The organism is Planktothrix rubescens CCAP 1459/22, from assembly GCA_904830895.1.
Lineage (GTDB): Bacteria > Cyanobacteriota > Cyanobacteriia > Cyanobacteriales > Microcoleaceae > Planktothrix > Planktothrix agardhii.
Genome location: LR882958.1, coordinates 3,164,186 through 3,221,856 on the forward strand (window position 1 = coordinate 3,164,186; position 57,671 = coordinate 3,221,856).

The 57,671-nt window shown below is 39.5% G+C and carries 47 protein-coding genes, 2 tRNA genes and 2 pseudogenes (2 of these 51 running past the window's edge); 22 read left to right on the plus strand and 29 right to left on the minus strand.

What is annotated here, in order from left to right; translation table 11 throughout:
• From ltrA to NMG86_RS14880, 7 genes are all read right to left on the minus strand, one after another.
• Window positions 1-1,035 carry the 5' portion of a group II intron reverse transcriptase/maturase gene (ltrA, locus tag NMG86_RS14850; protein WP_499103712.1) on the minus strand. It extends 702 nt beyond the left edge of the window, so only the first 1,035 of its 1,737 coding nucleotides appear in the window; its start codon is at window positions 1,033-1,035; the stop codon falls past the left edge of the window.
• A gap of 121 nt (window positions 1,036-1,156) precedes the next feature.
• Window positions 1,157-2,767 carry a group II intron reverse transcriptase/maturase gene (locus NMG86_RS14855; RefSeq protein ID WP_043937032.1) on the minus strand — a complete coding sequence of 537 codons (1,611 nt, stop codon included), beginning with the start codon at window positions 2,765-2,767 and terminating at the stop codon, window positions 1,157-1,159.
• A gap of 1,507 nt (window positions 2,768-4,274) precedes the next feature.
• Window positions 4,275-5,123 carry a hypothetical protein gene (locus tag NMG86_RS14860; RefSeq protein ID WP_026797957.1) on the minus strand — a complete coding sequence of 283 codons (849 nt, stop codon included), beginning with the start codon at window positions 5,121-5,123 and terminating at the stop codon, window positions 4,275-4,277.
• Entirely contained in the window at window positions 5,107-5,547 is a 441-nt protein-coding gene (locus NMG86_RS14865) for a hypothetical protein (RefSeq protein WP_026797958.1), read from the minus strand. Before NMG86_RS14865 ends, NMG86_RS14860 begins: the two co-directional genes overlap by 17 nt.
• Before the next feature lie 65 nt (window positions 5,548-5,612).
• Window positions 5,613-5,684 (minus strand) — tRNA-Lys (locus NMG86_RS14870).
• 71 nt (window positions 5,685-5,755) lie between these two features.
• On the minus strand, window positions 5,756-6,649 hold the full coding sequence (locus tag NMG86_RS14875) for an aldose epimerase family protein (RefSeq protein ID WP_026786306.1): 894 nt from the start codon (window positions 6,647-6,649) through the stop codon (window positions 5,756-5,758).
• A 69-nt stretch (window positions 6,650-6,718) separates the two neighbouring features.
• Window positions 6,719-8,707: a CapA family protein gene (locus NMG86_RS14880; RefSeq protein WP_052338742.1), complete on the minus strand. Its 1,989-nt coding sequence runs from the start codon at window positions 8,705-8,707 to the stop codon at window positions 6,719-6,721.
• A gap of 647 nt (window positions 8,708-9,354) precedes the next feature.
• Here NMG86_RS14880 and NMG86_RS14885 point away from each other — a divergent pair.
• Entirely contained in the window at window positions 9,355-9,516 is a 162-nt protein-coding gene (locus tag NMG86_RS14885) for a ribbon-helix-helix protein, CopG family (RefSeq protein ID WP_144018149.1), read from the plus strand.
• On the opposite strand, the gene NMG86_RS14890 is transcribed toward NMG86_RS14885, so the two are convergent.
• The 6 genes and pseudogenes from NMG86_RS14890 to coaE form a co-directional block, all read right to left on the minus strand.
• On the minus strand, window positions 9,500-11,338 hold the full coding sequence (locus tag NMG86_RS14890) for an AAA family ATPase (protein WP_026786305.1): 1,839 nt from the start codon (window positions 11,336-11,338) through the stop codon (window positions 9,500-9,502). The genes NMG86_RS14885 and NMG86_RS14890 overlap by 17 nt on opposite strands.
• A 557-nt stretch (window positions 11,339-11,895) precedes the next feature.
• Window positions 11,896-12,078: pseudogene (locus NMG86_RS14895) on the minus strand (CapA family protein); the annotation flags it as partial.
• Window positions 12,069-12,251: pseudogene (locus NMG86_RS14900) on the minus strand (AAA family ATPase); the annotation flags it as partial. The pseudogenes NMG86_RS14900 and NMG86_RS14895, both read right to left, overlap by 10 nt.
• Window positions 12,252-12,521: 270 nt before the next feature.
• Window positions 12,522-12,968, minus strand: coding sequence for a T3SS (YopN, CesT) and YbjN peptide-binding chaperone 1 (locus NMG86_RS14905; RefSeq protein ID WP_026786304.1), 447 nt, complete (start codon window positions 12,966-12,968; stop codon window positions 12,522-12,524).
• Window positions 12,969-13,260: 292 nt separating this feature from the next.
• Window positions 13,261-13,611: a photosystem II reaction center protein Psb28 gene (gene psb28 / locus NMG86_RS14910; RefSeq protein ID WP_026786303.1), complete on the minus strand. Its 351-nt coding sequence runs from the start codon at window positions 13,609-13,611 to the stop codon at window positions 13,261-13,263.
• Window positions 13,612-13,678: 67 nt separating this feature from the next.
• The gene (coaE, locus tag NMG86_RS14915; protein ID WP_026786302.1) at window positions 13,679-14,320 is read right to left on the minus strand and encodes a dephospho-CoA kinase; all 642 of its coding nucleotides are present in this window, start codon (window positions 14,318-14,320) and stop codon (window positions 13,679-13,681) included.
• Between the two features lie 125 nt (window positions 14,321-14,445).
• Between coaE and NMG86_RS14920 the strand changes: the two genes are divergently transcribed.
• The 7 genes from NMG86_RS14920 (at window position 14,446) to NMG86_RS14950 (ending at window position 24,805) form a co-directional block, all read left to right on the plus strand.
• On the plus strand, window positions 14,446-19,761 hold the full coding sequence (locus NMG86_RS14920; RefSeq protein WP_052338743.1) for a CHAT domain-containing protein: 5,316 nt from the start codon (window positions 14,446-14,448) through the stop codon (window positions 19,759-19,761).
• 485 nt (window positions 19,762-20,246) lie between these two features.
• Complete coding sequence (locus tag NMG86_RS14925) at window positions 20,247-20,438, plus strand: hypothetical protein (protein ID WP_026786301.1); 192 nt, start codon at window positions 20,247-20,249, stop codon at window positions 20,436-20,438.
• A gap of 147 nt (window positions 20,439-20,585) precedes the next feature.
• Window positions 20,586-23,516, plus strand: coding sequence for an NACHT domain-containing protein (locus NMG86_RS14930; RefSeq protein ID WP_026797959.1), 2,931 nt, complete (start codon window positions 20,586-20,588; stop codon window positions 23,514-23,516).
• Between the two features lie 86 nt (window positions 23,517-23,602).
• Window positions 23,603-23,764, plus strand: coding sequence for a hypothetical protein (locus NMG86_RS14935; protein ID WP_193372476.1), 162 nt, complete (start codon window positions 23,603-23,605; stop codon window positions 23,762-23,764).
• Window positions 23,765-23,885: 121 nt separating this feature from the next.
• Complete coding sequence (locus tag NMG86_RS14940) at window positions 23,886-24,083, plus strand: hypothetical protein (protein ID WP_026797960.1); 198 nt, start codon at window positions 23,886-23,888, stop codon at window positions 24,081-24,083.
• Window positions 24,080-24,487 carry a type II toxin-antitoxin system VapC family toxin gene (locus NMG86_RS14945; protein WP_026786298.1) on the plus strand — a complete coding sequence of 136 codons (408 nt, stop codon included), beginning with the start codon at window positions 24,080-24,082 and terminating at the stop codon, window positions 24,485-24,487. The genes NMG86_RS14940 and NMG86_RS14945 overlap by 4 nt, the downstream gene beginning before the upstream one ends.
• Window positions 24,488-24,613: 126 nt before the next feature.
• The gene (locus NMG86_RS14950; RefSeq protein WP_026786297.1) at window positions 24,614-24,805 is read left to right on the plus strand and encodes a hypothetical protein; all 192 of its coding nucleotides are present in this window, start codon (window positions 24,614-24,616) and stop codon (window positions 24,803-24,805) included.
• Between the two features lie 164 nt (window positions 24,806-24,969).
• On the opposite strand, the gene NMG86_RS14955 is transcribed toward NMG86_RS14950, so the two are convergent.
• The 5 genes from NMG86_RS14955 to NMG86_RS14975 all read right to left on the minus strand — a co-directional run bounded on the left by NMG86_RS14955 (window position 24,970) and on the right by NMG86_RS14975 (window position 31,357).
• Window positions 24,970-25,920 (minus strand): class I SAM-dependent methyltransferase, encoded by a 951-nt coding sequence (locus tag NMG86_RS14955; RefSeq protein ID WP_043938589.1) that lies wholly within the window; start codon window positions 25,918-25,920, stop codon window positions 24,970-24,972.
• Window positions 25,921-26,190: 270 nt separating this feature from the next.
• The gene (locus NMG86_RS14960; RefSeq protein ID WP_026786295.1) at window positions 26,191-26,463 is read right to left on the minus strand and encodes a hypothetical protein; all 273 of its coding nucleotides are present in this window, start codon (window positions 26,461-26,463) and stop codon (window positions 26,191-26,193) included.
• 66 nt (window positions 26,464-26,529) lie between these two features.
• Window positions 26,530-28,155, minus strand: a complete 1,626-nt coding sequence (locus NMG86_RS14965; protein WP_052338744.1) for an S-layer homology domain-containing protein — start codon at window positions 28,153-28,155, stop codon at window positions 26,530-26,532.
• A gap of 12 nt (window positions 28,156-28,167) precedes the next feature.
• The gene (locus NMG86_RS14970) at window positions 28,168-30,609 is read right to left on the minus strand and encodes a calcium-binding protein (RefSeq protein ID WP_026797962.1); all 2,442 of its coding nucleotides are present in this window, start codon (window positions 30,607-30,609) and stop codon (window positions 28,168-28,170) included.
• Between the two features lie 43 nt (window positions 30,610-30,652).
• The gene (locus tag NMG86_RS14975) at window positions 30,653-31,357 is read right to left on the minus strand and encodes a polysaccharide deacetylase family protein (protein ID WP_043938587.1); all 705 of its coding nucleotides are present in this window, start codon (window positions 31,355-31,357) and stop codon (window positions 30,653-30,655) included.
• Window positions 31,358-31,451: 94 nt separating this feature from the next.
• Between NMG86_RS14975 and rd the strand changes: the two genes are divergently transcribed.
• Window positions 31,452-31,613: a rubredoxin gene (gene rd / locus NMG86_RS14980; protein ID WP_071783089.1), complete on the plus strand. Its 162-nt coding sequence runs from the start codon at window positions 31,452-31,454 to the stop codon at window positions 31,611-31,613.
• 9 nt (window positions 31,614-31,622) lie between these two features.
• Window positions 31,623-32,861, plus strand: a complete 1,239-nt coding sequence (locus NMG86_RS14985) for a BaiN/RdsA family NAD(P)/FAD-dependent oxidoreductase (RefSeq protein WP_026797964.1) — start codon at window positions 31,623-31,625, stop codon at window positions 32,859-32,861.
• A gap of 147 nt (window positions 32,862-33,008) precedes the next feature.
• Here NMG86_RS14985 and NMG86_RS14990 read toward each other — a convergent pair whose 3' ends face one another.
• On the minus strand, window positions 33,009-33,200 hold the full coding sequence (locus tag NMG86_RS14990) for a hypothetical protein (protein ID WP_026786290.1): 192 nt from the start codon (window positions 33,198-33,200) through the stop codon (window positions 33,009-33,011).
• 75 nt (window positions 33,201-33,275) lie between these two features.
• On the opposite strand from NMG86_RS14990, the gene ruvA reads away from it, so the two are divergent.
• Window positions 33,276-33,908 carry a Holliday junction branch migration protein RuvA gene (gene ruvA, locus NMG86_RS14995; protein ID WP_026797965.1) on the plus strand — a complete coding sequence of 211 codons (633 nt, stop codon included), beginning with the start codon at window positions 33,276-33,278 and terminating at the stop codon, window positions 33,906-33,908.
• A 34-nt stretch (window positions 33,909-33,942) separates the two neighbouring features.
• Here the strand turns inward: ruvA and NMG86_RS15000 are convergent, their stop codons facing one another.
• The 3 genes from NMG86_RS15000 to mutS form a co-directional block, all read right to left on the minus strand.
• Complete coding sequence (locus tag NMG86_RS15000; protein ID WP_026797966.1) at window positions 33,943-34,584, minus strand: ExbD/TolR family protein; 642 nt, start codon at window positions 34,582-34,584, stop codon at window positions 33,943-33,945.
• 67 nt (window positions 34,585-34,651) lie between these two features.
• The gene (locus NMG86_RS15005) at window positions 34,652-35,461 is read right to left on the minus strand and encodes a MotA/TolQ/ExbB proton channel family protein (protein WP_071783090.1); all 810 of its coding nucleotides are present in this window, start codon (window positions 35,459-35,461) and stop codon (window positions 34,652-34,654) included.
• 191 nt (window positions 35,462-35,652) lie between these two features.
• Window positions 35,653-38,316, minus strand: coding sequence for a DNA mismatch repair protein MutS (mutS, locus tag NMG86_RS15010; protein ID WP_026797967.1), 2,664 nt, complete (start codon window positions 38,314-38,316; stop codon window positions 35,653-35,655).
• Window positions 38,317-38,457: 141 nt separating this feature from the next.
• Here mutS and NMG86_RS15015 point away from each other — a divergent pair, with 141 nt between their 5' ends.
• Entirely contained in the window at window positions 38,458-40,377 is a 1,920-nt protein-coding gene (locus NMG86_RS15015; protein WP_052338745.1) for a putative bifunctional diguanylate cyclase/phosphodiesterase, read from the plus strand.
• Window positions 40,378-40,413: 36 nt separating this feature from the next.
• Window positions 40,414-41,091, plus strand: a complete 678-nt coding sequence (locus NMG86_RS15020) for a lecithin retinol acyltransferase family protein (protein ID WP_026786286.1) — start codon at window positions 40,414-40,416, stop codon at window positions 41,089-41,091.
• A 238-nt stretch (window positions 41,092-41,329) separates the two neighbouring features.
• On the opposite strand, the gene NMG86_RS15025 is transcribed toward NMG86_RS15020, so the two are convergent.
• Window positions 41,330-41,401, minus strand: a tRNA-Gln gene (locus tag NMG86_RS15025).
• Window positions 41,402-41,591: 190 nt separating this feature from the next.
• Here NMG86_RS15025 and NMG86_RS15030 point away from each other — a divergent pair.
• A complete protein-coding gene (locus NMG86_RS15030; RefSeq protein WP_043936941.1) occupies window positions 41,592-42,005 on the plus strand; it encodes an NUDIX hydrolase in 414 nt (137 codons plus the stop codon).
• A gap of 105 nt (window positions 42,006-42,110) precedes the next feature.
• On the opposite strand, the gene NMG86_RS15035 is transcribed toward NMG86_RS15030, so the two are convergent.
• Window positions 42,111-42,992: an NAD(P)-dependent oxidoreductase gene (locus tag NMG86_RS15035; protein WP_043936940.1), complete on the minus strand. Its 882-nt coding sequence runs from the start codon at window positions 42,990-42,992 to the stop codon at window positions 42,111-42,113.
• Between the two features lie 353 nt (window positions 42,993-43,345).
• On the opposite strand from NMG86_RS15035, the gene NMG86_RS15040 reads away from it, so the two are divergent.
• Complete coding sequence (locus NMG86_RS15040; RefSeq protein WP_026786284.1) at window positions 43,346-44,710, plus strand: hypothetical protein; 1,365 nt, start codon at window positions 43,346-43,348, stop codon at window positions 44,708-44,710.
• A gap of 66 nt (window positions 44,711-44,776) precedes the next feature.
• Here the strand turns inward: NMG86_RS15040 and tatC are convergent, their stop codons facing one another.
• A complete protein-coding gene (gene tatC, locus NMG86_RS15045) occupies window positions 44,777-45,748 on the minus strand; it encodes a twin-arginine translocase subunit TatC (protein ID WP_173401002.1) in 972 nt (323 codons plus the stop codon).
• A gap of 199 nt (window positions 45,749-45,947) precedes the next feature.
• Between tatC and NMG86_RS15050 the strand changes: the two genes are divergently transcribed.
• The gene (locus NMG86_RS15050; RefSeq protein WP_237747620.1) at window positions 45,948-47,450 is read left to right on the plus strand and encodes a CHAT domain-containing protein; all 1,503 of its coding nucleotides are present in this window, start codon (window positions 45,948-45,950) and stop codon (window positions 47,448-47,450) included.
• Between the two features lie 95 nt (window positions 47,451-47,545).
• Here NMG86_RS15050 and acsF read toward each other — a convergent pair whose 3' ends face one another.
• Window positions 47,546-48,622 carry a magnesium-protoporphyrin IX monomethyl ester (oxidative) cyclase gene (gene acsF / locus NMG86_RS15055; RefSeq protein WP_026786282.1) on the minus strand — a complete coding sequence of 359 codons (1,077 nt, stop codon included), beginning with the start codon at window positions 48,620-48,622 and terminating at the stop codon, window positions 47,546-47,548.
• 380 nt (window positions 48,623-49,002) lie between these two features.
• Here acsF and NMG86_RS15060 point away from each other — a divergent pair, with 380 nt between their 5' ends.
• Window positions 49,003-50,097 carry a permease gene (locus tag NMG86_RS15060; RefSeq protein ID WP_026797969.1) on the plus strand — a complete coding sequence of 365 codons (1,095 nt, stop codon included), beginning with the start codon at window positions 49,003-49,005 and terminating at the stop codon, window positions 50,095-50,097.
• Window positions 50,098-50,124: 27 nt separating this feature from the next.
• Entirely contained in the window at window positions 50,125-50,916 is a 792-nt protein-coding gene (locus tag NMG86_RS15065) for a TIGR03943 family putative permease subunit (protein WP_087882190.1), read from the plus strand.
• Window positions 50,917-50,996: 80 nt separating this feature from the next.
• On the opposite strand, the gene NMG86_RS15070 is transcribed toward NMG86_RS15065, so the two are convergent.
• The gene (locus NMG86_RS15070) at window positions 50,997-52,169 is read right to left on the minus strand and encodes an RNA-guided endonuclease InsQ/TnpB family protein (RefSeq protein ID WP_199918648.1); all 1,173 of its coding nucleotides are present in this window, start codon (window positions 52,167-52,169) and stop codon (window positions 50,997-50,999) included.
• Between the two features lie 90 nt (window positions 52,170-52,259).
• Here NMG86_RS15070 and NMG86_RS15075 point away from each other — a divergent pair, with 90 nt between their 5' ends.
• The 3 genes from NMG86_RS15075 (at window position 52,260) to NMG86_RS15085 (ending at window position 55,072) form a co-directional block, all read left to right on the plus strand.
• A complete protein-coding gene (locus tag NMG86_RS15075) occupies window positions 52,260-53,783 on the plus strand; it encodes a hypothetical protein (RefSeq protein ID WP_026797970.1) in 1,524 nt (507 codons plus the stop codon).
• 99 nt (window positions 53,784-53,882) lie between these two features.
• Window positions 53,883-54,896 carry a succinate dehydrogenase/fumarate reductase iron-sulfur subunit gene (locus tag NMG86_RS15080; protein WP_026797971.1) on the plus strand — a complete coding sequence of 338 codons (1,014 nt, stop codon included), beginning with the start codon at window positions 53,883-53,885 and terminating at the stop codon, window positions 54,894-54,896.
• Window positions 54,893-55,072 carry a CAB/ELIP/HLIP family chlorophyll-binding protein gene (locus tag NMG86_RS15085; RefSeq protein WP_026786275.1) on the plus strand — a complete coding sequence of 60 codons (180 nt, stop codon included), beginning with the start codon at window positions 54,893-54,895 and terminating at the stop codon, window positions 55,070-55,072. The genes NMG86_RS15080 and NMG86_RS15085 overlap by 4 nt, the downstream gene beginning before the upstream one ends.
• A 103-nt stretch (window positions 55,073-55,175) precedes the next feature.
• Here NMG86_RS15085 and NMG86_RS15090 read toward each other — a convergent pair whose 3' ends face one another.
• Entirely contained in the window at window positions 55,176-56,408 is a 1,233-nt protein-coding gene (locus NMG86_RS15090; protein ID WP_026797972.1) for a molybdopterin molybdotransferase MoeA, read from the minus strand.
• Window positions 56,409-56,736: 328 nt separating this feature from the next.
• Between NMG86_RS15090 and NMG86_RS15095 the strand changes: the two genes are divergently transcribed.
• Window positions 56,737-57,003 (plus strand): hypothetical protein, encoded by a 267-nt coding sequence (locus NMG86_RS15095; RefSeq protein ID WP_043936938.1) that lies wholly within the window; start codon window positions 56,737-56,739, stop codon window positions 57,001-57,003.
• A 208-nt stretch (window positions 57,004-57,211) separates the two neighbouring features.
• Here the strand turns inward: NMG86_RS15095 and prfB are convergent.
• Window positions 57,212-57,671, minus strand: a protein-coding gene (gene prfB, locus NMG86_RS15100) for a peptide chain release factor 2 (RefSeq protein ID WP_144018148.1) (it continues 663 nt past the right edge of the window). Within the gene, window positions 57,212-57,671 belong to an annotated coding region that runs on past the window's edge; the region does not span the whole gene.

A 57,671-nucleotide genomic window follows, 5' to 3' on the forward strand; every position in this document is an offset into this window, starting at 1 on the left:
CGTTGTACCACAGTGGTGTTTTCCCACTGGGTATTGTCGAAAGTTCCAGCCTAGAAAGTCGAATCCTGGTGCTACCTTTTCGCCTTTTACTTCAATTTCTTTCAGTGTGTGGCATATACGGGTTTTGGCTGGTTTCAGTTCCAACCCTACAGGTTTTAACCATTCTTCGATAGCAACCTGGCACTGTTGAATGACCTCTAATTGTGGACTAATAACCACAAAATCATCGGCATATCTGATGACTGTTGCGTAGTTTTTGTTGTTGCTCGTTTTCTTTGGGAACAAGCTCCTAACTAAACTCATCATTCCATCCAGTGCGATGTTTGCAAGTAGAGGACTAATGACTCCTCCTTGTGGAGTGCCTGTCTCTGTTGCATTAAATATGCCGTTATCCATAACTCCAGCTTTTAACCATTGTTTGATTTGGGCTTTCATTGTTGATGGACAATCAATTTTGGACAGTAGGTATTCATGGTTGATCTGGTCAAAACATTTTGAGATGTCAGCATCTAAGATGTAATATTCACCTTTATTGATGCTTTGGAAGATTCTTGACATTGCGTCGTGGGTAGAGCGTCCGGGTCTGAACCCGTAGCTTTCACCTTCAAATCTGGCTTCCCATTGTGGTTCTAATGCAGATTTCACCAAGGCTTGTCTGACTCTATCGTTTATAGTTGGGATTCCTAGAGGACGTTCTTCTCCGTTGGGTTTGGGTATCCATTTCCTTCGGAGTGGTTTCGCCTTTTGGTATTTATTCAAGTTTCCGACAAGTTCTAATCGTTGTTTGGGTGTGATGGATTTAACACCATCTACCCCGGCTGTTTTCTTGCCTTGATTATCTTGAGTTACCCTTCTAACTGCTAAGAGTTTGGCGTAATATGACTTAACTAGAAGTTTTTGAAGTTTTCGAGCCTTTGCATTTTGTCCCGATAATGATGCCTGGTAAATTCGCTTTTGCAGCTTGAATACTTTTCTTTGAACTTTCGCCCAGTTGATTGTATTCCATGCTTCCGTAGTCTTGAAACTCGTTTTCACCGTTTATACTGCTGTTAGAGTCGATTAGAGGGTTGCCCCTCTAACCTCTCCTTCAGAACCGTGCATGAAACTTTCGCCTCACACGGCTCCTTGATATTTCCACCTTTGTTATAGGTACGATTTAAAACGGATTGAGGTCGTAATTCTCAACTATTGGTAGTTGCTTACTTTTAGTTGCAGAACCATCATGAACCGTTTTTATGTCGTGACAATGTTTGTGTAAAAGTTGAAGATTATCATAGGTGTCTTTTCCACCTAATGATTTTGGTTTAATATGGTCAACTTCTACAATGTCTGTACTTGTAAAATACAGACCACAGTGAGAACAAATACCCTTTTGTTTCTTGATTAATTTGGAAACCCTGTTAGGAGTTTCAGGATATTCGCCTCTACGTTTACTCCAGTAAATCCAGTCTCCATTGAACGGACTAGCCTCACCTTTAACCTTTGTATGCCTTACGATTGGCGTACTCTTGTGGATGAGTAATTCTAATCCATCTTCTGTACTGAAACACCAATTTCTGTCTTCTACTGTTCTCCAGTATTTGTCTTTATTGATGCTCCCTTTTCCCCTCGTTCTTGCCCAGGCTCTTAACTTGTCGTAGATTAGATGGTCAACCTTTGAAAAGATTTCTTTGCTAATCACAGTTGAGTAATAGTTTGACCAGCCCCTAATGATTGGATTTAGCTTGCCTATTAAAGCAGCTTGTGGGGCGTTCTTATGGGTATCTATTACATCAGTTATTTTGACAAGATGAGTTTTAGTTTTTGTTTTTGAGGGTGTGATTAATGTTTTAAAACCTAATAATTTTCCATAAGGGTTTTTAGCACATTTGTAGTTACCTACTTTGTACTGTTGTATATGGAACCCTAGGAACTCAAACCCAATGTTTCCCTCGATTTCCTTGAGGGTGTGGGTTAATCTTGTTTTACTTGGTTTTAATTCCAATCCCATGTCAATTAACCATTCCACAATTATCTCTTGACACTTTTTGACTACGTTTAAATCCTCGTGGATTATTACGAAATCATCAGCGTAACGGATTAAACTAAGGTTTTTAGGAAAAAGTTCTTTTCCGTCCATGTACCCTGCTCTTAGCCACGCTTGAATTTGACGGCTTAATGTAGGGTATGTGTGAATTTTTGAGATTAATGCTTTGTGATTTATGCGGTCGAAGCATTTGGATATATCAGCATCGAGTACAAATTTAGATTTGCTTCTAATGCTAAGAAATATTGCTTCGATTGCATCGTGGCATGAGCGTCCTGGTCTGAAACCATAACTGTTTGGCTCAAATTTAGCCTCCCATTCTGGTTCTAACGCTAGTTTTACTAACGCTTGCAATGCGCGGTCGTTGATTGTGGGTATTCCTAATGGACGGGTTTCGGTTGTACCAGGTTTGGGAATATTAACTCTACGAGTTGGTTTTACCTTATTGGTTAACTTTAATCGTCCTACCAAGTTCATACGTTGTTTAGGATTCAGTGTTTTGATTCCGTCCACTCCGGCTGTATTTTTACCTTGGTTATCTTGTGTTATCCGGCGAACCGCAATACATTTTGCTGACCAGGAATTAATCAGGGTCTTTTGAAGTTTACGAACTGCTTTAACATCGCCTCGTTCACTCGCTTGAAATATGCGCTTTTGCAACTTGAAAGTTACCTTTTCCAGCTTGCGCCAGTTAAGGTCTTTCCATTCCACCGTCTGAGTTTTAATCAGCGTTTTAGACATTTGTATTGCTACTTGTTCTATTTCTTTGGAATTACCGAGTATCTGTCTGCATATCTTTGCCTTTTGGCTTGGTGTTAATCTAGGATTCTTACCGTATTTTTCAACGGATTTACCATTGATTTAGCCTTTACACCATTTAAAGTGACGATGATTCAAACACATCTTTGCTTGTGCTACGCATGGACTTTTTGCTCGATAGTTACCAGATTTGGCTACCAGTAGTTCTACCTTTTAACCCCGCTTTAGTCTGTTGGTTGCTACCCGAACAAACTAGGGGTTATGCTTTCACCTCAGCACTTGAGGGATGAGACTTGTCAGAACTTCTGACTCACTCATAAATGTAATCAGTTATCACCAGTCTTAACAACTGGGTTAACCGTCCCATAAACTTTTCAGCTTATTTTAGGTTAAACGAATCGCACGTTAACAACCTTACCTAACAACTAAACCGGAATCTGTCTGCGTATCCTAAACATTACATTTAGGCATTGGCTTCTGACTCCATCTCTCGCCCTCATAACATCCGCCTTAGATTTGTGGCTACCTAACAATATTCGACCTCTGTAGGAGTACATGAGGGGTTTTAAAGTTCCTTGAAAATGGGTTTATTGCCTTTAGAGTCATCCTATCCGCCGGGGTACTTTTGGGAGTCTTAGTAAGTATTTTAATTAAAATCTTACCTTTTGTAGAAATTCGTTGAACTTTCTACCTTTTCCCCTTGTTCTTTTTGAACGCAGCGTGGTCAAATCAATTTCGCTACCTTATTGTAACGACGGTTCATGTTGGATGTTTACTTTCGTTATTCTTAGGCAATTAGCTAGAGAACTTCTTAGGTATTTGATTTATACCCGATTTCCCGTTATTCCCAGCTTCAGTGTTTTGATAATCAGTCTGACACTGTGGGAATTGCCATATCTCTTTGGTGTTGGCTACCACATAGAATAGTTACTACCATTGACTCCGAGATTGACCTTCCTTTAAGGTCACATTTTCAAAGTTAAGACAGGCTCGATTGGATTTATTGTGTACCAATTATCTATACCTGTCTCCCTGTTTACGTTTTGGGTTTTATCCCTAGACTTTGACAGGAACGTCTCGCACAATTAAAACAATATTAAGACAATTTGGTAATTTCCGGTGGATCGGATCAGAAATTTGTCAAATTTGGTGAACCAGCATGGAAGTCAGCTTTTCAGGGCTTCAAAATCGTAGTAAGCCCTTCAGGGCTTCAATCCCATGGCTACAGGTAAGGAACTTCAAAATCACTCTAAGTTAAGCCCAGAAAAGCTCACAACAATTGATCTTGTTGCCTCGTATCGGTTTTGAACTTTCGTTTATCACATAATGTTACTTTTGTCAAGTATCACTGTTGGCTTTTGGGAATTCTGCGATCGCTCGTCATCAGCGTTTCAATGCCCTCTATAGAAAAGATGAGGAGCCTTTGAGAGTCCAAAGGCTAATACTTGTCAAGCCTCAGATTTTGATGCTCACAATCAATTTACTTGCATTACTTACAGTTAGCTATAGCCCATTCTTGCAAGTAGTTTCCTATAACTATTTTACCAATTTGATAGCCACCATAAACAGCTGCACCTGTCCCTCCAACTAATAGAAATCCCATGACAGCAGGGCCACCTACGGCGGAAGTCACAACTGCTGTAGCTGCTGCTCCACTTGCACTGCTACCCAACCAGCCAGCTATTAACTGAGTTAAGCCACCTAATCCCAACTGAGACACAGTAGAAGCAATTCCAGCATAACCAGACAAAGCTCCTGCACCAGCAGCAGAAGCACTTGTTACAGATCGAAGTATTACAACTGTTGCATCTGCACCTTTTTCAATAGCCGTCCAACTGGAACTATCACCTCCTTGAACTTTATCCAGATAAGATTGACACATAGTTTCTGGAGTTGATTGTAGAAAAACTTTCATATCTTTTCGGAGTTGTTTGTTCTTTCCAAGCACTTGTTCACCCGCAAAAGATATAGAGTCCAAAACCAGTTGATTGACCGGAATATTAATGTTAGCTAAAAATGAGTTAGTTTTGTTGGAAATATCTGCGTAGTCAATTGCTTGAAGGTTGTTTCCAAAGTCTTGAACTAGCTGTTGACCGTACTTTAATTGATCCCCACTAACTTTACTTGCATCTTTCAAGATTTGATTCGATGAAATAAAAGTATTTCCTAATGTAGTTTGGGTGTTGGCAAGAATCTGTTTTCCTAATTCAGCCTTGGCATAAAGTAGTTGAGCCGTTTCTTCTAAAACCTGGTCTTTAGCAATGTTTTGCTGTTCTAAAACATTCTTAGTAGTTTCGACAAACTGACTGCTACCCACAAAATTACTTAGGTCTTGCATAGCTTGTTTGCAATCGAGCAACATCTCCCTCGATTGCACCACTAACATCGGTGATTATCTGTGATAGATTGATCTGATTTAATAAAGATTTTGCTTCAGCACTTAAACGGCTTCCAATTTCAAGCTGCTTTCTTGTAAGCTCGTTGACTTTTTGGGAAAGTTCTGATCCGTGTTGAAGTTGTTCTCCGATAAAACCTTGTGATCCTTTTATCAGATTGAAAGATCCTTTTTTCGTATCCTCGAAGACTTGACCCATATTACTGAGTAGAGTTGGGTCACTAGCTAAAATTACAGCAGGTGAGTTAGCATTTATTGGCGTTATCGGATCTGCTAAAGCTTTGGCTGTTTCTATAAATCCTGAATGAATGAGTAGAAACAAACTTGAAATAAGAATTACTAATGGTTTCCGACAAGACTTAAACATTATTAAATTTCCCTACAAACGGATAATCAAATGATGAGTAACTCGTCATTATCATACCTTAAAAATGGGTCGCCCGGGGCTCGAACCCGGAACAAATCGGTTAAAAGCCGAGTACTCTACCATTGAGTTAGCGACCCGCGCGTTTTGTACTTTTCCCACGCACAGTTTCTAATAGTAACACAACACTTTCGGGTTGACAAGGGGTTTCTCAAAAAAATGTTGCATTCAGGTGGACGAGCATCTCACAACTGGCTCCGGGCTTGAGATAGGTCAATAATTTTCCCGTATTCATCGCATTGCGGGGGGCTGTCCAAGGTTCCAAACAATAGTAATCTTTGCCCTTGACTGTCCAATAGACCACACTAGAATAGGCATAACTATAGCCCATAATAATTTTAGAGCGACGACTGTGATCAATGGTGGTGGTGGCTAACCCGGTGAGGGGATTAAACAGACCGTCTATTTCCTCCTCCAATGGATCAAACCGCCCCGTAAACACATGGTTTTTCTGGGTGCGTTGATCTCGATACTGCATCGCCGGAATTTCAAAAGCCAATTGCTCCTTATCTCCCGCTAGGAAATAAGGATGTAACCCCGTGGAAAAGGGCATGGTCTGGGCGGGTAGACTATCGGTTGTCCCGCAGAGGTTCGTATAACGTTGGAAAATTTGTAAAGAGTTACCTTTGAGGGTATAGGTAAACTCCACTTCAAAATCAAAGGGATAAACGGAACGGGTTTGGGGATTACTTGTCAAGACCAAGGTAATCGCAGCCCCCTGATTTGTCGCCTGTTGTGCTACTGTCCAGGGCAAATTTCGAGCAAAACCATGTTGTTTGAGGGTATACTTTTGACCCTGATAGGTGTAGGTATCATCGGGTAAATTCCCACAAATGGGGAATAAAATCGGGATTCCGCCCCGTACCGTTAACTCAGGATTAGCAAACCGTTCACTATCTAAATACAGTAAATCCTGACCCTCGACTTGCCAACGGGTAATGATTCCGCCCCGTTCGGGTACAACTTCTAGGCTCGACTGGGTAGCCGGGTCAGACAGGACGTAGGTTTTATATTGTTGATGGGGTTTCAGTGCGATCGCAAACACAGTAATAGTTAGGAATAAATAAACTTTGGACAGGTAAACAAATTCACTCAGTGGGTGACCGTTAGGATCTTAGCCTATGACTTGATCAAGCTCTCGATGTTTCAAAGGAAGATCAATTTCAGCATGAGATCCCGTGCTCACAGATTGCTGTTTAGGAATAGCAATTTGAAACGAAATTGGGGAGTTGGAACCCCTATAACTTTGGGTGCTAGGGACGGGAGCCTGGGGAAAAGAAGGAAGGGAGATAAACGGATCTTTAATAAAAGGTTGATCAATATAGGGTTTGAGGTCATCCTGGGTTTCCGTTTTAGTTTCTAATTTAGGGGGTAAGGGGGATTCAGTCTGTGACATAGACCCCGACCCCTCAGAAACTGGAGACTGCATGGGTTCGGAGAACAGTGTTTTCGGGGGTTCCGATGGGACTATCTCCGTCGCAGTAGGTGGACTTTCTGGCTTAGGTTCCGTCACTAAGGGTAAAGTCGGTTCGGTTAAGGCTGCATCCACCTGTTTAATCTGTCGTTGGGGGGTGTCTAAGACGACGGAGGACTGCATGGGCTGATCAAAAATTTGTGAGAGTCGCCCCACCCGTTTAATAATATCCTCGCCTTTTTTAGTTGATATCACCTTAGCTTGATATTGGGTCACTTCTACTGGTAAAAACTCGACCTTCATTTGATGGTTAGCATTTAGGGCAACTCTAAGCACAGCAGTTTCATAGTCCGCGCGACTATTTCCCCCAAAAATAAAATTCCCCAGGGAGTAAACAATCGGCCGACCTTTATAAATTTCTGCACCCTGTAGGGTATGGGGATGATGACCAATCACCACATCGGCTCCTTGATCAATGGTAAATCGGGCCAGGTCAATTTGCCAGTCCCCCGGATATTCCGCCAGTTCTACGCCCCAATGGTAGTTAACCACCACCCAATCCACCTGATCTCGAATGGCTTTAATATCGGCGGCTACCCGCTCATCATAACGGGGATTGGTTCCGGCTAAACTCTCAGTAGCAGCATGAAAGTCGGCATCGTAATAGCCTAAATAGGCAATTCGTTGACCTTTAACTTCAATAATCGTGGGCCGACGAGCTTCTTTAATATCTCGACCTGCCCCCACCGTTTTAATCCCAGCTTGGTCTAAAGTTGCGATGGTTTCCACTAGCCCCGGTTCCTCATAGTCCATCGTATGATTATTAGCGAGATTGACAATATCAATCCCCCCTTCTGTTAATACTTTTACGGATTCTGGATCGGCTTTAAAATTAAATTGTTTGTTAGGACGGCGTAGGGTAGAACGGGTGAGGGGATTTTCTAAATTCACCATAGCCACATCGGCATCCTGATATTCGGGGAGTTGGGCAAAGGGTAGGGAGTAGTTCGTCCCAATCACATCTTCAAAGTGATCGGACAGGGTGACATCTCCCCCAAATACTAAAGTCACCGTAGGATCTTGGGGATTTTTGACTTGTTCCTGTTGTACCACTGGAACTACTTCTAAGGCGGCTTGCACGGTATCATGGCGTTTTGGTGGCGGTGCGACCATCACTACCTTTTCTTGAGGGTTGGATAGGGGGAGTTGTTGGGCGTTAACTTCGTAGTAACTCACCCAACAGCCCAATACAAAGGCAGAAACGGCCGAACCCATCATAAACATTAACCGCAGGGTTTTAAATTTAATCCCGTCCAGATTTAACCACCGTCGGTATGCTTGTCCTTTGCTTCGATAAACTTGATTGGCTGGAGTCACTAGCCGTACCGATTGTTTCCAGAGAATCTCCCCATCTCCTTGATACCGGGCGGCAATTTTTACTCCTTCTAGGTTAGGGGCGTTGAGTTTCCACAGCAAGTGACAGATAAACTTAACAATGCCCTCATTCATGGCTTCCTGTTGAAATTCAACCAGGACGGGTAAACAGCCTTTATGATCGGGGGGCGCGACTCTCGCTGAGATCCCTTCAGGTCTGAGATAGGTATTAATTAAATCGCTAATTGCCCTTAGGTCTCCAGTCCGGGCTAATTCAAAAATAGAAGGTTGACCTAAATATTCTGCATAAACCATAAAAATACTATCCTCTCCCTATAGAAATTTTGCTTGCGGTTCAGTTTAATATAAAGATCACCTTAACCCTGACCCTAGCGAGTCGTTGATCATTAGATTTTATCAAAAATGGTAGCCATAGGAATAGATTTAGGAATTTCTAGTCTACCTACAACATCTATTCGTAACTACTAATCAAATAGTGGCTACAGGCTTCTAATATAGGATAAACTCTCAGGTTGCACCCTGCCGCCAACATCCAGAATAATTAGGTTAGGGAATACAGCTTAAAGTTTTGGTTAGGGTTTGGATTGAGTTCGATTTGACACTCCCACGGGTGAACCGCGTTGGATTCTCCTGTCTAGCCCCGATTGCTCGGTATTCATGGAGTTGCCCCCTACTGTTTCCAGAATTGCTTCACAGCAATATTAGAGGAGAGTACGAGACTCTGAGGAATGCCAAGTACCTCGTCCCAATTGACGGCACACGACTATTACAGTCTTTGGCTCTGCCAAGATTTTTCGGAGCTTTCTGTAGTCAACAGGGATAATCACAGTGGTTGCCTTTTTCTCGCCATTGACAACTTGTTTTTAAGGAGGTCAGAACATCTGACCAGATAAGCGAGGAACATCCTTGCTATACTCTGATAATAGAGTCTTAAATAGAGTATGTCAAGGGAAAAGAAAATTCAGTTTAATGTTAACGAGAAAGAATATGAACGTCTCAAAAGTCATGCTGAATCAGAAGGATTATCAATGGCTGAAGTTCTTAGGGATTACATTAAAACCCTCACACCCCCTTTAGGGGGTCGCACTACATCCCACGACTGAAGTGCGTGGGCTTTGTGCGAGGTTGTTGTAAGATCAATCCTTCATATCCTAAACGGAAATCTTCGGTCGTAATCGAAATTTCTTTCGGATCAGTTAACCCTTGGCGACGATAGCGACGGATGGCTTCTAAGGCGGCTTGATTACTTAATAATGCTAAATCTGCCCCATTCCAACCTTCAGTTTCCGTTGCCCAATTTGTTAAATTAATATCAACTAAAGGACGGTTTTTATTATGAACTTTCAGGATCGCTAAACGACTATTAATATCGGGTAAATCGACTTTTAATTGTAAATCTAATCTTCCCGATCTCAAGAGGGCTGGATCGATAGCTTCGGGGCGATTTGTTGCCCCAATTAATAAGACTTCAGAACTATTTTGTAACCCGTCTAATTCCGTTAATAATTGCCCTACAACGCGATCGCTTACCCCTGAATCTCCCAGATAAGCCCCACGAATCGGAGCTAAACTATCAATTTCATCAATAAAAATAACACAGGGAGAGGCTTGTCTGGCTTTCGCAAATAATTCTCGAACAGCGGCTTCGGCGGCTCCTACCCAACGGGTTAATAATTCCGGCCCATTCACCGCAATAAAATTAGCCCTAGATTGGGATGCGATCGCTTTTGCTAATAAGGTTTTACCCGTTCCGGGTGGCCCCCAAAGTAAGATTCCACGGGGGGCTTTGGCTCCGGTTTGTTGATATAATTCCGGGTAAAGTAACTGACCTTCTACGGAATCCTGTAAGGTTTGTTTAATACTCTCTAAACCGCCAATTTCTTCCCATGAAATATTAGGATTTTCCACTTCTACCGACCGCAAAACTGAAGGCTTAATTTCCGTTAAAGCGGTGATAAAATCCTGTTGATTAATATATAATTGATCGGGAACGGTCGCTTCTAAAGAGGGAACCTGACGACGTAAAGCGGTATAGGCGGCGGCTTGACAAGTAGCTTTTAAATCTGCCCCGACAAATCCCACAGATAAATCGGCAATTTCTTCTAAATTAACTGTTTTTAAGGGCATGGATTGTGTTAGAATAGTAAGGATTTCTAAGCGCCCATTTCTATCAGGAACTCGAAAGCGAATTTCTTTATCAAATCTGCCCGGACGTCGTAGGGCTGGGTCAATAGCATCGGGGCGATTTGTTGAGGCTAAAACAATCACTCCTGGGGTTTTGGCAAAACCATCCATTAAGCCTAATAATTGAGCCACTAATCGTTTTTCCACTTCCCCTTCCACTTGGGAACGATGGGGGGCTAAACTATCAATTTCATCAATAAAAATAATACAAGGGGCTGATTTCGCGGCTTTCTCAAAAATTTGTCTTAATTTGGCTTCCGCTTCCCCATAATATTTGCCCATAACTTCCGGGCCGACAATAGCAATATAACTGACTCCTAATTCTTCTGCAAAAGCCCTGGCGGTTAGGGTTTTACCCGTTCCTGGGGGCCCGACAAATAATACGCCGCGAGGGGGTTCTAGGCCTAATTTTGCTAACAATTCAGGACGTTTTAAAGGCAATTCTACTAATTCTCGTAATTGTTGAATCACATCTCCTAACCCCCCCACTTCTGAAATATTGCATGGGAGATGGAAATTTTGAGGGGAAAAATTAGGGGTTTCTGAGGGGGTTTCCACCGATGGAGGAGTAATAATTACAGAACGGAATTCTGTATTGTTTTTTGGTATATTCCCCTGTCTAGGAATACTGGTACGAGAACCGATTTGTACGTTGGTTTTAATTTCTCCACTTTTGATTTTTTCATCTAAGGTTTTTGCTAGTTCAAATAATTGATCAAACCCATCAAATAAATTAGTCATTTTAAAACCTGATTAAAAAATAGGATTACGGGCGGATTTATTCAAGTTAATTATAACTAAAAAAAATAATCAAAACCACCATAAAACTGTTATAGTGCGTAGCACTCGGGAACAGGGAACAGTAAGCAGTGAAAGGGTTTCAGGAATAAAAAGTGTCTTAACTGTAATGCGTAGCGCTATATAATCTTCGGAGCGCATCTAAATTGGGTATTTGACAAAAACTAATCCAGTAAACCACTCGTGGTAAAGTCTGTTCCCTGTTCCCTGTTCCCAATTCCCAGCTATCATTATTTTTAACTTGAAATCCGACCCGCGCGTTTTGTACTTTTCTCACGCACAACTTCTAATAGTAACACAACACTTTGGGGTTGGCAAGGGGTTTCTTAAAAAAATGTTGCGTTCAGGTGAACGAGCATCTCACAAATGGCTCCAGGCTTGAGATAGGTCAATAATTTTCCCGTATTCATCGCATTTAGTTTCTAATTTAGGGGGTAAGGGGGATTCAGTCTGTGACATAGACCCCGACCCATCAGAAACCAAGGATTTCAAACATTAGTCCCCGGATATTCCGCCAGTTCTACGCCCCAATGGTAGTTAACCACCACCCAATCCACCTGATCTCGAATGGCTTTAATATCGGCGGCTACCCGCTCATCATAACGGGGATTGGTTCCGGCTAAACTCTCAGTAGCAGCATGAAAGTCGGCATCGTAATAGCCTAAATAGGCAATTCGTTTTCCCCATAATATTTGCCCATAACTTCTGGGCCGACAATAGCAATATAACTGACTCCTAATTCTTCTGCAAAAGCCCTGGCGGTTAGGGTTTTACCCGTTCCGGGTGGGCCAACAAATAATACGCCACGGGGGGGTTCTAAGCCTAATTTTGGTAACAATTCAGGACGTTTTATAGGATTACGGGCGGATTTATTTAAGTTAATTATAACTAAAAAAAATAATTAAAACCACCCATAAAACTGTTATAGTGCTACCCACTAGGGAACAGGGAACAGGGAACAGTAAGCAGTGAAAGGGTTTCAGGAATAAAAAGTGTCCTAACTGTAATGCGTAGCGCTATATAATCTTCGGAGCGCATCTAAATTGGGTATTTGACAAAAACTAATCCAGCAAACCACTTGTGGTAAAGTCTGTTCCCTGTTCCCAATTCCCAGCTATCATTATTTTTAACTTGAAATCCGATCTAAAGCCCGTCTTCCTCCCCAACGTTCTACTATTTTATCATCATAATCATCGGCAATTTCTAACACTGCATTAACTGAGGCTTCTAGTTCTAATTTATCACAAGTAGAACCAACAATAGTATGCTCAAAAATAATATCCCCGTGTTCATCAATCCCAAAAGCTCCAAACCTCATAATATTATTTTCTCGTAGGAGAAAATGTAATAAATCTGGAGAAAGTTCTACATCTGTCACCACATAAGACCGAGCATTAATAATGGCATCATCTTTTTCCCAAGGGAATACAAATACCTCAACTAATGCTGAACCCATGACCATTGCTAATCCGGGTACGTCTTCTCTAGCACAAGGAAATTTGCCATATAATTCTCTCATCCAGGTGGCAATTTTGTTATAACAGGCTTCTTGGATTGCGGTTTGAAATTGCATTTTTAGCATTCTCCCTGAACTTTTTCCTCAGTTTTAACATCTTTGGGGTCACTAGAAACAGAGTTTGTATTATTTCTCAACACGCTGAAACTCGGTTACACTAAAAATAGTGAATCTGAAGTTGAGTTTGATTGGAGGGTAAACCATGGATGAAATTGCAATCACTAATGCTAAATTAATTGCTCAAGTGATTACTGTGTTAGGTTCATTGGGCTTTTTCTTTGCCACGTTTCAAGCGTTGAAACAATTGGAAAAATAGGATTTAGGACGCGCTCTGGCGCGTTCTGATTTTTTAGGTAGACTGAAATTGGAATCCATTCTCATCAGCATAACGATTTAAAAACCGCATGACTCGCTCAAAAATGTCTTCTGAGTATACTTCAAAGTAACATTCAACCTTAGAAAGATCCTCATTTTCTGCATAGAAGAACTTGACATTGCTGGGGGTAACTTTGATTTGTCCTTCTTCATCGCGTAACCACAAATTAGTGATTTGTTTCCGATAGGCTCTTAGTCTTTCTATCGCTTGAAGACGCTCAAATAGCAAGACCACAATTTTAGTTTTGGAGTCTTTGCGTTTCCGCAGACTAATCCCGCTAATTTCTTCATCTAATCCATCAATAAACTGTACAGAGGTTGTCATGATTTTTCCTCTCTGCTTTTCCTTGATTTTATCCTATTTTTAGGAAAACCTCAACTCTTTTCTAGTTTTAGGGGATATTTTGCCCTCGAATTGCTGCATCCACTTGTTTAAAAAGTTCTGCTGGGGTTGAAGAATTGTATAAAATTATATCTGCTTGTTTACATTTTTCTGCTAAAGACATTTGGCTATTAATTTTAGCTTCAGCTTCTTCGGTGGTTAAAAGTCGACCAAAATTAATTTTTTCTCTTTCTATTAACCTCAAATATTGCTGTTCAAGAGGACAATAGACAACCCAAATTTCCGTGACTAAATCCGTCATTTGCGATTCAAATAATAACGGAATCACTAAAACCCCGTCAGCGTAAGGGTTGCCATCGGGATTCTGGATTTTTTGAGCTTTTAATTGTTTAATATTGTTAACAAAACAATGGCGCACAAAGGGGTGTATCTGTTGCTCTAGCCAGGTTCGCTCCGATGAGTCTGAGAAAATCAGACTAGCCAATTTCTGCCGATTTAAGTTACCATTATAAAGTAGAATATCCCTCCCATAGCGGTCAACAATTTGTTTGAGAACAGGTGAACCGGGTTCCACTGCCTCTCTCGCATATAAATCCGCGTCCCAAATGGGGAGTCGGTAGGTCGTGATAAGATAGTTGGATACGGTCGTTTTTCCGCTTCCTATCCCTCCGGTAAGACCAATTAAACGCATAATCCTGTTTTTAAATCTATAATACTATTCATAATAGTAATAGAAATAGTCTATCTGGGTGGCTTCTGTAAAAAATAAATAGTAGATTCCCTTTCGGTAATTGTTTATTCAAGGCATAAACCCTTATGCAGCCTGGACGTTTTGTTAAGTTAATTTTCATCTCCCTACCTTTAACTGGATTTTGGACGGTGGGGATGGGTGATTTCCCTAATTTTTTGAGTAATAATCTTAAAATTAGTTTTCCCATAAATCAAGTTTTAGCCCAATCAATTGTTCCCGAACCTAATAGTACAAATACCCTGACTAATTCCGTTAATAATCGTGTGGATATTACCGGAGGTCAACAGTCGGGAGATGGGAGAAATTTATTTCATAGTTTTACACAATTTAATGTGCCGCCGGGTCAGATTGCTAATTTTGTTTCTAATAATTCCATTCAAAATATTTTTAGCCGTGTCGTGGGCGGACAACCTTCCTTAATTGAAGGGTTAATTAAAGTGACCGGAGGCAATTCTAACCTATTTATTTTAAATCCCTCTGGAATTATTTTTGGGTCGGAAGCACGTTTAGATGTTCCGGGTGCATTTACCGCCACAACCGCTACAGGTATAGGATTTAATTCCGGTTTATTTAATAGCTTAAATTCTAATGATTATAATAGCCTTTCAGGGGAACCCAATAGTTTTCTTTTCTCCACATCCAACCCGGGTAATATTGTTAATTCTGGAGAACTTACGGTTTCCCAAGGACAAACCTTAACCTTAATTGGGGGAAACGTTATTAATACCGGAACATTGAATGCACCCGCAGGACAAATTACCATTGCAGCTATTGAAGGAAATAATTTAGTTAGAATTAGTCAAACCGGATATTTACTCAACTTAGAAATTGAAACCGTTACCCCCAGTCTTGAGAATAATGAATCCGTAATTAGTCCCCTAGACTTACCCAAATTATTGACAGGAAATTCACAAAATAATCAAGCCTCTAGTGTTAATATTTTATCCGATGGAAGCGTAGAATTAACTAATTCTAATACACCATTTTCTCCTCAAGGCGGGGGGGCTTTAATTTCTGGTTTTTTGAATACCAGAAATACCAATTTTAACTCATCTTCATCAAATCTTCCTCAAGTTAATATTATTGGCAATAATATTCATTTATTTAATTCGGAAATTGATGCTTCTGGTGTGAATGGAGGCGGAATCGTCCGAATTGGAAGTAATTATCAAGAAAATAGTCTTTTGCCCACGGCTTCCCGCACATTAATTAATGATCAATCTACGATTATAGCCGATGGCTTAACCGATGGAAATGGGGGACGAATAATTATTGGAGCCAAAGATTCAACCGAATTTTTTGGGAATATTAGTGCCCAAGGATTTTCTAATCCTAACACAACTGAAAGATTGGGAGGATTTGCCACTATTTTTAGTCAAAATAATCTAAATATAGCTGGAAATATTAACCTAAAAACAACTAATTCAATTCCTGGGAATTTAATAATTAATGCACCGGAAATAAACATCGGTAATCAAGATAAAACCCAAGAAAATATTAACCTATCCCAGCAAACTTTAGAAAATCTTGCCCTAACAGCAAATGTATTTATAGAAGCAAAAAATAGTATTAATATTGGCAACCTAACTGACAATAAATTAAACTTTCCGGCTACCACTGGAACCTTAACTTTTACCGCCGATGCAGATAAATCTGGGAGTGGTAATTTTACTATAAATTCAGGAAATACTCTCCAGACTTCCGGCGCTGCAATTGTAATTACCGGGGTGAATTTACTCACGGGAGATATTATTACCCAAGGGGGAAATTTAGACCTAACAACAACCAATAATGGGGGGATTCGGACTGAAAACCTATCGACTTCTGCGAATACCCAAGGCGGGAATATAACCCTTAAAAGCGACCGAGATATTATTACTAATACCCTCTCAACCCGCGCGATGGGAAATGGCACTGGAGGTAATATATATCTTAACGCATCAAACCGCATTCAAACTAACAGTATTAATACCTCTAGTAGTAGTAAATCGGGAGATATTACCTTCACAAGTTTACGGGGAGATATTATTTTAGAGGGAAATTCTTATAGTATTGATGCGACTTCTAGTGAAGGTTCGGGGGGGAATATTTTAGTTAATACTCCTCGAACTTTAACAACAGATTTAATTGATACAAGAGGCAAAGAAACCGGAGGAAATATTATTCTGAATGCTGAGTTAAAAGTTGAAACTAAAGGACTACGAACCGGAACATTTGATCATTTAGAACCCGCCACAGGAAATATTGAAATTACCAGTGATGAAATTAATTTCACCGGGGGTGAAAACTCAATTCAAGGTCAAGGTCAAATTGTCTTACAACCCGCAACGGTGGCTCAAGATATTGAAATCGCAGGTCAAGACAATAACTCGGAACTCACATTAAATTTAACCTCTCGTGATTTAAACAGTTTAGAAAATGGATTTAAAGAAATTATTATCGGAGGAAATCAAGGAAACGGAACTATTTTTATCGCTGGAAATATTGCATTCAAAGATCCCGTTATCATCCAATCTCCCCAAGGTATAATTGCTAGTGGAATACCATTTCGAGAACAATTTTATACCGTTACTGGTTTAGATAATGCCAGTTTAAAACTATCGGCATTAGAAAATATTACCTTGGGCAACCTACTCACAAACGGTGGTAATATTTCGATTACCAGTGAATCTGGAACTATTTATACTGAACAGTTATCAACGGGAAATTCTGGCTCTGCTACAATTAATTTAACCGGAACAGAAGTAAATTTATTAGGAGGACTAAATTCTGTTCAGGGTTCAGGAGTTCTAATTTTACAACCTAGTCGGAACACCCAAGCTATGACATTAGGGGGAACAGAAAATGCCTCTAGTTTTGATATGAGTAGTCGGGATTTAGAAACCTTAACGAATGGATTTAGTCAAATTAGAATTGGCCGAGTAGATAGTACAAATACCTTAAATTTATACGGAGATTTTACGGTTTATGATCCGCTTAATTTACAAGCACAATCTATTATTGGAACTGGTCGAATTACGGGAGTTGATAATAGCTCAGTCACCTTAACCGCCGGATCAAATATTTTAATTGGAGATATTATGACCCAAGGGGGAACCATTCAACTCACCAGTTCTCAAGGAGAAATTCGGACAGGATCTTTACAATTATTATCAGAAAATCAAAGAAGTGGCAATATTAATATATCGGCATTAGGTCAGATTGAAACGGGAGAAATTCGTGCTATTGCCCAGGATAATAGCAATAAAAATAGTAATGTTTTATTAAATAGTCAAGATATTAATTTAATCAGTCGAAATGGGGGAATCAGAGTCAACGGTCAGATTTTTAATTCATCCTTAGTGGGCGACTCCATCGCTATTGAATTATTAGCAAATAGAAACATCACCACCGGAGATATTAAAGCCTATCGAGGAATTAATTTGAATAGTACGACGGGAATAATACAGTCAGGAAACATAAATTCAGCCGGAATTAGAGGGGGAGGAAATATTTTTATCATTGCAGGTTCTAGCATTAATACTGGACGAATTAACGCTAGTTCTTCCGATGGAAAAAGTGGCAATATTTCATTAAATGCTGGTCAAGATATTGATGTAGTTTCCCTGCGGGGGGAAGGAGAAACTCAAGGCGGCGATATTGGAATTTCAACTCATGGATTATTTAGAGCCACGGGAATTTTTAATAGTCGTAATCAAATCAACGCCAGTATTTCCAGCGTAGGAGGAGAAAAAGGTGGTTCGATTGTTATTCAACAAGGAGGCGACCATTGTAGCACTGCTGAATGTGGTAATATTCCTTTTTCCGTGGGAAATCCCCTTTTAAATGGGACGGCTGGAGCAATTACTGATGGCAATTTGGTGAGTCTTTTACCTACTAATAATTCTTCCTCAAATTCTAATCAATCAACCGGAGAAACCCAGACTATTATTAATCAAATTAATTCCGAATTAAAAGGGACGAATCAAGAAACCCAAACCTCAACCATACCCCCTAAAACCGAGAATACCACACCTGTTTTAACCGATTTAACATCGGATGCTGTACTAGAAAATACCTCGGATATTTCATCTAATCCCAACGAACCCTTAGAAACCCCTATTATTCCCCTCAATACTCCCACCATTCCAATGGATCAAATTGCTTCCGGTTCCGTGATTTCCTCCTTGGCTCAAATTGATACATTTCGAGGAATTGAATTTTCTAACTATTTAGGTTCAAACTCAAATAATACAACCCTTACGGATCAAAGTATTCGTAAAACCTTAAATGAAATCTATAAATTAACCGGATATAAAACCGCCATTATCTATGTATCCAGTCAATCGAATCAATTAGAATTAAGGTTGATTTTACCCGATGGACAACCGATATTTAAAAGTATTCCAGTTCCGCGAGAAACGGTATTAAAAACCGCTAGAACTTTTTCTAATCAAATTCGTTCGCCCGAAAATTTAGAAGATACCCGCTATAAAGAAAATGGCAAACAATTATATAAATGGTTAATTGAACCTCTGGAAAGCCAATTAGAAGCCGAGGGAATTAATACCCTAGTCTTTTCAATGGATACGGGATTAAGAACCCTACCCTTAGCCGCCTTATATGATGGGAAACAATTTTTATTAGAACGCTATAGTTTAGGACTAATTCCTAGTTTAAGTTTAACAGATACTCGCTATGTTAATATTAAAAACTCTAAAGTATTAGCAATGGGAGCCTCTAATTTTCCCCATTCAAATCAACTCCCTCTACCCGCAGTCCCGATGGAATTAGACTTAATTATTAATCATAACAATTGGCAAGGAAAATCATTTTTGAACGAGAATTTTACCGTTGACAATCTTACATCTCAGCGCAGTCAAAATCAATTTTCAATTGTGCATTTAGCCACCCATGGAGAATTTCAAACCGGAGGGTCTGACCAATCTTATATTCAATTTTGGGATCAAAAATTACGGTTAAATCAACTCAGAAACCTCAAGTTAAATCAACCCCCTGTAGAATTATTGGTTTTGAGTGCTTGTACAACAGCCGTAGGGGATGAAAAAGCGGAATTAGGGTTTGCAGGGTTAGCGGTTCAAGCCGGGGTTAAATCGGCTTTAGCTAGTTTATGGTATGTTAGTGATGCGGGAACTTTAGGGTTAATGAATACCTTTTATCAAGCCCTATCAACCAGTCCGATTAAAGCAGAAGCCCTACGACAAGCTCAACTCGGAATGTTACAGGGAAAAGTTCGTTTAGAACAGGGTTATTTAATCAATGAAACTGGAACTAATACCGCTAAAATTCCCCTTCCTCCAGAAATTGCTTCCCGGGGAAATGTTAATTTATCTCATCCTTTTTATTGGGCGGGTTTTACTTTAATTGGTAGTCCTTGGTAACAGTATTATAACAGTTCATAGTTGACTCAGCGTAATATTCTGATTAGTTTGATTTGTTGGCAATATTATATCATAAAATAGTTTGAGATTACTGTCAAAAAATCCTTGATCCGGTGCATAAATAATACCTGATAAATTTTTAGCTAAATAAGATTCTAAACAATCTAATTTTCAACATTCTTAAACCCTTCATTCACTAATGCTTGACGGGCTGCTACCTGTTGAGAACCTCCAGGTCTACCAGGACGACCTCCTTGTGCTGCGGGATTAAAATATCGTTCTTTCCAGATTTCAAAAGTTAGAATATCCTCCTGTTGTTTTCCGGCTTGATATTGTTCATAATGTTTATTTATCCCATCCTTAGTCCTGTCGCCGAATTAATACGAAGGACGGAAAAGCCGATGCAGGATCAACGGAATGCAGTAAAATGAATCAATCAAGGAGTTTAGTAACAATGCTTTACTCATTATTAGGAGTGAAAAACTATGACGGCCTTAGCTCAAGAGATTCTTAATACTTTTGATAGGTTGGCTGATGCAGAGCAACTTGAGATTGGGCTAGAAATCTTGAGACGGCTCGTCCATTTTGACTTTCCACCATTAACAGATGAAGACTTTATCTTAAATGCTGAAGAGTTATTCTTAGCATTAGATCAACAAGAAATTGATTATGAATAGTCCTGATCGTGGCGAAGTCTGGCTTGAAGATTACCTCAGCCAAGAGCTTAAACATCTCTCTCTCAAACTTTCATTTATCCCAGATTCTTTTTCTCGTTCTATAGATCGTCTATCCTAGAAATCAAACAATGTCAGAATGAAGGGTATATGGATGTTACGCGATCGCTTATTAAATTAATCATTGGTGGTGGCTGCATGGTCGGTGGCTTGGCATTTCCGCCACTCCTGGCAGCCGATGGGATCGTTTGGGGGACAATCTTGGCGACTGCTTTAGCCAGTGTTGCTGCTGGGAATACTGCTAATGCCATTGATGCCTTAATTGATCGGAAAGATGGCGATCGCATATCATTGCAGAATCAAGATTTAACCAAAGCAGTAGGAAAAGCGATCGCAGCCGTCATCACCCTAGCAGCCCTTCAAAACCAAGGCAAAACCCACGACAACCTAGAAAAAATTGCCAGCCAAGCCACAAATAATTGGGTGAAAATTGCTCAACAGGAACTCACCCAGCAACGCTATCCCCAATTAAGAGAAGCCAAACTCGACCAATTCCTCACCCCGGAAGAATACAGCCTCACCCAAGAGGGCAACCTCACCCCCCAAGAATGGCAGGATATTTTCATCCGCTTAAACATGGCAGCCTGTAAAGGGGGTGGCTTTCAACTCCCGCCAGAAGTCTATCCCCAAGTAGCCGAATTACTGCATACCACCTTCCCCAAAGCTTTAAGAGAAACCCTCAAAGAAGACTTTGCTAACGATGGCAAAGCCTTTGCCGGATTAACTTTGCAGTTACTCACGGGGATGAAAGCGGAACTGACACAACTGCGAAACACTAATCTGGGGGTGAATACTGCCGAATTAACGCAAATTCTCCAACAGTTCCAGCAGCTAGAAACCCAGTTACGGGGAACTGTCGCCCAGCAGCAGGCATTTTTTCGGCAAATTTCCCAAGACATAGATTCCGGTTTTGCCGAAGTCTGTCAACAGTTGGGGGTGATGGAAACCAATATCACCGCATTGTTACAGAATTTAGAGAAAAGGCTAGAGGCTTTAGATGAAAAGCTGGCAAGACTGGAAGCACAAGGCGGGGGGCGACAGCTATCCAAACAGGAGTATCGCCACCGTCAGGCGTTATTGTCTCAGATGGGGACTGAAGTTGAAAGTCGTTTAGCACAGTCGTTACACCATGCGGTTTTGCTGAATTTGGGCAAGGAACAGCAACCCCATCAAGTGCAACGCCCTTGGGATGTTTCCGTGAAGGTGGGGGAACAGCGAACCTTTCAGTTACCCTCAGAGACGAGCATTCTGGAGGTGTTTGAGAATCCAGCTATTAACGGCAAGTTTCTGATTTTGGGCAAACCGGGAGGTGGGAAAACCACGACGTTGTTAGAGTTAGCTCAAGCCTTGGTTGAGCGTGCCGAGACGGATAGCGATGCACCCATCCCTGTAATTTTAGAGCTTTCGGAATGGCGGACAGTTACAAAAAGAGAGTTTCCTGATTTTTGGAATCAGGAAAAATACGATCCTTCAATTAAGGAGTGGATTCTCTCTCAGCTTTGGAGTAAGGGAGTTAGTCAGGAAATCGGAGAACAGTGGATTCGGGAAAAGGAATTAGTGCTGCTTTTGGATGGTTTGGATGAGTTGCCATCGGAACGTCAGGCGAAGTGTGTCCAGGCAATTAATCAGTTTTTAGACAGCGAATTTTCTCCTCTGCATTTGGTGGTAGGCAGTCGCAAGGAGGAATATGAGGAATATGAGGAAGTTCTGCACTTAAATGGTGCAATTTATTTGGAAGACTTAAGTGTAGAGCAAATTCAACATTATTTCACCAGTGTCAATCTTGGGGAGTTCTGGGAGAGTATTAAGGATTCTGAGAAGATTGTCAATTTTATCAGTCAGCCTTTGTTTTTGGCGATTACGAGTATTGCTTATCAGCAGATTGATGTTGAGGAGTGGAGAAACTGTAATACAGAACAGAGGGCTATTGATTATTTGCTAGGAATTTATCGGATTTTAGCAATTAACGGAGGTGCTAGCTCAACTTTAGATTCTAGCAAAAGAGATATAGAAAATCGATTAATACACCGTAGACTTGTATGGGTTTCTAAGTATTTAGAAGCGTGTAAACAGCCAGAAATTATTATCACTAAACTTCAACCCATTGTTTTATTTGAGGGGACTGATTTATATCGAATGATAGACAATTTTATAGCGACTCTTTTGTCTCTATTCTGGTTCTATATAGTCAACAAGCCTCTCAAAATCTATATCAGTAGCATTTCATATGAGAGTAATTTTATAGTTGATATTTTCTTGTTTTTAGCCCTAAAATTACCAATATTCTTTATGATAACTGGTTTTTGTTTAGTACCTTTTTTCATATTAATTCAAAAAGGTACTGAATCTGAAGAAATTCAACTCAATGAATTTAGCTTATTCAGGTTTTCTAATACTTACATTTTTTTTAAGACAATGATAGTATTTATTTTGAAAGGATTAGCTTTTTTCACCTTTCTATTATTAGGAATAGTTATATGGAGATCATTTTCAGTTATATTTCAATCATTGTCTTTCATACAACTTCTAAATGAAAGCATTTCTCAAGGTGTGTTTTATTTATATATAATTATTATTTATACACCACTTTTCCTAACACTTTCTGTAAGTCAGAATAATTCAAATACTGAGAGAAATAGAAAAACTGAATCAAAATATGTGACTCAATTATTTCTGATCACAACAAATACTCTGTCCTTAACTATATTTTGGTTTTTATATTACACGGTAGTTGTTAAATCTGCAATGGCGATAAATATATTTTCAGGGGCGTTTCCTTGGGATGTTCCTGTAGTTATATCAATTTTGATTGGAATAGTTTTCGGAGGGGGCTATGGACTATTCAGACATTTTCTTCTTAGATTTGTACTTTATAAGTATGATTATATGCCTTGGAATATAAATAGTTTCTTAAATTACTGTACCAAACAAATGATTTTACAACGAGTCGGCAACCGCTACCGCTTCATCCATCGCCTGGTGCAAGAACATTTCGCCAACCTAGAAATTCAAAAAGAGTAAAAATTTGGGAGTAAAAATCAATTTAACTTTGAAATTTTAGGATAAATTCATTACATTAAAATCATTTATATTTTGGAGTAAAGATTATGCAATTTGTCGTTTGCATCAATAACCAAGACTATTCAGCTTCCTTAGAAATTCGCAAAATTTATCAAGTTTTACCGGACTCAAAAGCGAATAGCCATCAAATGCTGCGGATAATTGATGAATCAGGGGAAGATTACCTATATCCTGTTTCGCCTCCCTGAGTGCCGATTACCGCAATTCCTAGAAAGCGAGCCGGATTTGATTGCCAATATCCTGCAATGGTTGCACAACCTGGAACGATGAAGGGGTAAAATTCAGAGTAAGCATTCCAGGAAAAAAACGATGCCCATCATCAAAATTTCCAAGCAGTATTTAATCGACCAGAATGAAGAGTTTATTACCGTGGATGTCCCGGCTTCAGTGGTGTCGATGTGGCAACGGGATTATACCAAAGTTGCTAAAGCTAAGGGATTGCTAAAAGATAAGCGAGAAAAAATGCTGGCTCATCTCGACACAATACGTCAGGAGTGGGATCGGTGAAGTATCTCTACGACACCAATATCTTTATTGACTACCTGGCTGAAGAAACAGCAGTATTGCCGCTTTTCTCGGAATTATTTCTCAGTAAAAATGAGGTGATCATTTCCTCGATTGTGCGAATTGAGTTGCTGAGTTTTCCAGAGTTATCCAACGAAGAAGAAGCAGTAATTACTGATTTGTTGATGCAGTTTGAACGAGTACCCCTATTGCCCCAAATCGAAGATCGCACCATTCAATTACGGCGACATCACCGCATCAAACTTCCCGATGCCCTGATTGCTGCAACGGCATTGCACTGCTCTGCTTGTGTGATGACTAGAAATCTGGTTGATTTCAAGCGAGTGCCTGAGTTAACACTCTGCAATCCCTTTGAAGGGGTGAAGGAGGGTAATGATACAGATTAACCATTCCCCGCCCAACTGCGCCGCCAAGTCATTTGCATCGACGGTAGCCGCTTCAGCGATCGCCGTAACCCCGTCGGTGCAAATCTACAAAGAATTCAAGATCAAATATATTTTGGAGTAAACTATATGGAATTTGTCGTTTGCATCAATAACCAAGACTATTCAGCCTCCTTAGAAATTCGCAAAATTTATCAAGTTTTACCCGATCCTAAAGCCAACAATCATCATAAGATTCGAGTCATTGATGAATCAGGAGAAGACTACTTATATCCCAGTCGTTATTTTATGGCCATAGAGTTATCAGAACCCCTGCAATAAGCTCTTGCTACCTGCCTTTAAAATTAACCCAGAAACCCTGTTTTTGCGCGGGTTTGTGCATCCTAACAGACTTAAAGCATAAATTAGTAGGGTGCGGCCATCAACGCGCACGCACTATCTACTATTATTTTATGACTAAGATGGTGCTAAAGCACAACAACGGGTTAGGGTTTGAGAGCAATAATTGTCCGATGGCGAGGGTCACTGGGAAGGGTGATTTTATAATCAAACCCTACCTCTTTTAAGGTTTCTTCCACATCAAAAGTATAATATTCATCACTCCAGGGTTCGGTACTTTTCATTAGAATAAATAACGCTGGGGGCAAGTTTTGAATTACTTCTGATTTGGGGTTATTATCAACAATGGCTAAACAGCCACCCGGACGTAAAATTCTGAACGCTTCTTGAAAGATTTCTCGACTGGGTTTGTTCGGGAGTTCATGTAACAGAAATTGCAGGGTAATAACGTCAAAACTGTTATCGGGAAAACTGGTATTTTCAGCGAGTTCCTGTTTCCATTCGGCTATTTCTCCCTGTTTATCTCGGACTTTTGCCACCGCTAACATATAGGGTGATAAATCTAACCCTACTGTTCTAATATTATCACCATATTTCTGTACTAAATAACGGTGTAACGGGAGGGTAGACATCCCCACAGAACAACCAATATCTAACACATTCTCCACCCGTTCAGGACAATATTGTCCTAAGATTTCATGGAAACTAGAACGTAAGCGATGTTCGGCGGTTTCCCAGGTAATTTGTTCTTTTGGCCAGACTCGTAAACCCATTGCTTTTGTTGCGGGTTCGGCTTCATAAGCGGCTAACCAACATAGATTTCCCTCATCATAAGCATGAAAGGGAACTTGATAATAATCGGGATATTTAATATTAGGATTTGTGACACTTTTTAAAAGTTCTTTGGCTTCTGATGTGTCTAATTCTTGACAAGTTTTTCGCCATTGAACTCCATTTTTTTCGGCGGTTTTAATTAAAACTTTTCTCGCTTGAAGTTTCATTAAACTGTAAAGCGGTTTGGTTTTGATCAGAACATTAACAATTTGAGACAGAAAATCTTTTCCCGCCCAGTCTGGTTTGAGTTTGGCATTAATCATAGTTTAAAAATGGTTGAAGACAAGGATTAATTTATCATGAAATAGAATGAGATCAGAAAAAGTTAAAGACTATCCCATTCTTTTAGGGTAATTTGCTGGGCTAAAATATCTTCAACCTATCGAATCATAATTCGCAACTGAGGAACAGAATATTCATCATTAGAGGGGATAGTAAGACGATGACTCTCATAAATCATAAACTGATGTTTACTTCATGAAAAAGGGCCAGAAAAACCAAATTTCTGTAACTTTTGAATAAAGTCTCGTCGTTTACAGGGTTTCCATCGGCTCAAGTTGTGGCTCCTTATTCAAATCAATGTTATTAATAATGGGTAATGGATGCCCCAATTTGATCCCCAATAAAATCCAATCTTCTAAAGTTGAACGCAATTCTTGTTCACATTGTTTTAAGGTTGAACCAAAAGCGATAACTCCTTGACAAATAGGGATTTTTCCCACAAAAGTCTGATCTTCAAGTTTGTCATAAATTGCTTCAGCCATTGCCTGCCCAAGATAATCACTAAGGATATACTGTACAGCCATTGCTAATCATAAATTCATTGCATTTTTCCTATTATAGAATATTTGAGTCAATGTATTTATGAAGTTTTATTCCATGTATCCTGTCTGTTTCAACCATTGGCGAAGTTGAGTAAAAAATTGGTTTTTATCGGGGTTTTGATAAACTTCTTTAACCGTTTTCCATCCTGCATCTGCTTCACCTAGTAAATACTGTTGGGCTAAATAAGCGGCTAAAACTCCTTTTAAATCTTGTTTCAGGCGATTACGTTTAGTGATTTCTTGTAACAAAACCGAGTTATGTTCGGCGAGCAATTCAGAATATTTTTTAGTCACATCTTGCCATTCTCCAAACTGATATTTAAAAATTTGTAAAGGCAATTGTTCCGGGGTATAGACTTGAAATTGTTTACTAAATCGTTGGTCATAATGAATTAAAATAGGAGTTTCTTGGTTGTCTGTTTTGAGTTGATAGGAAATTAAACCCCATTTTTGTTGTAAATCTCGATATTCCCGTTTAATCGGACTATACCGATAAATTACGGAATAGTAACTTTTTAAATTGTTATCTTCATCAATTAATAAATCTACTAAAATTTCGGGTTCTTTATCATTATCTAAATCTAGGATTTCAAAATCAATTACCCTGGCATTTTTAACGGTTTTTACTCCAGGACTAGATAAATTTGCCATAGAAATAACATCTTCTGAAATCAAATCTCCTTTTCTGGTAATTTTAATTTGCATGAGTTGAATTGTACTATTAGAATCTGCTAATAATTGAGCTTTAATCTCTCCTAAAGTAACTGTTTTTTGCACCTTTAAATCCTTTGTTTCTGGATAGGATTCGGGTTTTGATTCTATTGGGGGTGTCCCTTGAGGTTGCATGGTAACTGGTGGAGTTGTCGGAGAAGATTTAGGCTCTGAACTAACTGCTGGAGTATCAGAAATTGAGATTCTGGCAATATATTGAGTCGGGACTAATGCCTGTTTTTTATCTTCGGAAATGGCTTGACAAATTAAGGTAGCAACTTCCGCCCGGGTTGCGGGTTTATTAGGATTTAATCGTCGCAGATTGGGATAATTAACTATTAACCAATTTTCTGTTGCTGTTGCGATCGCTTTTTTAGCATATTCAGGAATATCAGAAGCATCATCAAATATTTTGGTTAATTGTTGATAGGAAACTTGGCTGGATTTATAATCTAAACCATTAACTACCGCCACTAACGCCTGGACTCTGGGGATATTTAATAAAGGATTAAAAACACTTCCTAAATATCCTGACATAAACCCTTTTTGATTCGCCCCTTGAATAGCATTATAGGCCCAAAAATCCGTCGGGACATCGACAAAATCAATCGCTTTTTCACTTCGAGGAATTTTAGGAAATGCTTGACTAATAATAGCTGCAAATTCAGCCCGATTAACGGGACTATCGGGGCGAAAAGTATCATCTTCATAATAGCCTTTCACAATATTTTTTTGGGCTAAATTCTCAATACAATTTTGCGCCCAATGACCTTTAATATCTGAAAATTTTTGAGAATCTTCGGCGAAAACGGGATTGATAAATGGTAGAGATTTATGAGTAATAATTATTCCCAAAGCGACGAGAATAAATAACTTAATTGGGGATAGATTAGACCTCGATTTTAGCATCGAAACAGCCATCAATTTTGCAGACTGAAAATAGGATAAAATTTTAGATTTCATATTACTCCTTATTTAAACAAATTGAACAACAGCACCCACACTAGGTAAGGTGATATCTAAATTAGGAACACCCACCAAGACCAGATTACCAACACTAGCAACGGATGTTCCAAAATTCAAGTCGGTATTGGAATTATCCGTAACCGGACTTAAATAAGTTTGAACTAAATTTCCGCTTCTTAATTCATAGCGAAATGTTCCTCCTAAATTTCCTAAACCGTAGCCCGGAGAACCAATCAAAACCTCATTTCCTATCAAGGCTAAGGCTTGACCAAATTGATTAAATTCCTCCACTTTAGGAGCATTATAACGTTGTAAAACCGCTCCGGTAATCCCATCGAATAAAAAGGCGATTCCCGCATCTATTCCCCCCTGGTCGTTTCCTGGCGCACCGATTAAAATATCTCGACCAACACCCGTCCAGGCGACGGAATAACCAAAATTATCTAACCCTGGATTGGGATTTTTAAAGGTTTGTAAAAGCTGTCCAGTTACACTATCAAATATATAGGCTTTACCGGGTTGTTTTCCCCCAGTTGAAGTTAAACTGGCGGGCGCACCAATTAATACTCTATCTCCACCAACCGCCGCCACGGACGCACCAAAAAAATCATTAATTTGAGGGTTGGGATTCAAAAAGGTTTGCAATAGTTGACCTGTATTTCCATCCAATAAATAGGCGATTCCTCCGGCGGGTGCTAAGGTGGAATTACCGGGTGCACCGACAATAATATTATTGCCTAAAGTTGCGACGGAATAGCCAAATAAATCAAATATATTTGGGGTCGGGTTATTGATAGTTAAATAGGGGGCTCCCGTGGCGGTATTAAACCCATAAACCGCACCGGAATTAGGAGCTAAACTACTATCTTGAGATGCACCAATAATAATATTATCTCCTAAAGTTGTAGCTACGGACTGACCAAATTTTGCAGTCCCCGCACTGGGAGAAGGGTTACGAAATGTTAATGTTGGTTGTTGAGTTGTGAGATTGAATAAATAGGCGATTCCTTGATTATTGGTTTGACCGGGGGCGGCTATTGCTAAGAAATTATTTCCTAACCGAGATAAATTTGAACCAAATTGAGCATTAGTTTCAGGAATCGGATTAACTAATTTTCCTAATGCTGAAGGTGGAATTTCATCATCTATAATGTCTAAAATAGCTTGATTAGGTGTACCAATTTGGGCAAAATTAGTGGGGTTTTCTAAGGTTAAAAGTAAGTTAGATGAATAATTAGGGAAATTATTATTAACAATGGGAATTTTAATGATTTTAGGAGTAGTATCCCCATTGGCAAAATTAACAATAATTGGTGTGGTATCGACTTGATTTCCCGTTGGTGTTAAGGGAGTAGGAATTGGAACTACCGTAACGCTGATTTCTCCATCATTTCCACTATTTCTAACAACGGTAATCGGATTAATTATAGTCCCATTTTCATTAACAGCAAACTGCTCGGAACTAAAAGCTACCGACCCAGGAATAATAAAGTTAGAACGATTAATTTTATCTGGTTTAATTCCTTGTAAAATAGCTACAATTCCCCCTGAATTAGAGGATATAATTGTACTATTTTCGTTTCTGGGATCGGATTTAATGCTTAGGTTTTCAAAAGCTAAATCACCCGTTAAAAAAATAGTATCTTCTTCTGGTTTATAATCTACAATTATATCAGATAATTCCAAATTATTACTATCTAAAACAAAAATATCTTTACCTTCTCCACCGATTAAAGTATCACTTCCTGCGTCCCCAGAAATCCAATCATTTCCGTTATCTCCAATGATTTGATCATTTCCTTGACCCCCAACTAAAGTATCATTTCCGATTCCTCCCGATACCTGGTCATCTCCAGTATTTCCTGTTACTAAATCATTCCCCCCATCCCCTCGAACCTGATCATTTCCATTACCTCCAAAAACCGTATCATCTCCATCTTCTCCCCCAATAAAATCATCTCCATCATTACCCTCTACCCAATCATTATCGGCGCCTGCTCGAAGTTCATCATTCCCTTGACCTCCGAATATAAAATCCTTCCCTAAATCCTCTCTAACTTGATCATTTCCTGACCCTGAATAAATTGTATCATCCCCTTCAACTCCCGATAATTGATTGGGATTATCAGGATTTACAAATCCCACAAATTGATCATTTCCTGCTTCTCCAAATAACAGATCATTGCCTTCACCTCCTAAAATTTGATCGTCTCCAACCCCGCCAAATAGGGTGTCATTTCCCCCTTCTCCAAATAATTGATCGTTATCTGAATTACCATAAATTAGTTCAGGATCTGACGAACCCCGAACCGTATCATCTCCTCCTAATAAAAAAGCACCTAACTTAAATACTCCCAATTCTCCAGGGAAAAATCTGATGTCTTCAGGGGTATTATCTCCGACTAAGCGAAGTAAACCTGTGGTAGAATCGGTTTCTGGTTTTAGCACCATAATGTTATTTTGTAAACTGAAATTAAAATACTAACATTGCTAATTATAGCATCGGTTTTGCTGACTGCCAAAATTTAGAAATCGTTACAAATTGATAGCCCTGTTCTAATAATTTAGGAATAATTTCTTCAGCAGTTTTTGCCACATCTTTTCCCCCATTATAGCCATCATGGAGGACAATAATTGACCCATTTCGGGTTTGTTTGATCACCCTATTACTGACAATTTCAACCCCAGGTTGTACCCAATCTTCAGGGACAACACTCCACATCACCGGACGATATCCCCAACTTGTTAATAAATCTAAAGTTCTGGGTAAAAATACACCGTTAGGGGGACGAACATCTAGGATTAATTCCGGTTCCAGACCACAAGCATTAAAAATAGCAGTTTTAGTTTTTTCTAGGCTTTGTTTTAATACAATTTCTGTTAATAAAGGGAAAGTATCGTGTTGATAACCATGTAACCCTATCCAATGACCTTGTTGATAGACAGCTTGGGCAATTTCAGGATATTTTTCTACCTCATGTCCTAACCAAAAAAAACTGGCCGTAATTTGAAAATGTTCTAAAACCTTTAATAATTCTAAGGTATATTGGGGGTGCGGCCCATCATCAAAGGTTAAGCAAATTTCTGGTTGAGATGAATCCCCTGTCCATAGACATCGGGGAAATTTTTGGCTTAAAAGTGGATACAAATAGGGGAAAAATGAGGCAAATTGTAGTTTAAAATTGAAATGGTTATTCATAAAGGTTTAAGTTCACAAATCTTTGTATAAATAAGTTGGTATTGGGTTAAAAAAAATGTACCATATTGATCGGTAATTAATTGGCAAATCTGACATGAAAAAGTATGTTTGTAAAACCTGTGGCTATACCTACGATCCCGAATACGGTGATACCGATGGCGGTATTGAACCGGGTACAGCTTTTGAAGATATCCCAGAAGACTGGATTTGTCCACTTTGTAGCGCGGAAAAAAAAGATTTTGAATTAGAAGAATAGAGGGTTAATTTGTCTAGTATACAGCCTTTAAAAGTGATTGTAATTGGGGGTGGAGCAGCAGGTTTTTTTGGGGCGATTACTTGTGCAAATCACCACGCCCAGACTCAAGTAATTTTGCTTGAAGCCGGACAACAAACCCTGGCTAAAGTAAGGATTTCCGGCGGGGGACGGTGTAATGTTACCCATGCTTGTTTTGAACCGACTCAATTTGTGCAGAATTACCCTAGAGGAAGTAAAGCTTTACGCGGTGCTTTTAGTCGATTTCAAGCTAAAAATACCGTGGAATGGTTTGCTAATCATGGGGTGAAGTTAAAAACAGAAACCGACGGGCGAATGTTCCCCATAACGGACGATTCTGCTACTATAGTTAACTGTTTAATTAGAGTAGCAGAACAGGCGGGAGTCAGGATTAAAACTCAAGCTCCGGTGGCTTCTATTTCCTATAATAATTATCACCCCCATCCTTTTAAAATTCAACTGAAATCTGGAGAAATTTTAGAAGGCGATCGCATTTTATTGGCGACCGGAAGTAACCCCTCCGGTTATAAGTTTGCTCAATCTTTAGGACATACAATTATTCCACCAGTACCCTCTTTATTTACCTTTAATCTTAAAGATAAACGACTCCAAGATTTAGCGGGGGTTTCTGTTAGTTCGGCGCGGGTTAAACTCCCCCAAGCTAAATTAGAACAAACTGGGCCTTTATTAATTACCCATTGGGGATTAAGTGGGCCAGCAATTTTAAAATTATCGGCTTGGGGAGCAAGGGTTTTATATGATTGTAATTATAAATCCCCTCTACAAATTAATTGGCTTCCCCAGGAACATCCAGAACAATTAAAGGAAAAATTATTAGACCTAAAATCACAATTCCCTAATCGTTTAATTTCGGCAAATTGTCCGGTTGATTTACCTCGTCGTCTTTGGAAACAATTGGTTGATTATCTTGGAATTGATGAGGAAAAACGCTGGTCAGAAATTTCCAATAAATCTTTAAACGAACTTATTCAAGAGTTAACCCAAGGAAGTTATAATATTAATGGCAAGGGTGTTTTTAAGGAGGAATTTGTTACCTGTGGTGGAATAAATCTAAAAGAAGTTGATTTTAAAACCATGGAAAGTCGCTGTTGTCCAGGGTTATATTTAGCCGGAGAAATCTTAGATATTGATGGAGTTACCGGGGGATTTAATTTTCAAAGTGCTTGGACAACAGGATGGTTAGCAGGAAAATCCGTTGTTGGGCTTTAGCCCAGGGAAAGAGCGCTGAAGCGCAACAACAAATAAGAGCGCTGAAGCGCAACAACAAATAAGAGCGCTGAAGCGCAACAACAAATAAGAGCGCTGAAGCGCAACAACAAATAATAATAAAGAGCGCTGAAGCGCAACAACAAATTATTAAATTTTGGGTTTTCCGTCCTCTGATTTTGGAATATCTGGACAGGAATTGAAGGTTTTTAATTGATAACCTTGTTTCTCCATTGTCTCTACAAAATGAGTAGGATCTTGATTATTATTTTCAGGTAATATTTCGGGAGGATGATTTTTTAAATCCTGGCGTTTGTGTTTGAGTTTAGATTGTTTACCCATGATGTTGATATCCTTATAATTAATGAAAATAATGGTATAATAATTATAACACTTTCAACTATTTTAATTTTCTATATGATGGGTTATCTCAAGGGGAACGTTGCCGATCTGCAAAAGGGAAATGGAAATAGAATTACCCTATTACTCGATGTTAATAATATTGGGTATGAAGTGCAAATTTTACCTCGAATGAGAGCAGAATTACCTGCTGTTGGGGAGTCGATACAAATTTTTACCCATTTACAAGTCCGAGAAGATCAAATTGTTTTATATGGCTTTTATAATATGGCTGAACGGGATTTGTTTCGCCAATTAATTAGCGTTAGTGGCATCGGAACTCAATTAGCGATCGCTCTTTTAGATACCCTCGGACTTCAAGATCTAATTCAAGCAATTGTAGGCGGTAATACCCGTGTTTTAGCCAAAACTCCAGGCGTCGGAAGCAAAACCGCAGAACGCATCGCCCTAGAACTCAAAACTAAACTATCGGAATGGCGACAACAAGCTGGAATGCTTTCATCTAATCCCTCCAATATTACCCCAAAAATTCAAGAAGAAGTCGAAATGACCCTACTGGCTTTGGGTTATACTGGAGCAGAAGTGATGCAAGCTTTACAAGTTATTAGTCAAGATTCTAGTTTAGCGAAACAAACTAATTCCGATGAATGGATCAGAAATGCGATCGCTTGGTTAAGTCAAGGGACTTGAAAGCTATTGACAGACACTCCCCAAAACTCAAGTTTCAAAGCTTACCCTCATGGGGAATAGTATTTCCAGCAGGGGGAATAGTATTTCCAGCAGGGGGAATTTGGGGAGCAAAAGGATTAGTATTGTCCGACGGGGGAACCGGAGAAGGTAAAATCGGAGGCAACATATCTCCTGAGTTGGGTGCTGTGGGAGCAAAAGGTGGGGTGAGATTAGTCGGATTGGGAGGCGTTAATGTAGGATTTGAAGGATTGATTGGGGGTTTGATTTCCTGAGAACTAGGTAATGTCGCCAGGGCGACCCGTTCTCCGCCAATAGCTCGTAAACGGTCTAATACCCGAATCACATCATTATAAAGGGCTTCTCTTGGGGCATAGAGTACGATTAATCCACTGGGATTCCAACGTCGAAATCGGAGTAAAGATCGGTCTAATTGATCTTGATTAACTGGTTGTTGTTCAATATAGGTTTGTCCAGATTTATCAATCCCCACAATTAACATTTTTTGCATTTGGGTTTCCCCCGTACTCGCCTTGGGCAAATCCACATTAATTGCCTGTTGACGAGTTAATTGTAGGGATGCCAAAATAAAGAACGTGAGAATACAAAACACGACATCAATTAACGGAATTAATTCTATTCTGGCTTCATCAGTGGTCGAATCTGTTCTAATTTTCATAAAAATTTGGGGATTAATGTTTTAGAGTCTTCTTGGATAAAAAAGTAACTTTTTCTGTTGAAAACATTTATTTTTCCTCTTTTTCTTCCTCCTCCAAAGACTCAGATTTTTTTACGGGTTTAGGCCTTTTTTCTGTTTCAGGAATAGAGTTATTATTGTCTTCATCTATTAGAGGAAATTTCAAAAGTGGCTCATTTGTTTCTTCTGATTCTTCTTCCTCATCGGTTTCAAGAATTTGTAACTGAGATTTTGGATATGGCCAATTCTGACGATACATCAATTCTAATTCGTTTCCCGCTTTCCGAAATATTTTGGCTTGACCAAACATTAATCCCTGAAACAATCGATAAAATGCCAAACTAATAATCGCTACAATTAATCCCGTTGCAGTGGAAATTAAGGCTTCCGCAATCCCCAAGGTCACATCCGCAGAGGATGAAGTCCCGATATCACCCAAACGAATCGAACCCAGAGAGTTAATTAACCCTAACACAGTTCCCAAGAGTCCCAACAGAGGGGACATGGCAATCACCGCCTCGAAAATTTTATCCCCCCGACGCATAAAGGCTAATTCTTCATCCGCCCCCGCTTCTAGGGCTAAACGAAAAAGTTCGGGGTCGGGAGACTCTAACCGTAGGGGTGCATAGAGAAACCGTCCCATTGGTTGATTGCTAGATTGTTTAGCAATTTGATGGGCTTTCCCCCATTGTCCCCGTCGGGCTGAGTCAATGACTCGGTTAACGATTTGTTTTTCTTTGGTCAGGGTCGTACCCCAAAACCAAATCCTTTCTATGACCACACTCATCGACAGAATGGACAAGATCAGCAATGGCCACATTGCTGGCCCACCCTTGGCAAAAATCTCTTGAATATTCATCGAACTCGCACAACCTCCTAAAAATCTCACCCCTACAACTGTATTAGATGTACAGGCATTTGGCGAACAAAAAGCCAAACCCTTTCAATTTTGCCATTCTCACCGGGTGAATCGCTAGGGGTTTCTGGTTTCAAATTCTCCGGTATGGCTATTTAATCCTAATCAGTTAATCAATAATTGGATTTTTGAAATTAATTCTCAAAAATATCTAACTGTTCTACAGAATCATCTTTTTTATCCTGTTTTTTAATTCCTTTTCTCAATCCCATCGCTATTTTACTATGCTTTTCAATTTGACGCATAACTTGTTTAGCCCGTTGAATTACCACGTCTGGTAAACCCGCTAACCGTCCAGCTTCAATTCCATAGGATTTATCTGCACCTCCGGGCTGAACTTGATGCAGAAATATAATTTTATCGGGTAATTCTTTAACTGTAACTTGATAGTTAGCCACATTAGAAATAATTGAAGCTAATTCGTTTAATTCGTGGTAATGGGTAGCAAAAATCGTCCGAGAACGAATTTCTGTGGCTAAATATTCTGCTACTGACCAAGCAATTGATAACCCGTCAAAAGTCGCCGTCCCTCTCCCAATTTCATCTAATAACACTAAGGATTTTTGAGTTGCATGATTTAAAATATTAGCGGTTTCATTCATTTCTACCATAAAGGTTGATTGACCTGTGGCTAAATCATCCACTGCGCCCACCCGGGTAAAAATGCGATCGCAAATTCCTAATTTAGCCGATTTAGCCGGAACAAAACTACCCACTTGAGCTAATAATTGAATTAAGCCAATTTGTCTTAGATAACAACTTTTACCACTGGCATTCGGCCCAGTTAAAATAATTAGATCAGGGTGAGAATAGGGTTTAATTTCTGGGGTTTCTGACCCTTCTTCTTGACTTCCCAACTGAGCCGTATTCGGAACAAAAAACCCCGGAGGTAAGGATTTTTCAACTACGGGATGGCGACCTTCAATAATTTTAACTTCTCGACTATTCACCATTTCAGGACGACAATAACCTTGATAAACCGCAATATCCGCTAACCCAGATAAAACATCAATTGCGGCTACCGCCCGCGATACATCTCTAATTAATTCTGAGTGTTCTCCCACTTCTAATCTTAATCGCAGAAAAATCTCATATTCTAATTGGTTTAAATCGTCTTTTGCGGTTAAAATTCTGGCTTCTCGTTCCTTTAATTCCGGGGTAATAAATCGTTCTTCATTGGTTAAGGTTTGTTTCCTAATATAATCATTGGGAGCTTGATCTAATTTAGAACGAGTAATACTAATATAATAGCCAAAGGCTTTATTAAAACCTACTTTTAAAGTAGAAATTCCGGTGCGTTCCCGTTCTTTAATTTCTAAATTTGCTAACCATTGTTGATCTGCTTCTGCTAATACCCGCAGCGAGTCTAATTGTTCATCCATTCCTGAACGAATTATCCCCCCTTCTTTCAAGTGTGGGGGCGGAGACTCTACTAAATAGGATTGAATTTTATGGGCTAATTCTTCTAATACGGGGGGAACAGTTTGTAGGGATTTTAAATAGGGAGAATTACCCCGACTGACTAAAACCGATAATTCCGGTAATTTAGCTAAGGAATCCGCTAAAGCAACTAAATCCCTAGCATTTGCAGTCCCATTTCCCGCCCGTCCGGTTAACCTTTCTAAATCATAAATTTGCCGGAGTAATTGTTGCAATTGAAACCTTAATTCATGATTTTCAACTAACTCTTGAATTGTATCATGGCGCGCTCTAATTCCTCGCAGATCTAATAAAGGTTGTAATAACCAACGACGCAACGCCCGACCTCCCATAGCGGTGCTAGTTTTATCTAAAGCCCATAATAAAGAACCGTGTAAAGTTCCATCTCGAACGGTTTGGGTAATTTCTAAATTGCGGCGACTTTGATAATCTAAGATTAAATAATCGGTAATTGTATAGGTATGAAGTCTTTGTAGGGGAACTTGATTTTGCCGTTGAGTATCTTCTAAATAATCTAATAATCCTCCGGCGGCTCGTACTCCTAGGGGTAAATGATCACAGCCTAATCCTTCTAAAGAACGCATTTGAAATTGTTCTAAAATTTTATTTCTGGATTCATTTAAACTAAAGGGAAATTGCGATCGCAAGGAATAACAAAAACAATTCGGTAAACAGTCCGGTAACTGACTAGATTTTTCCCCTGGACGCAACATTTTTCCTAAATCCGGGGCATTAATAGGAAACAACACTTCCGACGGTTGTAGACGCATTAACTCTTGGGTTAGTTGTTCTAAATTTTGGGATTGGGTGGTTAAAAATTCCCCCGTAGAAATATCAGAATAGGCTAATCCCCAATGATCTCCAGCAATCACAACTGCTGCTAAATAATTATTTTTACGACCTTTGAGCATTCCGTCATCCGTCAAAGTTCCGGGGGTTAAAATTCGGGTAATTTCTCGACGCACTTGGCGTTTTTCCCTGGCCGCAATTTCCGCATCTTCAACTTGATCACAAATCGCCACCGCATAGCCTTTTTCTAATAGCATGGTAGCATAGCGTTCTACTGCATGATGGGGAACACCCGTCATCGGAACTCGGCCAATTTCTTTCCCTCCGTGTTTTGCAGTTTGCACTAATTCCAATTCTTGAGCTATGGTAATAGCATCCTGAAAAAAGCACTCAAAGAAATCCCCCACCCGAAATAATAATAAGGCATGGGGATATTGTTCTTTGACTTCGATATAGCGGTGCATCATTTCCGATAACTTTTCCCGATCGATCAGGCGATAGTCTGCATTGGGCGGAAGCGAATTGTCGGGAACTGAAGGGGCAGAGGACGCACTGGGGGGAACGTTCATAGTTTTTTGAAGATGCAAACCAAGACTAATCCTTAAGACTTTAGCGCGTTTAGTGCTTTTCTGCCAATAGGTAGCACTTTAGTTTAGACTTTAATTCATACAAATCTTAGTCCACAACAGTCGTCAGACTGTATTTTTAAAGTGAAACGCGATCGCATTTCATCCGAAAACCTAGCTCGTCAAGTTGCTAGTATTTATGCCTTTCTCAGTAGTATTTGGATTTTTTCATCCGATCAAATACTGCAATTTCTCGTGCCTAATCCCCAATCTTTGACCCTGATTCAGAGTATAAAAGGAGGAGCATTTGTTGTTATTACGACTACCATTCTCTACTTTTTTGTGCGCTTAGGAACTCGTCGTTTAGAGAAATCTGAACAACGGTATCGAACTTTATTTTTTGCCCATCCCCAACCGATGTGGGTTTATGACATAAAAACCCTTAAATTTCTAGCGGTTAATGAAGCAACAATCGAACATTATGGCTATTCAGAAGCAGAATTTATCTTGATGAAAATTACAGAAATTATACTTCCTGAAGAAATTCCGCGACTATTAGAAAGCCTATCTAAAATTGAAATGGGACTTAATCGAGTTGGACTATGGCAACATCATAAAAAAGATGGCACGTTAATATCTGTAGAAGTAACAGGTCATACTTTAGAATGGAAAGGTAAATTTGCCGAAGTAATTCTAGCTCAAGATATTACAAAACGGCTACAAACTAAAGCCGAATTAGAAAACTACGCTTTTAGTGATTTACTCACCGGATTAGCCAGTCTTAGTTTGTTATTAGAACGCCTACAATTTGTTATTAATTATCCGTCCCAAAACTCAAATAATTTTGCCATTTTATCCTTAGATATTGATCGATTTAAGCCTCTCAAATATGCCTTTGGTCATGATTTAGCAGAACAACTATTAATTGCCGTTGCCCAGCGCCTTAAAACCTTGGTCAGCCCCCGCGATATAGTTGCTCGGGTGGGAACCGATGAATTTGCAATTTTATTTACTGATATTGGCAATTATAATATTTTAACCGAAAAAATTGAACGTATTCATGCGGCTTTAGACTTTCCCTTTCGGTTGGATACGGTGACTATTTCATCGGCGACCAGTATTGGTGTGGTTTTGGATAAACTCCAGAGTCAACGTCCAGAAGATTATCTTCAAGCCGCCGATACTGCCATGTATTATGCCAAACAAAAAGGACGGGGAACAACGGTATTTTATGAGCCTAGTATGGCAAAAGTTGTAGCTGAACACCTGCAATTAGAAGCGGATTTACAACGGGCAATTGAACGTCAACAACTCAGTTTAAATTATCAACCAATTGTTTCCCTAGAAACTCAAAAAGTGGTGGGTTTTGAAGCCTTAGTGCGTTGGTATCATCCCGACCGGGGTTTTGTGTCTCCAGTTCAGTTAATTAATTTAGCCGAAAAAGCGGGATTAATTGTTTCCATGGGGCAATGGGTTTTATCCCAAGCCTGTAAACATTTATTAGAATGGCAAACCCGATTTCCTGACCTCTATGTGAGTGTTAATCTTTCGGAAATTCAGTTACGACATCCGAGTTTAATTCAAGAAGTTAAACGGGTCTTAGATTCTTTACAACTTCCACCATTTAGCTTAAAATTAGAAATTACAGAGAGCAGTTTGATGGAGAATATTACCTGGTCAACCGGATTATTAGAACAGTTAAAAACCCTTAAAATTCGATTATTAATTGATGATTTTGGCACGGGATATTCTTCCTTGAGTTATTTACAAAAGTTGCCCGTAGATACCTTGAAAATAGACCGCTCTTTTGTCCAGAATATCGAAGTTAATAATAAAGATTTTGAAATTGCTAAAACTATTATTAATTTAGCTCATAGTTTGGGTTTACAAGTGGTAACTGAAGGAATTGAAACCTCCCAGCAAGTTGAAATTTTTCAACAACTGCGCTGTGAATTTGGACAGGGATATTTATTCTCTCCTCCCCTAAACCCAACAGAGGTGATGGATTTTCTCAACCAAAACTGTTCAAATAACCGTCCTAGATGTTCACCTGAAAACCGTTAAAATAAAATAGTAATTGAAGTAATTATTAAAAATAATATGGCAAGAGGCGACCAAATCTATATTTTTCGGGAATTTTGGAACCTAGAGGGTTTATATGAACATCATGGCATTGATTGTGGTGATGGCACTGTGATTCATTATCGCAAACCCAGCGAAATTATTGAACAGACTTCTATAGAAATTTTTTCCAGGGGTCAAAAGATTTATATTCGACAGTATCCCATTCGTTATATAGCAGATACGGTTATTAACCGCGCCCAAAGTCGCTTGGGGGAAAAACAATATAATTTACTGTTTAATAATTGTGAACATTTTGCGACTTGGTGCATAACTGGGGAGAGTAAAAGTCAACAAGTTGAGAATTTTATTCCCCTTCTCCGTCATATTAATATTGATACCTTATCTGAGCCTCTCAAACAAGCGTTTATGGGTAGTCAACCCCAAGATGCTAAACGACTTTTAAATCAAGCATTAGGGGAAATTCGCGTCGCTTGGGATGACGTTCATCCTCAGTATAAAAAAGCCCTAGATGAAATGAATTCTTGGCATCAAGTGGCGATGGAAGCCTTAAAACGAAATCGAGAAGATTTAGCAAAAGAAGCCATTAAGCGAAAACTAAATTCCAAAAAACGAGCAACAGAATTAGAAGAAAATTTGGAAAAGTTAGCAACGATGACTCAAAATTTGTTAAAAAATCAAGCGGATAATGGGTAATGGGGATCACTGATTTAAGAGGATTTCACGGATTTCACGGATTTTAATCTGTGTTAATCTGCGTAATCCGTTTAATCCGTGATGCGGATTTTAATCTGTGTTAATCTGCGTAATCCGTTTAATCCGTGATGCGGATTTTAATCTGTGTTAATCTGCGTAATCCGTTTAATCCGTGATGCGGATTTTAATCTGTGTTAATCATCTTAAATATATGATCGTTAATGGGTAATGTTTATAACTGGGGCGAAAGGATTCGAACCTCTGGATGTCGGGACCAAAACCCGATGCCTTACCACTTGGCGACGCCCCATTGCTTCACAGTTACTAATAATAGCATCACCTACCCGGGATTTGTCAAGGGTTTTTACCAAAAAATTGATAACATTTTTACATAATTCTCTAAAACCCTTATAAAATAGAGCTTTTAGCCATTTTCACCTTGAAATTGGGTTTCGAGGGAAGCCAGAATAAAGAGAATCGACTTCAAACTGTTATCGTCTATGTCCGTTAATCTGATCCCAACAAAGTTGTTTGTGGTGGTTGTTGTGCGTTCTGACAACCGCTTTTTATTGATTCAGGAAGTCATAGGAAACCGCCCTTGGTGCTTTCCGGGGGGACGGGTCGAACCTGGAGAAACTTTTGTCGCGGCTGCCAAACGAGAAACCCTGGAAGAAGCCGGAATTCCCATTATCCTAGAAGGGATTTTAAAGATTCAGCACGTTCCCCACATCAACGGACAGTCCCGTTTAGGCGTGTTTTTTCTAGCTCGTCCCGAAGACCATACCCCGCCAAAAAGCCAACCGGATCAGGAAAGTTTAGGCGCGAAATGGTTTACCTTAAAGGAATTAGAAGATTTACCCTTAAGAACTAAATTTGTAAAATCAATTATTTCCGAAGTATTAACCCAGGTATAAGTTTATCCTTTACAGTTAATTATGCCCCATAATTAGGGAGTTAATAAAACTATAATTCAACTAATTCTTCCATCGAAAGATTCAATTTTATAAGTCAAATCACATTTAATTATCGGCTTCTTTATAGGCTCGAATCATTGCTTGTGTCCCTTGACTTTCTCCTAATCCTTGGTCTAATTTTTGGACGATTTTAAATAGATAATCAGCTAATTTAGTACCAGGTAAAGCGGGATCACAATTGAGAGTTTCTTGAACAATTCTGAGGTCTTTGAGGATATGCTTAATCATAAAGCCCGGTTCAAAATCGCTATTAGCAACTTTTAATCCTAAATTTGATAAAGCCCAAGACCCGGCGGCTCCGGTACTACAAATTTCCACCACTAAATTTGGATCAATTCCTTGTTTTTCGGCTAATAATAGGGCTTCACAAATGCCCACCATATTTAAAGAAGCTAAAACTTGATTACATAATTTGACGGCTTGACCACTCCCCACTTTTCCACAATAACGAATTGTTTTTCCCATGGTTTCTAATAGGGGTTTGGCAGTTTCAAAGGTGTTTTGATCTCCTCCAACCATAATGGTTAATGTACCGTTTTTGGCTCCAATATCACCCCCAGAAACTGGAGCATCTAAGAATTTAATTTGATGGGGTTCAAGCTGTTGAGCAATGCGACGGGCGGCTTCTGAACCAATGGTACTAAAATCAATCACAATTGCCCCAGGTTTGGCAAAATTAATTATGCCTTTTTCGCCTAATATAACGGCTTCCACGTCGGGAATATCCCCAACACAGGTAAAAATAAGATCAACATCTGTAACGGCTTCTTGAATAGAAGAAACAATATTAGCACCCGCTTCAGATGCTATTTTAACACCCGGGCGATCGCTCGTTCGATTCCAAGCCTGAACAGAATATCCTGATACTGCGAGGTTGGCACCCATGAAACCGCCCATGACTCCTAAACCTAAAAATGCTGTTTTCATTATTTTATTTTATGAGTATAATTTGCTATGGGCTTGTGCCATTAATCCTAGAGAATAGGTGCGGAAAATTTGACCAAGCCCTTAGAGCCGGGAATAGGGAACAGGCAACAGGCTCACGGCAACAGGCAACACCGAAGGAAAAGACTTAACCGTCAGGTTTTCTGGATCAGTCTTTGGGATAGCCAAAATAGATTAGAATACCATAATTGAAATTTTGCTCATTTTCAACTCCCCAGGAGCGATTACTAGGTTTAAATCTAAATTGATGGGGTCAACCAACTACTCCCCATAAAACTAAAGCCATAATAAGATATCAATAATTTACGTTCAGTATATAAGGTTTATTGGTAAAAATGGCTATGAACACCGATTACAACCAACAGTGCTTGTCTAAGCTAATCTGGGCGATGCAGAAGCTCAATATTGAGATGGATTATACAGAAATGCCTAAAATAGCAGAACTGATTGTACAAACCATGACCGGGCCTTGGCGCTATTTTCACACCCCCAATCATATTTTTGAGGTGGGGGGGGAAGATGACCCAATTGAAGTTTTAGCCGCCTTGTTTCATGATGTTGTCTATGTACAGGTGGATCAGAGTGTTAATTTTAATTTAACCTATTATATTGTACCCTTTGTTCGACAGGTGGGGGAACATTTAGTCATCCGTGAGGCTCAGGAATTACCCGAAGATCAAAGTTTTGAAATGGTCAGACAAATATTTGATTTTGTTCCAGGTCAAACCCTGTCTCCGATGACGGGACAGAATGAGTTTTTGAGTGCATTAGTCGCTGGTAAAGTCTTAGAAGATTTGTTATCTTTAGAATTATTAGTACAAGTAGTAGCCTGTATTGAAGCGACTATTCCCTTTAGAACCAAAACAGAATTAGGCAGTAATAGTGATATTTTATATGGACGATTAAAGGATGTTTGTGAACGGTTTAATTTAAAATTAACCGATGATGAGTTAATCGAAACCATTAAACGTTCGATTAGACTTTCTAATCGAGATGTGGGAAGTTTTGCCCATGAAAGTGCAGCAAAATTTTTAGATAATACCTGGAATTTATTACCAGAAACAAATCATTATCTCAAAAATTCTAGTTCCTATACCATTAATCAATATCGGACAGCTTTGCAAAAAATGGAAGGGTTTATGAATTTTATTAAACCCGAAATTATTTTTCATCAATTTAGAGAATATCCCGATGATGCTACCTATAATAATCTAGTCGTAATGGCGAGAAAAAATATTGAGGTGGGGCGGCTTTATTTGGTCAGTAAATTATTTACTATTGCGTTTTTAGAAGCTTTATCCTTACGATTTGGGCGAGTGATTCCGGTTTCAACTTTAATGGGTGAAATGCCATCGGAAGGATTTTCTGCGGTTTCTTTAGTAGATTTTCTGCCCCTAATTCCCAAACCACACCAACCGACAACGGACTTAGAAAAACTGGTTTTAACGTTATTAGATGAAGGACGCACCCAAAGTTCATCCTATGATATTAAAAATTCCCCATTAACAACTTATATGGTTAAGTGTTTAGGGTTTGATGAAATTATTCATCAACGCAACCGCGCTCAGGAATTTTTTCAGAATAAAATTAGTCATGAAGAATTTTTGGGGGGTTTTGACGCGGATGTTAAAAAAGCTGTCACCGATGGAATTGTTCAGTTATTTGACTCTCGAAAAGCTTCTCTTTGTCAATCTTTGTAAGAGGGAACAGGGAATAATGGGTTTTGGGTTTTGGGTAATGGGTTTTGGGTAATGGGGCTTTATTTTTTATTGGTTTTGAGAAGGTTTTGAGGTATTTTCAATCATTTTGACAATGCCAATTCCGCCAAAATAAAGCCCTAATATAGCCCCGGCTAATAAACTTTGGGTGAGGGGGTCAGTTGATGGGGTTAATACTGCTCCTAATACGGCTCCACCTAAAATAACGTATCTCCAAGCGGATAACATTTTCTCAGAAGATACAATTTTTAATCCGCCTAATATGGCTTGAATCACAGGAATTTGAAAGGCTATTCCGGTACAAAATAATAAGACTAAAACAAATTCAAAATATTTTTCAATGGAAAAGAATTGTTCAACTACATCCGCCCCATAACTGACAAAAAAGTTCAATGCTGCTGGAATTAAGGCAATATAAGCAAAGCCTAAACCCAATAAAAACAATACACTCGAACCCAATAAAGTAGGGACTAATAAACGGCGTTCTTTCCGGGTTAATCCGGGTAAAACAAACATAGTAATTTGATATAAAATAAACGGAGTTGCGACGACCAACCCACTATAACCCGCTACTTTTAAGGAAACAAAGAAATATTCTCCGGGGGCAAGTTGAACAAATTTAATCCCCGATGCGGGACGTTGTAATAATTGTACAATCGGATTAACAAAAGCAAAGCAACCAATAATCGCAATAAATACCGCAATCAAAACATAAAAAATTCGTTGTCTTAATTCCTCTAAATGGTCGAAAAAACCCATCTCAACTTCATCGGGAATTTCATCACCTTCATCGGTTGTAGTTTGACTCACAGGAAGATAAAACTCAGGTTGAGGGATTTGGCTTTCAGAAGATAACTGATTTTCCTTTTCTTCTCCTAATTCAGTCGATAAGTCAATATCCTGAGAAATATCATCAAGATTAGAGATAGGAGAGGGAGAATTTTGTTCGGGATTTTCCGGTAAAACGGGGTTTAAGTTGGAGTTAGATTCCGGTGTCTCCGAATTTGAAGCAGGTGTCATAATTATCAGTAAGCGTTAAACTAGGGTTAGAAACTACCCAGTCTCAAGGGACGGGATTTTTGAAAACTAATCATCAATGTTTAGCCAACATCTATTCTACTTCAAGATTTAGACCTTAGATTAGACAACCACCAGACGGAAACCGAGATAAACAAAGATTGATATTAATTTCCTCCAATTATTTTTTCATCTTGAATCTATGAAAATAATACAACGTTATTGTCTGCTATTTTTAGATATTTTAAAATATCTGGGTTCTGGTTTCACGAATCCCCGGGTTAATCAACTGATGCGCCGAACCCTGCCAATATTTTTATTCATTCTGGTTGTGATTGGACTCTGGGGGTCGAGTCTAGTTCATGGGGAGAAATTATCTTTTGGTCGTCCAGTTCTCACCGAAACTGTTCCCACTTCCCAACAACAAATCATTCGCAGTATTAACGGAAATAATCCGATTACCACGATGGAAAAAAAATGGGAGTTGGACTATGAAACCTATTTTGGTCGAAATCTAACCGATAGTAAACTTCAGGCTTCTGATATTGCCAAAATTTTAACAGAAATTAGCCAAAAAACCCAAACTAAACACGCGGTTCTCTGGGTCGTTCCTGAACCTCAAGGATTAGTATTAGCCTTAATTACCCCCGGAAAAGAACCTTTAGGTTTAATTCAACCCAATGTGCAAACCGAAACCTTAAAAGCTGAAGCGATTAATTTATTTCAAGAAATAACCAATCCTCGAAATTTACAAAATCAGTCTTATTTGGCATCGGCTCAACGACTTTATGATGTAATTATTAGGCCCGTTGAAGCCCAATTAAAAGCAGAAAATATTCAGACAATTTTGTTCTGTTTGGGTAATGGATTAAGAACGCTTCCCCTAGCGGTTTTACATGATGGAGAACGTTTTTTAATTGAAAAATATGCCTTAACTCGAATTCCAGCTTTTAATTTGATGAATCTCAATTATGAAAGTGTAAAAGATGCTCTAGTTTTAGCTATGGGAGCCTCGGAATTTAAGAATCAAAATCCCTTACCTGCGGTTCCTTTTGAGTTATCTACAATTGTCAACTCCAACGGAATGAATGGGGTAATCTTTCCGATGGGAAATCAGGAAAATTCAGGACAGTGGCAAGGACAATCTTTTCTCAATCAAGGGTTTACTGTAGATAATTTAAGACGTTTATTATCCTTCAGTCCCTATAGAATTGTTCATCTGGCGACCCATGCGGAATTTAAACCTGGAACACCCGGAAATTCCTATATTCAATTTTGGAATGAGCAGCTAAAATTAGATCAAATGGGTCAGTTTAATTGGAAAAATCCTCAGATTGAATTATTAGTTTTAAGTGCTTGTAAAACCGCAGTTGGAGATGAGGGGGCGGAATTAGGATTTGCGGGATTAGCCTTTCAGTCGGGGGTAAAAACAGCTTTAGCGAGTTTATGGTATGTGAGTGACACGGGAACTTTAGCCTTAATGAGCGAGTTTTATCAACAGTTAAAAACCGCTTCTACTAAAGCCCAAGCCTTGCAACAAACTCAAATTCAAATGTTAAAAGGGAATATCCGTTTACAACGGGGAGAATTATTATCATCCCGGGGTGAACTGACCTTACCGCCTGAAATTGCCGCACAGGGAAACGACAATCTTTCCCATCCCTATTATTGGGCAGCATTTACATTAATTGGTAGTCCTTGGTAGAGTTGATAATTGAGTTCAGTTGAGATCCGGTCAAAAAAAGAGGTTCCATAAACACAGAAACCCCTCCAGCTTAATTTAGATTGTGAAACTACCTATTAATAAACAGCACCTTGAGATGCGGTAAGATCAATCGGTTTCATGAAGTACAGGCTAATTAATTGCCATCCGTTAGACAGATAATAGGGCAGTTTTTGGAAGAATTGCACGAATTTAGGACTACCAGAATTCGCGATCGCCGTCAACTGTTGGTTATTCTTCACACAAACATCTAACCGGTTATAGAACTCAGGATTATTTACATCCAGCATCACAGGGAAAACACGACCTGCGGTTTGATTGGTTTTTTCAATGACGTGAATATCATAATCCCGGGCATTTAAACCTAAACAAGCGTAGAAGTCCGCCCGTTGTAAATCGTTTAAATACATTGTTGCAAATACAGATAATAAGAAGAAACGACACCAGAGTTTCGCCTTCCAATCATTCAGCATTTGGGGTTGAGATTGCATGATGGCATCAAAGAAATCGCCATGACGGTTTTCATCCTGACACCAATTTTCAAAGAAGCGGAAAATCGGGTAAATCCGGTTTTCAGGATTCGCTTCTAAATGCCGATAAATCGTGATATAGCGCCAATACCCAATTTTTTCTGACAAATAGGTGGCGTAAAAAATAAATTTCGGTTTAAAAAACGTATATTGATGGTTTTTGGTCAAAAATCCTAAGTCTAAGGAGAGGTTAAAATCCGACATCGCTTTATTCAGAAAACCCGCATGACGAGCTTCATCGCGAGACATCAATTCAAAACACTCTGCCAAAACCGGGCTTTTTCCCTTGAGACGACGGCTGAGTTCTTTATAGAGCAGGAAACCTGAAAATTCGGCGGTGCAGGAACGCTCTAAAAATTCGATGAACAAACCACGGGTATCTCCATCAATATGATCCCATGATTGGTCAAATTGTGCATCTCGGACAAAGTGATGGCGGTTGTAGTCTACACGAAACTCTTCCAAAATGGCTAAGAGTTCTTCCTCATTGACGGAGATGTCCATTTTCTCCATTTCCTCAAAATCCGTCGTATAGAAACGAGGAGTGAGAATGGTTTCTTTCGCTGGGCTTTTTACCCCAGGTCGGATTTCGTCAAAAGCGGGTTTTTTCAGGGAATCTACCATGTCTGTTGGATCTCTTTCTTATCGCGTTGTGTCTTAAAGTTAGGAGTTCACGGGACATTTCGCCCGTCACCCCGCTTGAGGTTAGGCTTAATTTTGAATTAGCTTAAAATTGCCATGCAATACAGTCTAGCAACCTCTATACCCAAAAAAGAGGTTATTTGCATTAAGAATTGCAACAAAATCAGGAATTACTTGACAATTGACCGTGATCGGTTGATTCAAGTTATATCCGATACCCGTATTTTCACTTCCTTCTGGCAATCGAGGCCTAACATCTGCTAAGTTGAATAGGGAATCCATCGTCACCCAATCGCTCAACTCCCATGGTTTCAATGATCCCCTGGATCTCAGAATTGTTTTGTCCTTCCTATAGGTAACGGATGCAAGCAACATTCATCCATCAATTTAGTAGTGGTTTTACCCTATTTCTCAGTTTGCTGGTAGAAGCGATCCCCTTTCTAATGTTAGGGGTTTTGCTTTCCAGTGTGCTGTTGTGGTTTGTCGATGAACGGAAACTTTTGTCTTATATTCCTTCTAATCCCCTGTTAGGGGCGTTTGCGGGTAGTTTGGTTGGGTTTCTGTTTCCGGTGTGTGAATGTGGGAACGTTCCGGTAGCCCGGCGCTTAATTTTGCAGGGAGTTCCCTCATCTGTGGCCATTGGGTTTTTATTTGCCGCCCCCACTATTAATCCGATTGTAATCTGGTCAACCTGGGTCGCCTTCCGAGATCAGCCAGAAATCGTGGTTTTACGGGTTTTATTTTCTTTAACCATTGCTACAACTTTAGGCTGTTTATTTGGTGTCCAGAAGGATTTAAGACCCCTAGTTCAACCCGTGATCGCCAGGGCTTTACCCATTGCTGATCTAACTGAACCCCCACCCTCGGATATATTGGTTTCTCCCTTACTCCAGTCGGGAACCTATTTTTTAGGGGAGTCGGCGCAACCCACTCGCCTAGAGTCCCTTCCCGCCTGGAAAACTCAAAACCTGCTGAAAACCCGTAAAAAAGCATCTGTTGGTGTTAAACCTTCCCTTCCCCCTTGGAAAACAATATTTCTGACCCCGACTCCAGAGCGTTGGGGTTCAATGTTGGAAAATATGGTGCAGGAATTTCGAGAGTTAGGGGGAGTATTAGTCTTAGGAAGTTTTATCGCTGCTGTGATCCAAGTCGCAGTTCCCCGGGAATTTATTCTAAATTTAGGTCAAAGTCCCGTGACGTCGATTCTGGCGATGTTATTATTAGCGGGAGTTGTTTCCATTTGTTCCACCGTTGATTCCTTTTTTGCCCTGTCTTTTTCCTCCGCATTTACCAGTGGATCGCTGTTAGCCTTTTTGGTATTTGGGCCGATGATCGATATTAAAACCATTGGATTGATGCTATCGGTTTTTAAGGCTCGGGCAGTTTTTTATCTAGTGATTCTTGCCTTTCAGTTAACCTTTTTGTTTACCCTAATTGTCAACTTAAATTTTAGTTAATTTGACTTTGGAATCTGACCCACAATGATGCACCTGACTCAACGACTAACACGCTTCTACAATCGATTTTCACTCTTGTTAGAAAACCCTTGGTTAGATGTAGTTGCCCTGTTCATTTGGGGGATTTTATTATTAAAATATTGGATCACGGGCAAACTTTATATTCTTATCCATCCCAACTATTTTAGTTTGTCGATCATAGCGGGAATTACACTACTGGTTTTAGGAGGATTAAAGGCTAGACAAATTATTCAAGAAAGTTCCGTAGGTTCTTTGCCTTCGGTACAACATATTACCTTGTTTCCAAGGGGTATGGGGAGCTTATTATTAATCATTACTGCCTGTTTAGGATTATTAATTACCCCCCAAATGTTCGGGGCACAAACGGCATTAAAACGGGGTTTAACTGAGTCTTTACCCATAACTCGCGCTCAACCCCAGAAGTTTAGAACCGCAATTCAACCGGAAAATCGCTCTTTAATTGAATGGGTTAGATTACTCAATGTTAATCCTGAACCCGATGCTTATACAGGTCAAAAGGCAAAAATTACCGGGTTTGTGATCCATCCTCCAGATTTACCTAAAAATTATATTTGGTTAGGGAGATTTATTCTTACCTGTTGTGCAGCAGACGCTTATCCTGTGGGGATTCCAGTTTTACTTCCCGAAGGAAAATCACGAGAGTTATATCCTCAAGATACTTGGTTAGAAATTGAAGGTATAATGTTTACAGAAACCTTTAATAACGAACGGAAATTAACCTTAAAAGCCCAAACAGTTAAAGCTATTCTCCCCCCCAAAAATCCCTACGATTATTAAACCGTAGTAAGCCCTTTAGGGCTGATTATACTCAATCTTGACATCCACCCCGCCGTAAAACGGGCGGGGATTCCCAAACCTCACGATTTAGGTTTCTGCTTCATAGCACCCGCCTTTACAGATTGACTCTGTTCAGGTCTTACAGTCGCTCCACAGACTGACACTGCGAGTCCCGCAGCCAAAATATTTTTACTCGCGTTGAGATCTCGGTCATGGATTACCTCACACTTAGGGCATTTCCATTCACGAATATTTAGCGGCAATTTATCCATTGTGTGACCACAGTTCCCGCAGCGTTTAGAACTAGGGAACCATTGGTCAATCTTAACTAGATTACGCCCATACCAAAGACACTTGTAATCTAATTGCCGAATCAACTCACTCCATCCGCTATCAGAAATAGCCAGTGCGAGCTTGTGGTTTTTGACCATATTCTTAACTGCTAACGACTCAACGGCAATCGTTTGATTTTCGCGTACCAAGTTAGTCGTCAGCTTATGCAAGAAATCTTTACGGGAATCTGCAATTTTCAGGTGAACTTTTGCTACCTTAATCCTCGCTTTTTCCCTATTCTTGGAACCTTTTTGTTTACGAGAAAGATTCTTTTGCGCCCGTTTCAGTCTTTTGTAATGCTTCTTAAATTGTTTGGGGTTAGACACTTTTTCACCGTTGCTGGTAGCAATCAGGCTTGTAATACCCAAGTCAATCCCAATCGCATTATCATTAACAGGCAATGGCTTAATTGTTGGATCATCGAAACGAATGGAAATATGCCAACGTCCCGACGGGTGCATCTTAACGGTTACAGAGGACGGCTCACATCCTTTTGGAATCTGCCTAGACCATCGAATATCTAAAGGCTCAACACTTTTCGCCAGGTAGATTTTTCCATCTTTAAACTTAAATGCCGACTTTGTAAATTCAGCACTACCACCATTCCTTTTTTTCTTGAAGTTGGGATATTTTGCCCTTCCTGCAAAGAAATTAGCAAATGCCGATTGAAGATGTCTCAACCCTTGTTGTATTGGTACACAGCTAACTTGATTAAGAAAATCCAAGTCTTCTTGTTTTTTCCATTTGGTCAGCATAGAGGATGTTTGGTTATATCCAATTTTTTCTTGTCTTTCGTACCATCCTTGAGTTCTCTCATGGAGAGCCTTGTTGTAAACCAACCTTACACAACCCAAAGTGCGTCGCAATAGCGACTCTTGCTCTGGACTTGGGTAAAATCGGTAATTGAATGCTTTTTCCATACCTCACATTATAGTATATCTTTTTGTGAATGTGTTAAATTAAAAATATAAAGCCGTCGTAGAACGACGGGGTTTCTACCCAATTTTTCGATGAACAATACCATCTCAAAATTCAAACAATTAAAATGGGTTGAACCCTTAGATAAAGCCGCCTGGATTTTAATTACAGTTTTAACCGTATTAATCGGAATTGTTTTATTAACAGGCGATCGCACCACTCCCCAAGTCAAAGAATTTAGTTGGCAAAACAAACAAATTGGGGCAGAAGACATGGGATTATTGCTGACTTTCAATCGTCCTATGAATCGGGAAAGTGTAGAAAAAAACTTTCAAATTGATCCACCTTTACCTGGTAAAATTAGTTGGGCAGGACGACGCATGGCCTATACCTTATCGGAACCTGTACCCTATGGAACCCCCTTTAGTGTGCAGTTAAAAGGAGCTAGAGACCATTTATATGGCGATAAACCAGGAACATTAATTCAACCCTTTAATGGCTTTTTTAGAAGTCGCGATCGCGCCTTTGCTTATATTGGAGTTCAGGAAAATCAAGAAGGAAAATTAGTTTTAGTTAATCTAAGTGAAAAAGAACCTAAACCTATTATTTTAACTCCTGAAGATTTAGTTGTTTTAGATTTTAAAATCTATCCTAAAGGGGATAAAATTCTTTTTTCTGCTATTAATAAATCCGAACAAAAACAAGGATCGATTTCACCTGAATTATATACTGTTGCCACAGGAATTAATCCTCAATCCCCTGGAGAAGATCCTGAACCTGCTCAACCAGTCGGAAAAATTGAAAAGATTTTAGATGCTAAATATTATCGAAATTTAAAATTTGATTTATCCCCAGATGGTAAAATTATTGTAGTTCAAAGGGTTAGTCAAACTAATCCTAATGATGCCAGTCCCTGGTTTATTGAAAGCGGAAAATCTCCTAAACCCTTAAATATACAAGGAGGAGACTTCTTAATTGCTCCAGATAGTCAATCTCTGGTTATTGCTCAAGGGCCTGATTTAACAACAATTTTACCTCTAAAACCCGATGCTAAACCCTTAGAATTTTTACCAAAATTTGGTCGAGTTTTAGGATTTGCTAATGATGGTAGTGCGGCAGCGATGTTAAAATTTAATCCCGATGGAACCCGATCACTATTTATAGTTAATAACCAAGGACAAGAACAGGAACTCTACCGTACCCCGCCGTTTGGGAATATTGTTAGTGCCGAATTTGATCCCAGTAATAGCCTTTTATATTCTTTAATTACTGAAGTTTTGGATAATCCTGAAGTCTACAAAGAACAGCCTTATATTGTAGCAATTGATATCAAAACTAAACAAGTTGTTCCCTTTGTGATTTTACCTAACCAACAAGAAATTAATATCAGTTTGTCTCCCGATGGATTAGCCTTACTTTTTGATCAAACCGTTATTGGAATAGGTGAATCTAATGATTCGAGTCAAGCTACAAAAACCCAAGCAGGAGATACAATTAAAACCAGTCGCATCTGGATTTTACCATTAATGATAGATACGCCTACCGATGGTTCCAAACCTCAAGTTAAACCAGAAGAATTGCCCTTTTTTGGTTTCCATCCCCAATGGCTACCCTAAAATAGTAGTAAGCCCTTTAGGGCTAAGAAGTAGTAAGCCCTTTAGGGCTAAGAGAGTCCTAAAGGACTTACTACGAAATTAACTAATCAGTGTAAAAATATGAGAGTTAAGTTTAATATTGTCCGCCAAAGTCCTAATACCTCAAGGGAGGTGCAAAGTTATCTCCTCGATGTCGAACCCGGAAATACTATTTTAGACTGTCTTAACCGAATTAAATGGGAACAGGACGGGACTTTAGCCTTTAGAAAAAACTGTCGCAATACCATCTGTGGCAGTTGTTCCATGGGAATTAATGGCCGTTCTGCGTTAGCCTGTAAGGAAAATATTGGCAGTGAAGTTGCCCGTTTACAAAAAATTGCCGAGGCGAACTCCAGTCATACTCCTTCAAACGATATCCCAGAAATGACTATTGCCCCGATGGGGAATTTTCCCGTGATCAAAGACTTGGTGGTGGACATGAACCGTTTCTGGGACAACTTACAAACCGTTGAACCCTATATTAGTACCGCAGGTCGGGCTATTCCTGAACGGGAATTTCTGCAAACCCCAGAAGAACGATCCCAACTTGATCAAATGGGCAACTGTATTCTCTGTGGGGCTTGTTATTCCGAGTGTAATGCCGTCGAAGTTAACCCGGATTTTGTCGGGCCCCACGCCTTAGCTAAAGCTCAACGGATGGTAGCCGACTCCAGGGATGCCAAAACTGAACAACGTTTAGAACAATATAGCGAAGGAACCAACGGGGTTTGGGGCTGTACCCGTTGCTTTAACTGTAACTCTGTTTGTCCGATGGAGGTCGCCCCCCTGGATCAGATTACTAAAATTAAACATGAAATCCTAGAACGCAAAGATGCCAGCGCCAGCCGTCCCATCCGCCACCGGAAGGTTTTAGTGGAATTGGTAAAACAGGGAGGTTGGGTAGATGAACGCAAATTTGCTGTAATGGTAGTGGGGAATTATTTCCGCGATCTCAAGGGGTTACTCAGCTTAGGGCCCGTGGGAATGCGGGTGATCATGCGGGGTAAATTTCCCTTGACCTTTGAACCATCTGAAGGCACAGAAACCGTGCGATCGCTAATTCAATCAATTCAAGACTTAGAAAAACAACCATGACTTCTTCCACACCTTCTACTCCAGCCCAACCCAACCCCCAACCCGAACCCGCCATGGGTTGGACTCTCTACGCCGAACAAATTAACGGCCGTTTTGCCATGTTGGGATTTGTTCTATTAATTGTATTAGAATTTTTTACCCATCAAGATTTATTCACTTGGTTGGGTTTACGTTAGGTTTTGTAGAGGCGTTATTTATAACGTCTCTACGCAAATTACTGACCCCATATTCAAAACAAATTTTTTAGGTTCTTAAAGCTCAATAACAAATAGAAATCAATCAACGAATTTTCAATACCTTAACAATATCCCCCACATTAATTTGAGATTGACCAATCGGTAAAACTGCTAAACCCGTTGTTTGTGCCAAATTAATTAAATTACCAGAAATTTGACTTCCGGGGGCTAATTGAAACTCATATTCCCCATCAATTAAACATAATTGACCCCATACATAAATTTCCCGTTTTCCTCCTCCTTTTAACTCTTGACGCGATCGCGCCTTCACAAATTCTGGCCCCCAAAACTGAGATAATAACCCCGATTGTTTTTTAATTGCAGGTTGGACAAACCGCCAAAATGTTACTAAAGCAGAAACAGGATTTCCGGGTAAACCAAAATATAAACAATTCGGGAATTTGGCTACTGTTAAAGGTTTTCCCGGTTTAATCGCCACCGATTGGATATGAATAGTTCCCCCTAATTCCGTTAAAATTTCCTCAACATAATCATAATCCCCAACAGAAACCCCCCCGGTTGAGATCACAATATCGGCTGTTTCTATCGCTTCAGAAATGGCTTTTTTTAACACATCCGGTCGATCAGGAATTATCCCTAATTCGATCACTTCCGCCCCTAAATTCCTAACTGCCGTGAATAACGCATACTGATTAGAGTCTACTAATTGTCCTCGTTTTAAAGGGGTATCAGCCGTGACTAATTCATCCCCCGTTGATAATAACGCCACCCGCAACCGTCGATAAACCGGAACCTGGGTACATTGTGCCGCTGCTAACACCGCAATCTCCGCAGCATCCAAAGGAATGCCAGGAGTAAGCAGGGGTTCTCCTGCTTTGTAATACGAGCCCTGATGTCGAATAAAAGCCTGGGGTTTGGTGGGAGACGATAAAATTTTAACCTGATTTCCCTCCCGTTTTGTATCTTCCTGAATTACAATAGTATCTGCACCATTTGGAATACAAGAACCTGTAAAAATTCGGGCAGCTTGTCCCATTTTAATTGTAGATTTAGGAGTAGATCCAGCCGGGATTTCTTCAATAATTTCTAATAGTTTAGGATGGTCTATGGAAGCATCCGCAACATCTTGATATCGGACTGCATATCCATCCATTGCCGAATTATCCCAATGGGGAAAATCCAATGAACTTACAACCGATTTCGCCAAGATTCGACCAGAAACTTGAGTTATTGCCACCTTTTCTTGATCAATTTCAGCATCCAAAGGTTGGACTAAACTTAATATTATTGATTCTGCTTGTTCTACAGGTAACATGATTATTTTTCTAGGATTGACTATAGATGATCTTTACTGTGGTAAAGTTGAATTATACTTAATATCAAATCTCCCTAAACCTCCACACCGGATTTTAGAACCGGTTTTGAGATCAAAAGGTCAACTTTTTCTCTTTTGTCTGGCTTTCTGTGATCTGTATCACAAAAAAGGCGGGAATTGATCATCATTCTTCCCCAATAAGCGTCACTGAAACTGATTAAAATTTTTGTCACAATTAGAACAGGATCAAATATTAAACACTAATCAAAACGATTTCTGAGTTTTAAGACTAAAATTTATTAACCCCTCGCCTTACTGGGATATAACCATGATAAAACCAAACCGGACTAAAAGCATCATCCCCGATCCCGAGGAGTGGATCAAAGAGCATTATGTATTGGCGAGTTTTGCCAATACTCTCAGTACCCTAAAACAACTTTTGGGGGATGAAGAAACCCAGGTCGATCATAAAATTTCCTATACCCACGAAGGAGAATTAATTCTGGGAATGGCAACCCGAAACCTGTTAAAAGAAAGCTATGGTGATGACCATTGGCAATATGTCGAAAATTACCTATCAGTCTGCGAATATTAAAGATTAGTGGATAAAATCTGATCCTTTGCCCTTGTCAACATAATAAGGGCAGATTGGTAATTGTGGTTATTATCAGTAATATTATTTTATCAAATCTTAGTTATTTTACCAGTTTTTGGACTAAACTTTTACTCAATAGGGGTAACTGCTGTAATGTGGTCATATTAATTAAGTTGGACGGGAAAAACCCGCCCCTACAGTATAAAATCTAGGCAGTTTGGGGTTCTAGGATTTGATTTTCCTGACGTAAATAGGCTTGAATGAACGCATCTAAATCTCCATCCATGACATCCTGAATTGCCGTTGTTTCTTCATTGGTGCGTAAATCCTTTACCATTTGATAGGGATGAAATACATAGTTTCTAATTTGATTTCCCCAAGCTGCTTCGACTAAATCCCCGCGAATTTCTGCAACCGCTATTGCCCGTTGTTCTTGGGCAATAATTAATAATTTTGCCTTCAACAATGCTAGGGCTTTTTCTTTATTTTGCAACTGAGAACGTTCTTGAGTACAACGCACGGCGAGTCCCGTGGGTAGGTGAACAATACGCACGGCTGTTTCAACTTTGTTAACGTTTTGACCGCCTTTTCCTCCCGACCGAGTGGTGGTAATTTCTAGGTCTTTATCAGGAATATCCAACTGAATAGAATTATCCAAAATTGGCATA

What these genes read in the sequence shown, in the direction of transcription:
- NMG86_RS14855 (WP_043937032.1), bottom strand. Translation starts at nt 2,767, where the DNA reads ATGTCTAAAACGCTGATTAAAACTCAGACGGTGGAATGGAAAGACCTT.
- NMG86_RS14860 (WP_026797957.1), bottom strand. Translation starts at nt 5,123, where the DNA reads ATGCAAGACCTAAGTAATTTTGTGGGTAGCAGTCAGTTTGTCGAAACT.
- NMG86_RS14865 (WP_026797958.1), bottom strand. Translation starts at nt 5,547, where the DNA reads ATGTTTAAGTCTTGTCGGAAACCATTAGTAATTCTTATTTCAAGTTTG.
- NMG86_RS14880 (WP_052338742.1), bottom strand. Translation starts at nt 8,707, where the DNA reads ATGGTTTATGCAGAATATTTAGGTCAACCTTCTATTTTTGAATTAGCC.
- NMG86_RS14885 (WP_144018149.1), top strand. Translation starts at nt 9,355, where the DNA reads ATGTCAAGGGAAAAGAAAATTCAGTTTAATGTTAACGAGAAAGAATAT.
- NMG86_RS14890 (WP_026786305.1), bottom strand. Translation starts at nt 11,338, where the DNA reads ATGACTAATTTATTTGATGGGTTTGATCAATTATTTGAACTAGCAAAA.
- NMG86_RS14905 (WP_026786304.1), bottom strand. Translation starts at nt 12,968, where the DNA reads ATGCAATTTCAAACCGCAATCCAAGAAGCCTGTTATAACAAAATTGCC.
- psb28 (WP_026786303.1), bottom strand. Translation starts at nt 13,611, where the DNA reads ATGACAACCTCTGTACAGTTTATTGATGGATTAGATGAAGAAATTAGC.
- coaE (WP_026786302.1), bottom strand. Translation starts at nt 14,320, where the DNA reads ATGCGTTTAATTGGTCTTACCGGAGGGATAGGAAGCGGAAAAACGACC.
- NMG86_RS14920 (WP_052338743.1), top strand. Translation starts at nt 14,446, where the DNA reads ATGCAGCCTGGACGTTTTGTTAAGTTAATTTTCATCTCCCTACCTTTA.
- NMG86_RS14925 (WP_026786301.1), top strand. Translation starts at nt 20,247, where the DNA reads ATGACGGCCTTAGCTCAAGAGATTCTTAATACTTTTGATAGGTTGGCT.
- NMG86_RS14930 (WP_026797959.1), top strand. Translation starts at nt 20,586, where the DNA reads ATGGATGTTACGCGATCGCTTATTAAATTAATCATTGGTGGTGGCTGC.
- NMG86_RS14935 (WP_193372476.1), top strand. Translation starts at nt 23,603, where the DNA reads ATGCAATTTGTCGTTTGCATCAATAACCAAGACTATTCAGCTTCCTTA.
- NMG86_RS14940 (WP_026797960.1), top strand. Translation starts at nt 23,886, where the DNA reads ATGCCCATCATCAAAATTTCCAAGCAGTATTTAATCGACCAGAATGAA.
- NMG86_RS14950 (WP_026786297.1), top strand. Translation starts at nt 24,614, where the DNA reads ATGGAATTTGTCGTTTGCATCAATAACCAAGACTATTCAGCCTCCTTA.
- NMG86_RS14955 (WP_043938589.1), bottom strand. Translation starts at nt 25,920, where the DNA reads ATGATTAATGCCAAACTCAAACCAGACTGGGCGGGAAAAGATTTTCTG.
- NMG86_RS14960 (WP_026786295.1), bottom strand. Translation starts at nt 26,463, where the DNA reads ATGGCTGTACAGTATATCCTTAGTGATTATCTTGGGCAGGCAATGGCT.
- NMG86_RS14965 (WP_052338744.1), bottom strand. Translation starts at nt 28,155, where the DNA reads ATGAAATCTAAAATTTTATCCTATTTTCAGTCTGCAAAATTGATGGCT.
- NMG86_RS14970 (WP_026797962.1), bottom strand. Translation starts at nt 30,609, where the DNA reads ATGGTGCTAAAACCAGAAACCGATTCTACCACAGGTTTACTTCGCTTA.
- NMG86_RS14975 (WP_043938587.1), bottom strand. Translation starts at nt 31,357, where the DNA reads ATGAATAACCATTTCAATTTTAAACTACAATTTGCCTCATTTTTCCCC.
- rd (WP_071783089.1), top strand. Translation starts at nt 31,452, where the DNA reads ATGAAAAAGTATGTTTGTAAAACCTGTGGCTATACCTACGATCCCGAA.
- NMG86_RS14990 (WP_026786290.1), bottom strand. Translation starts at nt 33,200, where the DNA reads ATGGGTAAACAATCTAAACTCAAACACAAACGCCAGGATTTAAAAAAT.
- ruvA (WP_026797965.1), top strand. Translation starts at nt 33,276, where the DNA reads ATGATGGGTTATCTCAAGGGGAACGTTGCCGATCTGCAAAAGGGAAAT.
- NMG86_RS15000 (WP_026797966.1), bottom strand. Translation starts at nt 34,584, where the DNA reads ATGAAAATTAGAACAGATTCGACCACTGATGAAGCCAGAATAGAATTA.
- NMG86_RS15005 (WP_071783090.1), bottom strand. Translation starts at nt 35,461, where the DNA reads ATGAATATTCAAGAGATTTTTGCCAAGGGTGGGCCAGCAATGTGGCCA.
- mutS (WP_026797967.1), bottom strand. Translation starts at nt 38,316, where the DNA reads ATGAACGTTCCCCCCAGTGCGTCCTCTGCCCCTTCAGTTCCCGACAAT.
- NMG86_RS15020 (WP_026786286.1), top strand. Translation starts at nt 40,414, where the DNA reads ATGGCAAGAGGCGACCAAATCTATATTTTTCGGGAATTTTGGAACCTA.
- NMG86_RS15030 (WP_043936941.1), top strand. Translation starts at nt 41,592, where the DNA reads ATGTCCGTTAATCTGATCCCAACAAAGTTGTTTGTGGTGGTTGTTGTG.
- NMG86_RS15035 (WP_043936940.1), bottom strand. Translation starts at nt 42,992, where the DNA reads ATGAAAACAGCATTTTTAGGTTTAGGAGTCATGGGCGGTTTCATGGGT.
- NMG86_RS15040 (WP_026786284.1), top strand. Translation starts at nt 43,346, where the DNA reads ATGGCTATGAACACCGATTACAACCAACAGTGCTTGTCTAAGCTAATC.
- tatC (WP_173401002.1), bottom strand. Translation starts at nt 45,748, where the DNA reads ATGACACCTGCTTCAAATTCGGAGACACCGGAATCTAACTCCAACTTA.
- NMG86_RS15050 (WP_237747620.1), top strand. Translation starts at nt 45,948, where the DNA reads ATGAAAATAATACAACGTTATTGTCTGCTATTTTTAGATATTTTAAAA.
- acsF (WP_026786282.1), bottom strand. Translation starts at nt 48,622, where the DNA reads ATGGTAGATTCCCTGAAAAAACCCGCTTTTGACGAAATCCGACCTGGG.
- NMG86_RS15060 (WP_026797969.1), top strand. Translation starts at nt 49,003, where the DNA reads ATGCAAGCAACATTCATCCATCAATTTAGTAGTGGTTTTACCCTATTT.
- NMG86_RS15065 (WP_087882190.1), top strand. Translation starts at nt 50,125, where the DNA reads ATGCACCTGACTCAACGACTAACACGCTTCTACAATCGATTTTCACTC.
- NMG86_RS15070 (WP_199918648.1), bottom strand. Translation starts at nt 52,169, where the DNA reads ATGGAAAAAGCATTCAATTACCGATTTTACCCAAGTCCAGAGCAAGAG.
- NMG86_RS15075 (WP_026797970.1), top strand. Translation starts at nt 52,260, where the DNA reads ATGAACAATACCATCTCAAAATTCAAACAATTAAAATGGGTTGAACCC.
- NMG86_RS15080 (WP_026797971.1), top strand. Translation starts at nt 53,883, where the DNA reads ATGAGAGTTAAGTTTAATATTGTCCGCCAAAGTCCTAATACCTCAAGG.
- NMG86_RS15085 (WP_026786275.1), top strand. Translation starts at nt 54,893, where the DNA reads ATGACTTCTTCCACACCTTCTACTCCAGCCCAACCCAACCCCCAACCC.
- NMG86_RS15090 (WP_026797972.1), bottom strand. Translation starts at nt 56,408, where the DNA reads ATGTTACCTGTAGAACAAGCAGAATCAATAATATTAAGTTTAGTCCAA.
- NMG86_RS15095 (WP_043936938.1), top strand. Translation starts at nt 56,737, where the DNA reads ATGATAAAACCAAACCGGACTAAAAGCATCATCCCCGATCCCGAGGAG.